This is a genomic window from Escherichia sp. TW09308, assembly GCF_000208565.1.
GTDB lineage: Bacteria > Pseudomonadota > Gammaproteobacteria > Enterobacterales > Enterobacteriaceae > Escherichia > Escherichia marmotae.
The window spans coordinates 3,334,918-3,392,588 of record NZ_AEME01000001.1; the positions used below are offsets into that span (position 1 = coordinate 3,334,918).

Sequence of the window (57,671 nt, forward strand, 5' to 3'; positions counted from 1 at the left end):
CGACTAATGACAACCCTAACCCAGCCTGATGTGGGTAAAGCCTCTCATTAGCCGCGCGAACCTCTGCAACGGAAGATCATTCATAGCAACAATACATTAGTTTCCAGTGAATTGCTGCCATCAGCTTGAAAAAAGGGGCCACTCAGGCCCCCTTTTCTGAAACTCGCAAGAATTAGCGACGCAGACCCAGGCGCTCGATGAGCTGGGTGTAACGTGCTACGTCTTTACGTTTCAGGTAGTCGAGCAGTTTACGACGCTGAGAAACCATGCGCAGCAGACCACGACGGCTGTGGTGATCTTTTTTGTGCTCTGCAAAGTGGCCCTGCAGGTGGTTAATCTGTGCAGTCAGCAGTGCTACCTGAACTTCGGTAGAACCGGTGTCGTTTGCACCACGACCAAACTCAGAAACGATTTTAGCTGTTGCTTCAGTACTTAGAGACATTTTAAAACTCCAAAGTATATAGAATGAAAGGACGCCGATCTCTAATTCAGCGATCCCAGTGTACGTTACGTAAAGTGTTAAACAATTTACGCGACGTTAAGCGGCAGTATTCTACTCGTAGCGACCTGTTATCGCAAGATGGATAGCATTACGCCGGGTATTCAACCACCAGGCGACGAGGCGCAACGCGGCCTTCATCGTCAATTTCGCCCATACCGATAAACTTACCGTTTTCACCTTCTGTAACACGAACCAGCCCTTCCAGTGGCGCACCGGATGTACGAACCGGGTTACCATTTTTGAAGTAAACAGAAGACGTTAGCGGAAGATTCACCACCGGGTAGTCCGAAGCTGGACTGTCCATTGGCATCAGTAATGGATCAAGTAATTGTGCCGCCGAAATACCCTGCTGTTCGGCTTGCTCGACAAGTTCACGCAGATGTTCCAGAGTCACCATTCGTTCAACCGGATATTTGCTTACAGCCAGACGGCGCAGATAAATCACATGTGCGCCACAGCCAAGTTTTTCACCCAGGTCATCAATGATGGTGCGGATATAGGTGCCTTTTGAGCAATGAATTTCCAGCTCCAGTTCATTGCCTTCGTGACGAATAAACAGCAACTCATAAACGGTAATCGGTCGTGCTTCACGAGGCACTTCAATGCCCTGACGCGCGTACTCGTACAGTTTTTTACCCTGATATTTCAGCGCAGAATACATCGAAGGGATTTGTTCAATATCGCCACGGAATGAATCGAGTGCCGCCGCCAGTTGCTCTGCACTAAAGGTTACCGGGCGCTCCTCAACGATTTGTCCGTCTGCGTCAGAAGTATCAGTACGCTGTCCAAGACGCGCAATCACCCGATAACGTTTATCAGAGTCCAGCAGGTACTGGGAAAACTTCGTCGCTTCCCCGAGACAAATCGGCAACATGCCGGTCGCCAGCGGGTCCAGCGCGCCGGTATGTCCAGCACGATTGGCGTTATAAATGCGTTTCACTTTTTGCAGCGCATCGTTGCTGGACATACCCTGCGGTTTATCCAGCAACAAAACGCCGTTAATGTCGCGGCCGCGACGACGAGGACGACTCATTAGTCCTCCTTGCTGTCGTCCGGATTAACACGACGTTCTTCGTCATGCTTAACCACACTGGTCACCAGGTTTGACATACGCATCCCTTCAACCAGTGAGTTGTCGTAGAAGAAGGTCAGTTCCGGCACGATACGCAGGCGCATCGCTTTACCAAGCAGGCTGCGGATAAAGCCGGAGGCTTCCTGCAACGCTTTGATGCCCGCTTTTACCGCATCTTCATCTTTGTCGTTGAGGAAAGTTACATACACTTTGGCATAGGCCAGGTCACGAGACATCTCGACACCGGAAACGGTGGTCATCATGCCCAGACGAGGATCTTTAATTTCGCGTTGCAGGATGAGAGCGATCTCTTTTTGCATTTCCTGCGCTACGCGCTGCGGGCGACCAAATTCTTTCGCCATAATAAATTCTCCTGACAAAAAAGGGGCCATAAGCCCCTTTTTAAAATTAATTTCAGGTGGAAGGGCTGTTCACGTAGGCCTGATAAGACGCACGAGCGTCGCGTCAGGCAACGGCTGCCGGATGCGGCGCAAACGCCTTATCCGGCCTACACCCAATCAACCTTAGGCAATCGTACGCTGAATCTCGATGATTTCGAACACTTCGATCACATCGCCAGTGCGCACGTCGTTGTAGTTCTTAACGCCGATACCACACTCCATACCGTTACGGACTTCGTTAACGTCATCTTTGAAGCGGCGCAGGGACTCCAGCTCGCCTTCGTAGATAACCACGTTGTCGCGCAGAACGCGGATCGGGTTGTGACGTTTAACCACACCTTCGGTAACCATACAACCTGCGATGGCACCAAATTTCGGTGATTTGAACACATCGCGAACTTCCGCCAGACCGATGATCTGTTGTTTCAGTTCCGGAGAGAGCATACCGCTCATCGCCGCTTTCACTTCATCGATCAGGTTATAGATGACGGAGTAGTAACGCAGATCCAGGCTTTCAGCCTCAATCACTTTACGCGCAGAGGCATCAGCACGGACGTTGAAGCCAACCAGAATCGCGTTGGATGCAGCCGCCAGGGTCGCGTCGGTTTCGGTGATACCACCTACACCAGAACCGATGATCTTCACTTTTACTTCGTCAGTAGACAGTTTCAGCAAGGAGTCGGAAATCGCTTCTACAGAACCCTGTACGTCAGCCTTCAGAACGATGTTCACTTCATGAACTTCGCCTTCAGTCATGTTGGCGAACATGTTCTCCAGTTTAGATTTCTGCTGACGCGCCAGTTTAACTTCACGGAATTTGCCCTGACGATACAGTGCAACTTCACGTGCTTTCTTCTCGTCACGTACAACGGTAACTTCATCACCCGCTGCCGGAACACCGGACAAGCCGAGGATTTCCACCGGAATGGACGGACCTGCTTCCAGTACTTCCTGACCCAGTTCGTTACGCATTGCACGAACACGACCGTATTCGAAGCCACACAGAACGATGTCACCCTTGTGCAGAGTACCTTCACGTACCAGTACAGTTGCAACCGGACCACGACCTTTATCGAGGAAAGATTCGATGACCGCACCGCTCGCCATCCCGTTACGTACGGCTTTCAGTTCCAGGACTTCGGCCTGCAGCAGGATCGCATCCAGCAGTTCGTCGATACCCGTACCCGCTTTTGCAGATACGTGTACGAACTGGCTTTCACCGCCCCACTCTTCCGGCAGGATGCCGTACTGAGACAGTTCGTTTTTAACGCGATCCGGATCGGCTTCTGGCTTATCGATTTTGTTCACTGCAACCACCACAGGCACACCTGCCGCTTTCGCGTGCTGGATTGCTTCGATGGTCTGCGGCATTACGCCGTCATCTGCAGCAACAACCAGAACTACGATGTCAGTTGCCTGCGCACCACGTGCACGCATTGAAGTAAACGCGGCGTGCCCCGGGGTGTCCAGGAAGGTGATCATGCCGTTTTCAGTTTCAACGTGGTATGCACCGATGTGCTGGGTAATGCCACCCGCTTCACCAGAAGCCACTTTCGTTGAACGAATATAGTCCAGCAGAGAAGTTTTACCGTGGTCAACGTGTCCCATGATGGTCACAACCGGTGCACGCGGTTCAGCCGCAGCACCTGTATCACGGTCACTCATTACCGCTTCTTCCAGTTCGTTTTCACGACGCAGGATAACTTTGTGGCCCATCTCTTCGGCAACTAACTGTGCGGTTTCCTGGTCAATGACCTGGTTGATGGTTGCCATTGCACCCAGCTTCATCATCGCTTTGATGACCTGAGAGCCTTTAACCGCCATCTTGTTAGCCAGTTCGCCAACAGTGATGGTTTCACCAATCACGACGTCACGGTTAACAGCCTGAGCTGGTTTCTGGAAGCTCTGCTGCAGCGAAGAACCTTTACGTTTTCCGCCTTTACCACCACGTACTGCTGCGCGCGCTTCTTCGCGATCAGCTTTAGATTCAGAATGTTTATTGCCTTTCTTCGGACGTGCTGCTTTCGCGTTACGGCCACGGCCACGACCGCCTTCGACTTCACGATCGCTTTCGTCTTCTGCCTGGCGAGCATGTTGAGAGGTGGTAACGTGATAATCACTGGAATCTTCAGTCGGTTCCGCGTTATCAGTCCATTTGTTTTCTTCCGCCATACGACGTGCTTCTTCAGCAACGCGACGTGCTTCTTCTTCGAGTTTACGACGTGCTTCTTCTTCAGCTTTGCGCTTAAGCTCTGCAGCTTCCTGCTCACGGCGGGCTTTTTCAGCCTGGGCGGTTTTAGTCATATCGTCTTGTTGATTGCTCACTTTGTCTTTTTCCGCAGCTTCACGTTTTGCTTGTTCAGCGGTTTCACGTTTCGCTTGTTCTGCGGCCTCACGTTCAGCTTTTTGTTGCGCCTCGCGTTTGGCCGATTCTTCTGCCTCACGACGGGCTTGCTCTTCCGCTTCACGCTGCGCTTGCTCTTCCGCTGCAAGGCGTTCAGCCTCTTGCGGATCGCGTTTCACAAAGGTGCGTTTCTTGCGGACTTCGATTTGTACCGATTTACTTTTTCCACCGGTACCAGGAATGTTAAGGGTGCTACGTGTTTTACGTTGCAGCGTTAATTTGTCCGGCCCTGAATTTTTCTGATTCAGGTGGTCAATTAAAGCCTGTTTCTCTTGTGCGGTCACAGAGTCGTCAGCAGACTTCCGGATACCTGCATCAGCAAATTGCTGTACCAGGCGTTCCACGGAGGTCTGTCGCTCTGCGGCCAGCGTTTTAATCGTCACATCTGTCATGCTGTTCCTTCCTGCTACAGTTTATTACGCTTCGTCACCGAACCAGCAAATATTACGGGCAGCCATAATCAGTGCTCCGGCTTTTTCGTCGGTCAACCCTTCGATATCAGCCAGATCATCAATGCCCTGTTCGGCGAGATCTTCCAGCGTACAAACGCCACGGGCGGCCAGTTTGAATGCTAAATCACGATCCATCCCTTCAAGATTCAGCAGATCGTCAGCCGGTTTGTTATCACCGAGGCTTTCTTCCTGGGCCTGTGCAATGGTGGCCAGTGCATTTTTAGCACGCTCGCGCAGTGCTTCAACAGTCGGCTCATCAAGGCCTTCAATTTCCAGCAGCTCTTTCATCGGCACGTAGGCCAGTTCTTCCAGAGTCGAGAAGCCTTCTTCTACCAGGACAGTGGCGAAGTCTTCGTCAATGTCGAGATAACGGGTGAAGGTGTCGATCGCTGCGTGCGCTTCCGCCTGATGTTTAGCTTGCAGGTCGTCAACGGTCATTACGTTAAGTTCCCAACCACTCAACTGCGAAGCCAGACGCACGTTCTGACCATTACGCCCAATCGCCTGCGCCAGGTTACCGGCTTCAACAGCGATATCCATGGTGTGTTTATCTTCATCCACCACGATAGAAGCAACGTCTGCCGGTGCCATCGCGTTAATAACGAATTGCGCCGGATTATCATCCCACAGGACGATATCGATACGCTCGCCGCCAAGCTCAGTGGAAACAGCCTGAACACGTGCACCACGCATACCCACGCAAGCACCTACCGGATCGATACGTTTATCGTTGGTTTTCACCGCGATTTTCGCACGAGATCCCGGATCGCGAGCCGCTGCTTTAATTTCAATAACTTCTTCGCCAATTTCCGGCACTTCAATGCGGAACAGTTCGATCAGCATTTCTGGCTTGGAACGGGTAACGAAAAGTTGCGCACCACGCGCTTCCGGGCGAACAGAATAGAGCACGCCACGAACGCGGTCACCTGGGCGGAAGTTCTCACGCGGCAGCATATCTTCACGCAGGATCACAGCTTCAGCATTGTTGCCCAGATCCAGAGAGATATTATCGCGGTTTACTTTTTTCACCACGCCGGTGATGATTTCACCTTCGTGTTCACGGAACTGATCAACAACCATCGCACGTTCGGCTTCACGAACTTTCTGCACGATAACCTGCTTTGCCGTCTGGGTCGTAATACGGTCAAAGGTGACAGACTCAATCTGATCTTCAACGTAATCGCCCAGGTTCAGGCTTTCATCTTCATAACGCGCGGCTTCAAGGGTGATTTCTTTAGTTGGCTGAGTGACTTCATCAACAATCAGCCAACGACGGAAGGTGTCAAAATCACCGCTTTTGCGATCGATCTGTACGCGGACGTCGATCTCTTGTTCATATTTTTTCTTGGTTGCTGTAGCCAGCGCGCTTTCCAACGCTTCGAAAATTTTCTCGCGAGGCAGCGCCTTTTCATTGGAGACGGCTTCAACTACAGCCAAAATTTCTTTGTTCATCGCGGGGTTTTCACCTCATCCAGACTATTAAAAGTGGGGAACCAGGTTCGCCTTCTGGATATTACTCAGCGCGAACACTTCATCTTTACCTTCGACGGTAACTGTGATCATTTCACCGTCTACCGCTTTGATAACGCCCTGCCATTTACGACGGTTTTGTACCGCCATACGGAGTACCAGAGTGACCTCTTCTCCGACAAAACGGGCGTAGTGTTCAGCCGTGAACAGTGGGCGATCGAGACCCGGTGAGGAGACTTCCAGGTTATAAGCAACGGTGATGGGATCTTCAACATCCAACACAGCACTTACCTGGTGGCTCACATCAGCACAATCATCAACATTGATGCCATCTTCACTATCAATATAGATGCGCAGTGTGGATGTGCGACCGCGAATAAACTCGATGCCAACCAGTTCAAAACCCAGGGCCTCAACTGGCGCAGTAATCATCTCTGTTAATTTTTGCTCTAATGTGGACAAGCCCACCCCCAAGACATAAAAAAAGGGCCTAAAGCCCAGTTATTCTGTAGTCAGATAACAAAAAACCCCGATAAATCGGGGCTTTATATAACTGAACCCTATAACCGCAAATGCGGTCTGGAGCACTTTCCAGAAGGATTTTTTCAAATCCCACTACGAAGGCCGAAGTCTTCACAGTATATTTGAAAAAGAACTCTAAGGGAAAGTGGTTGCGGGGGCCGGATTTGAACCGACGACCTTCGGGTTATGAGCCCGACGAGCTACCAGGCTGCTCCACCCCGCGCCTGAAACGTGGCAAATTCTACTTGTTTTGAGTAAAAAATGCAAATACTGCTGGGATTTGGTGTACCGAGACGGGACGTAAAATCTGCGGCCATTATAGTGATCCACGCCACATTTTGTCAACATTTATTGCTAATCATGTGAATGGATATCCAGTTCACTTTCATTTGTTGAATACTTTCATCCTCTCCTTACCTCTCTTAAGCGCATTATTTTACAAAAAAACACTAAACTCTTCCTGTCTCAGATAAAAGATGATTAAATGAAAACTCATTTATTTTGCATAAAAATTCAGTTAGAGCAGAAATACAGGCTCATCATTAGTTAATCAAGCAGGGTGTTATTTTATGACGACGATTCTCAAGCATCTCCCGGTAGGTCAACGTATTGGTATCGCTTTTTCTGGCGGTCTGGACACCAGTGCCGCACTGCTGTGGATGCGACAAAAGGGAGCTGTCCCTTATGCATATACTGCAAATTTGGGCCAGCCAGACGAAGAGGATTATGATGCGATCCCTCGTCGAGCCATGGAATACGGCGCGGAGAACGCTCGTCTGATCGACTGCCGCAAACAACTGGTGGCTGAAGGTATTGCCGCTATTCAGTGTGGTGCTTTCCATAACACCACCGGCGGTCTGACCTATTTTAACACCACGCCGCTGGGCCGCGCCGTAACCGGCACCATGCTGGTTGCTGCGATGAAAGAAGATGGCGTTAACATCTGGGGTGATGGCAGCACCTATAAAGGAAACGATATCGAACGTTTCTATCGTTACGGCCTGCTTACCAACGCCGAATTGCAGATTTACAAACCGTGGCTTGATACTGACTTTATTGATGAGTTAGGCGGTCGTCATGAAATGTCTGAATTTATGATTGCCTGCGGTTTCGACTACAAAATGTCGGTTGAAAAAGCCTACTCCACAGACTCCAACATGCTCGGCGCGACGCACGAAGCGAAAGATCTGGAATACCTCAACTCCAGCGTCAAAATCGTCAACCCGATTATGGGTGTGAAATTCTGGGACGAGAGCGTGAAGATCCCGGCAGAAGAAGTCACGGTACGTTTTGAGCTGGGGCATCCGGTAACGCTAAACGGTAAAACCTTTAGCGACGATGTAGAAATGATGCTTGAAGCCAACCGCATTGGTGGCCGTCACGGCCTGGGCATGAGCGACCAGATCGAAAACCGTATCATCGAAGCGAAAAGCCGTGGTATCTACGAAGCTCCGGGGATGGCTCTGCTGCATATCGCTTATGAACGTCTGCTGACCGGTATTCACAACGAAGACACCATTGAGCAATATCACGCGCATGGTCGCCAGTTGGGACGTCTGCTGTATCAGGGGCGTTGGTTCGACTCCCAGGCGCTGATGCTACGAGACTCCCTGCAACGCTGGGTTGCCAGCCAGATTACAGGTGAAGTTACCCTGGAACTGCGTCGCGGTAACGACTACTCCATCCTCAATACTGTCTCTGACAACCTGACTTATAAGCCAGAGCGTCTGACAATGGAAAAAGGTGACTCAGTGTTCTCACCAGACGATCGTATTGGTCAACTGACCATGCGTAACCTGGATATCACTGACACCCGCGAGAAACTTTTCGGTTATGCCAAAACTGGCCTGCTCTCCTCTTCTGCCGCTTCGGGCGTGCCGCAGGTTGAGAATCTGGAAAACAAAGGTCAGTAATTTCAGAGAGTTCGTGCTAAAGGCCGCCATTGCGGCCTTTTTTTACGGCTAAGAGAATGTGGCCACGCTTAGGGTTCATATGTCCGATTTCGGAGTTAAAGTAAAATTCAAATGAAATAAAGTAAATATCAGTCCATTCTATTTTTACTTTATTCTTTCATGCTCAGTAAAAGGAATGACCAATGAATGGTGAATATTTTGTACGCCTCGCAGTTCATACTCTGAAATGTACCCAAAAAGATTTAGCAAACCAGTTAGGTGTTTCCTCAACACAAATTAGCAAGTGGAAAAAAGGGGAACATATGTCTACTGACATGGAAAAAAAATTCAGAGATATTACACAAATAGGGCATTACTCTCCTCAACTAGTTGAATGGACGGGCTCAGTCGAGAATGCTGAGAAATGGGATCGACTTATCCATTTTCTTGCTCAACAAGCTATGGAAGACTCTGAAACGGGTTATATAACACGACCTCTTACTGACGAAGATGGCTTTTTGGTTGAAGAAACAATAGATGTGTTGAACCGCATAGGTTTTCCTTCACCTCTTTCCTTTCCCAAAGAACTTAATATTGACGGCAAAAATGCTGATCATAAAGAGGCTTTTTGGGAGGTCATAGAGAACAACGCTCATTGTTCCGTAATCAATGACATTTACCATGCTCTGAATGACGTTTATGGATTCTACATAGCATATGTTGATGAGTTAGTTCAGGATGATGATTTAGATGTCTATTCCAGCGAAGCCATCAATATTCAGAGTTCATTGATATCACTTGCCGCATGCAAAATTGAAATTGATACTCCGATTGCGTCAAACATTAAACAGTTTCGTTATAAAGTTCAAAAAGACTACGAAAATTGGTTGAATCAACTCAAGATGATGGCATTCAGGGCGGGAATCCCGTTAAGAGCCGAACTTCTGGATATGGTTTATAACACTGCTGACCAACTTAGCGTTGCAGCAGAAGCCGAAAGTTTCGATTTCAATAAATCTCGCATTCATCCTGATATATACATGAACGAGATCCTTACTGGTATGAGAATAATTCACCAGGTGCTTCCGTTAATAATGCAAAAGTTAGAAATTACAGATTTCAAACTGGATGAAACAGACTTACGGGTGGGGAAATAACTATCAGAATGTTTAACTTATAAAAACGAAAAAAGACGCTTTTCAGCGTCTTTCTTTCGGAATATTGGTACTGAGGATGGGACTCGAACCCACAAGCCCGTTAGGGCACTACCACCTCAAGGTAGCGTGTCTACCAATTCCACCACCTCAGCACAGATACTACTCTTAGTTCGGGATATCGCTGGTCGGCTTAGCCGGAGCAGCAGGCTGAGTCTGTTCGGTTTTCGCCGGAGCACTCAGATTTTCCCATTCGCTACCTTTATTGGTTTTATTACTGTTGATGTTACCCAACACCAGACTGATGATGAAGAACAACGTTGCCAGCACAGCCGTCATACGGGTCATGAAGTTACCAGAACCACTTGAACCAAACAGCGTAGCGGAAGCGCCTGCTCCGAAGGAGGCTCCCATATCAGCGCCTTTACCTTGCTGCAGCATGATCAGACCAACAAGGCCAATTGCTACAATAAGGAAAACTACTAAAAGAGCTTCGTACATAATCAACCTGTTCCTTGCGGAGTTGCCGCGTACCAATGCTTCAACCAATAAAGCGGGATAATTTAATCTTTCCCACTGAAGCGGGTGTGAATACTAACCAAAGCGAATGACCTTCGCAAGGGCAATTTTATTGCATTGTATCAACTGCGGAAAAAAACAGCAAAACCGATGTACATAAGTAGAACAAAGGCGACAATCGCCGCCTTTTTAGCCAGTTAGCAATCGCATTAAACCGCTTTTACCGCATCAGCGATACGGTGGGCAAATTCAGTCACCTGTGCTTCGTCTTCACCTTCGACCATCACGCGAATCAACGGCTCGGTGCCAGATTTACGCAGCAGCACGCGTCCACGGCTACCCAGCGCCGCTTCAACTTCCGCTGTCACGGCTTTAACTGATTCATGCTCAAGCGGATCGCCGCTGCCTGCGGTATAACGCACGTTAACCAGAATCTGCGGGAACATTTTCATGCCACTGCAAAGGTCGTGCAGACTCATGTGGTTGCGCGCCATCGCCGCCAGTACCTGCAAACCGGCAACGATGCCGTCACCGGTGGTGGTTTTATCCAGCAGAATCACATGACCGGAGTTCTCCGCGCCGATGCGCCAGCCTTTCTCCTGCATTTTTTCCAGTACATAGCGGTCGCCCACTTTTGCGCGAGCAAATGGAATACCTAGCTGTTTCAGCGCCAATTCCAGCCCCATATTGCTCATTAATGTGCCCACTACGCCACCACGCAACTGCCCCTGACGAAGACCTTCACGCGCGATGATATACATGATCTGATCGCCATCAACTTTATTGCCTTCATGGTCAACCATGATGACGCGGTCGCCGTCGCCGTCAAAGGCAATGCCGAGATCCGCTTTTTCAGCCAGTACACGCGCCTGTAATGCACGAACATCAGTTGCCCCCACTTCGGCATTGATGTTTACACCATTCGGCTCACAACCGATGGCGATTACGTTCGCTCCCAGCTCGCGCAGTACATTTGGAGCGATGTGATAGGTTGCACCATTTGCGCAATCCACCACAATCTTCAGTTCACTGAGGCTAAGTTCGTTCGGGAACGTGGCTTTGCAAAATTCGATATAGCGACCCGCAGCATCAACAATACGGCTGGCTTTACCCAGTTCTGCCGAATCAACGCAGCTAATCTCTTTTTCCATTTCAGCTTCGATGGCTTCTTCGACTGCATCTGGCAGTTTAGTGCCGTCGATGGAAAAGAATTTAATACCATTATCGTAGAACGGGTTATGCGATGCAGAAATCACAATCCCGGCCTCTGCACGAAAGGTGCGTGTCAGATAAGCCACCGCCGGTGTTGGCATCGGGCCGGTGAAGAGCGCGGAAAGGCCCGCTGCCGCCAGGCCGGCTTCCAGCGCCGACTCCAACATATAGCCAGAAATACGGGTATCTTTGCCGATAATGATCTTACGGGAGCCGTGCCGCGCCAGTACTTTACCCGCAGCCCAGCCCAGTTTAAGCACAAAATCAGGTGTGATCGGCGCATCCCCAACACGACCACGAATCCCATCGGTCCCGAAATATTTACGATTACTCATAGCGTTTATTTTCCTTTGCAGACAGAGTGGCTTCCACCACCCGCATCGCTTCTACGGTTTCTTTGACGTCATGAACACGAATAATGTGCGCGCCCTGCATTGCGGCAATTACCGCACAAGCCAGACTGCCGCTCAGACGCTCAGACGGCCCAACATTCAGTAGCTGTCCAATCATCGATTTTCGTGACATACCCACCAACAGCGGCAGATTGAAATGATGAAATTCAGCCAGACGCGCCAGTAATGAATAGTTATGGGAGAGATTTTTACCGAAACCGAATCCGGGGTCGAGCAACAATTTCTCTTTTGCGATACCCGCCTGTTCACAACGTGCTATTTGCTCAATAAAGTAGCGATTCACTTCAGCAAAGACATCATCATATTTCGGTGCTTCCTGCATGGTCTTTGGATTTCCCTGCATATGCATCAGACATACGGGTAAACCGGTTTCCGCAGCCGCTTCCAGAGCACCTGGCTCGGAAAGGGATCGGATATCGTTAATGATGTGAGCGCCCACTCTTGCCGATTCCCGGATGACTTCCGGTTTAGAAGTATCGACCGAGATCCAAACTTCGAATCGTTGCGCAATTGCCTCAACCACCGGAATAACACGCTGCAACTCTTCTTCAACACTCACTTCCGCTGCCCCTGGACGCGTGGACTCTCCACCAACGTCAATGATCGTCGCGCCAGCGTTGATCATCAGGTTCGCATGTTTCACTGCATCAGTCAGTGAGTTATGCGTACCGCCATCAGAGAAAGAATCTGGCGTAACGTTGAGGATCCCCATTACGTGAGGATGGCTAAGATCCAGTGAAGAGCCCTGGGCAAAGAGTTTCATGGTGTTATCCCTGGTATAAATTGATAAGAAAAAACCCCGGAGCACGCCCCGGGGTTTTCGGTACAAATACAGTCATCTGATGCGGGAACTTACTTGTCGCCTAACTGCTCTGACATGGTATTACCCGGATTTGGCGTGCGTGGTTCATCAACCGGACGCGGTGCCTTTGGAGTGCCATTATTGTCAGAATTGTTAGATGCTCCCGACTCTTCCCAACCTGCAGGCGGACGTACATCGCGACGCGCCATCAGGTCATCAATCTGCGGTGCGTCGATGGTCTCATATTTCATGAGTGCATCTTTCATCGCATGCAGGATATCCAGGTTGTCGTTCAACAACTGACGCGCACGATTGTAGTTACGTTCAATCAGTGACTTCACTTCCTGGTCGATGATACGCGCAGTTTCATCGGACATATGTTTAGCTTTGGCCACGCTACGACCGAGGAAAACTTCACCTTCTTCTTCCGCATACAGTAGCGGACCGAGTTTCTCAGAGAAGCCCCACTGGGTCACCATGTTACGCGCCAGGTTGGTCGCAACTTTAATGTCGTTGGACGCCCCGGTAGAAACATGTTCCGGTCCGTAGATGATCTCTTCTGCCAGACGACCGCCGTACAGGGTACTGATCTGGCTTTCCAGTTTCTGACGGCTGGCACTGATAGCATCGCCTTCAGGCAGGAAGAAGGTCACACCCAACGCACGACCGCGCGGGATAATCGTTACTTTGTGTACCGGATCGTGTTCCGGCACCAGGCGACCGATAATCGCATGGCCTGCTTCGTGATACGCGGTGGACTCTTTCTGCGCTTCCGTCATCACCATGGAGCGACGTTCCGCGCCCATCATGATTTTGTCTTTCGCTTTCTCGAACTCAACCATCGAAACAACACGTTTATTGCCACGTGCAGCGAACAGTGCTGCTTCGTTCACCAGGTTAGCCAGATCTGCGCCAGAGAAGCCCGGTGTACCACGGGCGATAATTGCCGCATCAACATCTGGTGCCAGCGGTACGCGACGCATGTGAACTTTCAGGATCTGCTCACGACCACGAACATCTGGCAAACCAACCACAACCTGACGGTCGAAACGACCAGGACGCAGCAGCGCCGGGTCGAGAACGTCCGGGCGGTTAGTCGCAGCGATCACGATAATACCTTCGTTACCTTCGAAGCCGTCCATCTCAACCAGCATCTGGTTAAGTGTCTGTTCACGTTCATCGTGACCACCACCCAGACCCGCGCCACGCTGGCGGCCTACGGCATCGATTTCATCAATAAAGATGATACACGGAGCCGCTTTCTTCGCCTGTTCGAACATGTCGCGTACACGAGATGCACCAACACCAACGAACATTTCAACGAAGTCAGAACCAGAAATGGTAAAGAACGGAACTTTCGCTTCGCCTGCAATGGCTTTCGCCAGCAACGTTTTACCAGTACCCGGAGGACCAACCATCAGAACCCCTTTCGGGATCTTACCGCCCAGTTTCTGGAAGCGGCTCGGCTCACGCAGATACTCAACCAGCTCAGCAACTTCTTCTTTTGCTTCGTCGCAACCAGCAACGTCAGCAAAGGTCGTTTTGATCTGATCTTCCGTCAACATACGTGCTTTGCTCTTACCGAACGACATAGCACCTTTGCCACCGCCGCCCTGCATTTGACGCATGAAGAAGATCCAGACACCAATCAGCAACAGCATCGGGAACCAGGAGATGAAGATAGAAGCCAGCAGGCTTGGCTCTTCAGGCGGTTCACCGACAACCTTGACGTTCTTGGTCAACAGGTTATCCAGTAGTTTTGGATCCTGAACCGGAATGTAAGTGGTATAACGGTTACTATCTTTCTTGGTAACGTTGATTTCACGTCCGTTGATACGCGCTTCACGAACCTGGTCGTTATTGACCTCTTGTAGGAAGGTAGAGTAATCCACCTTACGGCCATTAGACTCGCTGGGCCCAAAGCTCTGGAATACTGACATCAGCACAACGGCAATGACCAGCCAGAGTATTAGGTTTTTCGCCATGTCACTCAAGGGATTAACCTCTTATTACAACTGTGTTAAAAACAGCGTCAGGATACTCTATATCCAGCATCTTTCAAACTTTCGTCTGAAATCTCCCGGTTAGGGTTTACGCCCGGTCGCTACAATATACACTTCCCGCGAACGTGCACGAGAAGAGTCCGGCTTACGAACTTTAACCTTCGTAAACAGGGAGCGAATTTCCCTTAGATACTCATCGAAACCTTCGCCCTGGAACACCTTCACTACAAAACTGCCACCCGGCGCTAACACATCACGACACATTTCTAGCGCCAGTTCCACCAGATACATGGCACGGGGGATATCCACCGCCGGTGTTCCGCTCATGTTTGGTGCCATATCTGACATGACAACCTGGACTTTGCTGTCGCCTACACGCTCCAGCAGAGCCTTCATGACCAGTTCATCACGAAAATCGCCCTGAAGAAAGTCCACACCAACGATAGGATCCATAGGTAAAAGATCGCAAGCGATGATACGGCCTTTGCCGCCAATTTGGGTGACTACATATTGTGACCAACCACCCGGCGCGGCGCCAAGGTCGACTACCGTCATTCCCGGTTTAAAGAGTTTGTCACTTTGCTGTATTTCATCAAGTTTAAACCAGGCACGGGAACGTAACCCCTTTTTCTGTGCCTGTTGAACATATTTATCGCTAAAGTGTTCCTGAAGCCAGCGGCTGGAACTGGCAGAACGCTTCTTACCTGTCATTTAACTTTCCCATTGGGATAACTCATCGTAACCAATTGCGTAAATTTTTACGCGCCTATTTGGTGATATATGGGAGATGGCGGTAGAATGACCCGTTTTCAATCCCAACGTAAGCAAAAAAATACGATGAATCTGAGTACTAAACAAAAACAGCACCTGAAAGGTCTGGCACATCCGCTCAAGCCAGTTGTTCTGCTTGGCAGTAATGGTTTGACCGAAGGGGTGCTGGCCGAGATTGAACAAGCGCTAGAGCACCATGAACTCATCAAGGTGAAAATCGCAACAGAAGATCGCGAAACTAAAACCTTGATCGTGGAAGCTATCGTGCGCGAAACCGGCGCCTGTAATGTACAGGTCATCGGTAAAACGCTGGTGCTTTATCGCCCAACTAAAGAACGTAAAATCTCGCTGCCACGCTAAGATTATCCTAAAGTTACACACATTTTCTGTGTAAAACGAGGGATTTTCCGCAGGCAGGAGAGCAAAATGCCACGCTCTGTTCGTTGATAAAAGGCCGCATAGCGGCCTTTTTCCTTTCTTTACAATACATCAACATTTTGAGTATTGGGTAATTCTTACAGGTATTCCACCTTAATTACTTCAAATTCTACTTCGCCGCCCGGCGTTTTGATGACCACAACATCATCTTCTTCTTTGCCGATCAAGCCACGAGCGATAGGCGAGTTTACAGAAATCAGGTTTTGTTTAAAGTCAGCTTCATCATCACCTACGATGCGATAAGTCTGCTCTTCATCAGAATCCAGATTCAACACCGTTACGGTAGCACCAAAAATAACGCGACCATTGTTCGGCATTTTGGTGACATCGATTACCTGAGCGTTCGACAGCTTGGCTTCGATATCTTTAATACGGCCTTCGCAGAATCCCTGCTGCTCACGAGCTGCGTGGTATTCGGCGTTCTCTTTCAGATCGCCATGTTCACGCGCTTCAGCAATAGCAGCAATGATTTCAGGACGGCGCACAGATTTCAGAAAATCCAGCTCTTCGCGTAATTTTTCAGCGCCGCGTAAGGTCATCGGAATAGCTTGCATTTGTTATACCTCTTGAATATTCCTGATGGGGCGAGTCTCCACCCACCCCGGCTGTTCGGTCAGCCCGGCATAACTCCTCACCAGGGCCAGAAGCAAAAAAATACCGACCCGGAAACAGGTCCCAGGTCAGCTACAATTCACATTTTGATGGTCATTTTACCCTGAAGTTCCCGAAGGGTCATCGTTTACTTTATAGGGTGTTGCGCCGTAGTATGACGGCTCGATTCCAGGTTGTTAGCGCGAGATTATGCGATTTTCCAGATTTATCATCGGATTGACCAGCGGTATAGCGTTCAGTGTTCAGGCCGCGAATGTTGATGAGTACATTACTCAACTCCCCGCAGGTGCCAACCTTGCCCTGATGGTGCAAAAAGTCGGCGCGTCTGCCCCCACTATTGATTACCACAGTCAGCAGATGGCGCTGCCCGCCAGTACGCAAAAAGTCATCACTGCGCTGGCGGCATTGATTCAACTCGGCCCCGACTTTCGTTTTACCACCACGTTGGAAACCAAAGGTAATGTGGAAAACGGTGTGCTTAAAGGCGACTTAGTGGCGCGATTTGGTGCCGATCCGACGCTAAAACGTCAGGATATTCGCAATATGGTAACAACCCTGAAAAAATCTGGCATCACGCAAATCAATGGCAACGTGCTTATAGATACCTCCATTTTTGCCAGTCACGATAAGGCTCCCGGCTGGCCTTGGAACGACATGACACAATGCTTTAGCGCTCCGCCAGCCGCCGCTATCGTTGACCGCAATTGCTTCTCTGTCTCGCTCTACAGCGCACAAAAGCCCGGTGATATGGCTTTTATTCGCGTGGCATCTTATTACCCCGTTACGATGTTCAGTCAGGTACGCACCCTCCCCCGTGGTTCTGCCGAAGCGCAATATTGCGAGCTGGATGTCGTGCCTGGTGACCTTAACCGCTTTACGCTAACTGGATGCCTGCCACAACGTTCTGAGCCTCTTCCATTGGCCTTTGCCGTACAGGATGGTGCCAGCTATGCTGGGGCGATTCTGAAAGATGAGCTTAAACAGGCAGGCATCACCTATACCGGCACACTGCTGCGCCAGACACAGGTTAATGAGCCGGGAACGGTGGTCGCCAGCAAACAGTCGGCCCCTTTGCATGATCTGCTTAAGATTATGCTGAAAAAATCGGACAACATGATCGCAGATACCGTCTTTCGAATGATTGGTCATGCGCGCTTTAATGTGCCTGGTACATGGCGAGCCGGCTCCGATGCCGTGCGCCAGATCCTGCGTCAGCAAGCCGGTGTCGATATTGGCAACACCATTATTGCCGATGGTTCAGGGCTTTCACGACATAACCTGATTGCGCCAGCCACCATGATGCAAGTGCTACAATACATTGCCCAGCATGATAACGAGCTTAACTTTATCTCCATGCTGCCGCTGGCAGGCTATGACGGCTCGTTACAGTACCGTGCCGGTCTGCATCAGGCGGGGGTAGATGGCAAAGTTTCGGCAAAAACAGGATCGTTACAAGGCGTGTATAACCTGGCGGGATTCATTACCACGGCAAGTGGGCAACGGATGGCATTTGTACAATATCTTTCTGGCTATGCGGTAGAACCGGCGGATCAACGTAATCGCCGCATTCCGTTGGTGCGCTTTGAAAGCCGCTTGTACAAAGATATTTATCAGAACAATTAGTTAAAAAGAAACCCCGGCGCAGTGCCGGGGTTTTGCTGATTAACGCTTGTAAATGAACTCAACGCCCTCTTCGTCGTCTTCGTCCCAGTCGTCATCCCAGTCTTCATCATCCTCTTCAGCAATCTCTTCAAGCTGCTGACGGTGATAATCATCCCACATGAATTCGACTTTCTCTGGCTGTTTCGCTTCTTCGGCCTGCACCACTGGGTTTTCGATGATAAAGGTCATCACATCCCAGCAGAGGTCTTTCACGCCCAGCCCGCTCGCTGCAGAGATCAGATAATATTTATCTTCCCAACCCAGCGCCTCAGCGATGGCTTTCGCTTTCTCTTCGGCTTCCGCTTTATCCAGCAGGTCAATCTTGTTGAAGACTAACCAGCGTGGTTTCGCCGCCAGATCCTGGCTGTATTTTTCCAGCTCGCTAATAATAATGCGCGCGTTCTCAACCGGATCGGTGCCGTCAATCGGATCGATATCGATAAGGTGCAGCAATACGCGGCAACGTTCCAGATGCTTCAGGAAGCGGATCCCCAGACCTGCACCTTCAGCAGCACCTTCAATCAGCCCCGGAATATCAGCAACAACGAAGCTCTTCTCATTGTCCATACGAACCACGCCAAGGCTTGGCACCAGAGTGGTAAACGGATAGTCCGCCACTTTCGGTTTAGCCGCAGATACTGCGCGGATAAAGGTCGATTTACCAGCGTTTGGCATCCCCAGCATCCCGACATCAGCCAGCAGCATCAGCTCCAGCAGCAGCTCACGCTTATCACCTGGTGTACCGTTGGTTTTCTGCCGGGGAGTACGGTTAACCGATGATTTGAAGCGGGTGTTGCCCAGGCCGTGCCAGCCGCCCTTAGCAACCAGCAGGCGCTGACCGTGTTTGGTCATATCGCCCATGGTTTCACCAGTGCCCTGATCGATAACACGCGTACCTACTGGCACTTTAATCGTCACGTCTTTACCACGCTTACCGGTACAGTCGCGGCTTGCACCGTTCTGGCCACGCTCTGCACGGAAAGATTTTTCAAAACGGTAATCGATAAGCGTGTTCAGGTTCTCGTCGGCTTCCATCCATACGTCGCCGCCGTCACCACCATCGCCGCCATCCGGGCCGCCTTTCGGAATATATTTTTCGCGGCGGAAGCTCACACAACCATTGCCGCCATCACCTGCAACGACCAGAATCGATGCTTCATCAACAAACTTCATTTTATTCTCCGTAAATCATTCGCCTGCGCGGGGTTGCGATACCACCGTTGTATGCTTACGTAATCCGCCCCAAATACGATGACCAATGGCGGAATACATCGCGCCCGCAACCACGACAAACGCACCGAGATAACCTAAAAGGTTTAACATCGGTCTGGCGAAGAAATCGGGCCAGGCCAGTGATAAAAGATCTGAAAAAAACAGCGTAAACAGTGGAGTAAGCGTGATGATCGCGCTCACCTGCGCTGCCTGCCAGCGTGCCATCGCTTCCGCCAGGGCGCCATATCCTACCAACGTATTCAGCCCGCAAAAAATTAAACATGCGAGTTGCCAGTTGCTAAGCTGCGCTATTACCCCTGGTTTCGCCAGTGGGAAGAGCGCCATTGTACATAAAGTGTACAGCAAAAACAGGATCTGCGGTGATGCCAACCGACGCAATAAAACCTTTTGCGCCACGCCATAACTCACCCAGACCGTTGCAGCACCGACACCAAAGATAACACCCCAGGTGTAATCGGTGAGCTTTGTAAAAATCTCAACCAGACTGGTGTTAAAGAACATCACCAGCCCACTCAGAAGCATCAATGCTCCCACTACCTGAGTGCTACGCATTTTCTCTTTCAGGATAAATACGCTGGCAACCATCATGCCAACCGGCGAGAGTTGCCCTATCACCTGCGAGGCGGTAGGACTCAAGTATTGCAAGGATGAGCTGAACAGGATGAAATTCCCAAACAGTCCGGCAGTCGCCACCGCCAGTAATATCAACCAACGTGGCTTACGAAACACGCGTAATGGCGGCAGCTTTTTCTTCACTGCAAGAATGGCCCCAAGGCCAATACTCGCCATCAAGAAACGGTAAAACACGATTGTCGGAGGTTCCATCACCTCCAGCACCTGCTTCATTGCGATTGGCAACGCCCCCCAGCAAATTGCTGTGGTGAGCGCCAAAAGAATGCCAATGCCTGCCTGCTGCTTCATACCGTATTCCCTGCAAAACGCATTTGCGGATTAACGCCGCACGATGCGCATTTTTACCGGTTGTCGAATGTAAAAAGCCCCGCAACACGTTGCGGGGCTTTCATCCGTTACCGGGACGCGAAAAACTTATTCAGCTTCGATGCTGATAAACTTACGGTTTTTCGGGCCTTTAACTTCGAATTTCACTTTACCGTCTGCTTTAGCAAACAAAGTGTGGTCACGACCGCAACCTACGTTGGTGCCCGCGTGGAATTTAGTACCACGTTGACGAACGATGATGCTACCCGCCAGAACGGATTCGCCACCGAAACGCTTAACGCCCAGGCGTTTAGCTTCTGAATCGCGACCGTTACGTGTGGAGCCGCCAGCCTTTTTATGTGCCATTTGAAATCTCTCCTCAGGTCTTAGGCGCTGATGCCAGTAATTTTCACATCAGTGAACCACTGACGATGGCCCTGCTGCTTACGATAGTGTTTACGACGGCGAAACTTAACGATTTTAACTTTCTCGCCACGACCGTGAGCAACAACTTCAGCTTTGATTACGCCGCCATCAACGAAAGGAACGCCGATTTTGACTTCTTCACCGTTTGCGATCATCAGAACTTCTGCGAACTCAACAGTTTCGCCAGTTGCGATGTCCAGCTTTTCCAGGCGAACGGTCTGACCTTCGCTTACTCGGTGTTGTTTACCACCACTTTGGAAAACCGCGTACATATAAAACTCCGCTTCCGCGCACACCTTTTCAATGATTCAGAGCGCGCTATAAATATTCACAATAGGGCGCGAATATTACGCAAAACGCACGCCTTTGACAAGTGCTACAGTCAATACACGAAGAAAAAAAACACAACTTGTACGGTAACGTTTATCTGTGCCATTTTTTCAGTACAATCACCCTATATTCCTAACCATAAACCCTAAGTTGCCTTTGTTCACAGTAAGGTAATCGGGGCGAAAAGCCCGGCTTTTGCGATGAATTTAGAAAAAATCAATGAGTTAACCGCGCAAGATATGGCGGGTGTTAATGCGGCAATTCTCGAGCAGCTTAATTCCGAAGTCCAACTGATCAATCAGTTAGGCTATTACATCGTCAGCGGCGGGGGTAAACGCATTCGCCCGATGATTGCTGTACTGGCTGCACGAGCTGTTGGCTATGAGGGGAATGCGCATGTCACTATCGCCGCCCTGATCGAGTTTATCCACACGGCGACCCTGCTACACGACGACGTTGTGGATGAATCAGATATGCGCAGGGGTAAAGCTACCGCCAACGCCGCGTTTGGCAATGCTGCCAGCGTGTTGGTTGGTGATTTTATTTATACCCGCGCTTTCCAGATGATGACCAGCCTCGGCTCGCTCAAAGTGTTGGAAGTGATGTCCGAAGCGGTAAACGTCATCGCAGAAGGTGAAGTGCTGCAACTGATGAACGTTAACGACCCGGACATCACCGAAGAAAACTACATGCGCGTTATTTACAGCAAAACCGCGCGCCTGTTTGAGGCTGCTGCTCAGTGTTCCGGAATTCTGGCAGGTTGTACGCCAGAAGAAGAAAAAGGTCTGCAGGATTATGGTCGCTACCTCGGCACCGCTTTCCAGCTAATCGACGATTTGCTCGATTACAATGCCGACGGTGAACAGTTGGGTAAAAACGTCGGGGACGATCTGAACGAAGGTAAACCAACGTTACCGCTGCTGCATGCAATGCATCATGGCACACCGGAACAAGCGCAGATGATCCGTACCGCCATTGAGCAAGGCAACGGGCGTCATCTTCTGGAACCTGTTCTGGAAGCAATGAACGCTTGTGGTTCTCTCGAATGGACGCGTCAGCGTGCCGAGGAAGAAGCAGATAAAGCTATTGAAGCATTACAGGTACTCCCGGACACTCCGTGGCGAGAGGCATTAATCGGCCTCGCGCACATCGCTGTTCAACGCGATCGCTAATCCCTTCCCTGTATCCCGCGCATTGCGCGGGATAATTCCAGTAAGCTCCATAAAAATACTTATTCAGCGCAATACTCTCTGAATAATCAGGTCATTTTCTTTATATATTCTGAATCTTCACGCTATTTACATGAACTTTTTAGAGCAATTCGCCATCAGGAGTATAGTGATGCTCGACAGAACGCATGTTCTGAATGAAAGCGACTAACTTAAGGAGTGAGGAAAGATGGAGAATAATTTCATTGACTGGCATCCTGCCGACATCATTGCTGGTTTGCGGAAAAAAGGAACATCAATGGCTGCGGAGTCTCGCAGAAATGGTTTAAGTTCTTCGACGCTGGCAAATGCATTATCACGTCCCTGGCCGAAGGGAGAGATGATTATTGCGAAAGCATTAGGAACGGAACCTTGGGTAATCTGGCCATCACGCTATCACGATCCGCAGACACATGCGTTTATCGACAGAACACAGTTAATGCGCAGCTACACCAAACCGAAAAAATGAGTTGTCTGGCGGTAGCCCCGCGAACGGAGCTGCCAGCTTTCAGACGATTACTCGCCTTTCACACGCTCGATGTTCGCACCTAAGGCACGCAGTTTGTCTTCAATGCGTTCGTAGCCGCGATCGATGTGATAAATACGATCAACAACCGTAGTTCCTTCTGCAATACAACCAGCCAGCACCAGACTTGCTGAAGCACGCAGATCGGTCGCCATAACCTGTGCGCCGGAAAGTTTTTCGACACCGTGACAAATAACGGTATTGCTTTCAATCTCGGCATGCGCGCCCATACGGCTCAGTTCTGGCACGTGCATAAAGCGGTTTTCAAACACAGTTTCAGTGATAAATCCAGTCCCTTCTGCCACCAGGTTCAGCAACGTGAACTGGGCCTGCATATCGGTCGGAAACGCCGGATGCGGCGCGGTACGCACATTAACAGCCTTCGGACGTTTGCCATGCATATCCAGGCTAATCCAGTCCTCGCCCACTTCAATGTCCGCCCCGGCGTCACGCAACTTCGCCAGCACAGCATCGAGGGTATCTGGCTGGGCGTTACGGCAGATAATTTTACCGCGAGAGATCGCCGCAGCGACCAGGAACGTGCCGGTCTCAATACGATCCGGTAGCACGCGGTAGACGCCACCGCCTAAACGTTCCACACCTTCGATGACTATTCGATCAGTACCCTGACCGCTAATTTTCGCGCCCAGCGTAATGAGGAAGTTGGCGGTATCGACGATTTCCGGTTCACGCGCCGCGTTTTCGATAACGGTAGTGCCTTCTGCCAGAGTTGCGGCACACATGATGGTGACTGTTGCACCAACGCTGACTTTATCCATCACGATATGCGCGCCTTTCAGACGGCCATCGACGGAAGCCTTAACGTAACCTTCTTCCAGTTTGATGGTCGCGCCTAATTGCTCAAGGCCGGAAATATGTAAATCAACCGGGCGCGCACCAATTGTACAACCGCCAGGCAGCGAAACCTGTCCCTGACCGAAACGCGCTACCAGCGGCCCCAGCGCCCAAATAGAAGCGCGCATGGTTTTCACCAGCTCGTAAGGCGCGCAGAACACATTTACATCGCGGGCATCAATATGCACAGAGCCATTACGTTCCACTTTAGCACCAAGCTGACTCAGCAATTTCATTGACGTATCGACGTCTTTCAGTTTCGGAACGTTCTGGATCTCTACTGGCTCTTCCGCCAGTAGCGCGGCAAAAAGGATAGGCAGAGCAGCATTTTTAGCGCCGGAAATTGTGACTTCGCCCTGGAGCTTTGTTGGCCCCTGAACACGAAATTTATCCATTTAGTTTGTTCTCAGTTAACAATTCATATCTGCTACCGGCAAATCGCCCATAGCTCAAAAGCCGTTCAGTTTGCGATCGCGCGCCCACTCCGCAGGGGTATAAGCTTTGATCGACACAGCATGAATGCGGTTATCCGCAATATATTCCATCAGCGGACCATAAACCGTCTGCTGTTTTTTAACCCGGCTCATGCCGTCAAACATCTCACCCACGGCAATAACCTGAAAGTGGCTGCCATCGCCGGAAACGTGGACTTCCTGGAGGGAGAGAGCGTTCATCAGCACGCTCTGAATTTCATTATTTTCCATGGGATCTTCATTCATCAGTTAATAAGCCAGCGAAACATCTTAGAGCAAAGTTGCGCAGTCATAAATAAGCAAAAAGCCTTGCTGATGTATCAAACAAGGCTCAACTTGCAGGCAGATTTGCTGGACAGGCGGTTAACGCCTTATCCAGCCTGAAAAAATTTAACGAGGCAGGACATCAGACGGCAAATTATACAACTTTGCCAGGGTATAGACTTTATCGTTTACCCCCTGAAGCGTCACGCTGTGACCCTGCTTTTTCGCCAGATTGATAAGGTGGAGCAGCAACGCCAACCCACCTGTATCAACGCGGGACACGCGACTGAGATCGATGCAGGTAATTCCCTTCATCGCTTCTTCACGCACTTCCCAAAGCGGTAGCAGTACGTCTTGATCCAACTCTCCAGCTAATGCCAGAGTGTCACCCGTCTGCACCCAGCTCAGTGACTCACTCATTATTTTTTCTCTTCCAGAGTGATTTTCTGTTGAGAAATCGATTTCAGTTGCGCAGTCAGGCCGTCAATACCTTTGGTACGCAGCAGCGTTCCCCACTCGTTTTGTTTGGTGGTGATCATGCTGACGCCTTCGGCAATCATGTCGTAAGCCTGCCAGTTGCCAGTTTGGGAATTTTTGCGCCACTGGAAATCCAGACGTACCGGCGGGCGGCCATTCGGGTCAATAATGGTGACGCGAATAGGCACAATGGTTTTGTCGCCCAGCGGCTGTTCTGGCGCAATCTGGTAAGTCTGACCGTGATACATCGCCAGTGCCTGACCGTAAGCCTGCTTCAGGTACTCACGGAAAGCGGCAAAGTACGCGTCACGTTGGGCCGGGGTAGCACTCTTGTAATACTGACCCAGCACCAGTGCACCAGCGTATTTCACCTGCACATACGGCAGTAGCTCCTGATCAACAATAGTACGCAGATAATCCGGGTTAGCCCGAATTTGCGGTTGCTCATTCTTCAGGCGATCGAACGTTTTCTGCGCCGCCTCGTCCATCAGCTTATACGGATTGGTCTGGTCTGCCGCGGTTGCCGCACTCAACGGTGCAATCACCAGCAAAGCGACCATCATTAAACGTTTAAACATGCGTCGGTTCTCCTGAAATTATTTCGTTGTACCCACAGGTTCAGTGGTTTCATTATTACCTGGCGCAGTAGCTGGCGCATCGCCACTATTCTTATTGTCATCGCCTTTACTACCGTAAAGGAACTGACCAATGAGATCTTCCAGCACCATCGCAGACTTGGTGTCCTGAATTGTATCGCCATCCTTCAGGATAGCAGTACCCAGTTCGGGATCTTCAAAACCGACGTTTAACGCCAGATATTGCTCCCCAAGCAGACCGGAAGTACGAATGCTCAGCGAACTGGTGTCAGGAATGTGGTTATAACGTTGTTCAATTTCCAGCGTCACGCGTGGCAAATAGGTTTTTGGATCCAGCGTAATATCTGCCACCCGACCGACTACAACGCCACCGATACTAACCGGAGAGCGCGCTTTCAGACCGCCGATGTTATCGAACGTCGCATAGAGCGTGTAGGTTGGTTCAGTACGTATTGACGTCACGTTTGCCGCCTTCAGGCAAACAAACAGCGCCGCCAGCAGTGCTGCTAATAAAAAGATTCCCACCCAAATTTCATTTTTTTTCGTTTGCATGAACTCAATTCCCAAACATCAATGCGGTCAGCACAAAATCCAGCCCCAGAACAGCCAGAGACGAGTGGACAACGGTGCGAGTGGTTGCCCGGCTAATCCCGGCAGAAGTCGGGATAGCGTCGTAACCGTTAAACAACGAAATCCACGTCACCGTAATGGCGAACACCACGCTCTTAATCAGACAGTTGACCAAATCCATACGCCAGTCGACGGCGTTTTGCATTGCCGACCAGAAGAATCCGCTATCAATACCTTTCCAGCTAACGCCGACCAATGATCCGCCCCAGATCCCCACGGCGACGAAAATAATCGTCAGCAGCGGCAATGAAATAACCCCAGCCCAGAAACGTGGAGAAATAACCCGACGCAGCGGATCGACCGCCATCATCTCCATACTGGAGAGTTGTTCTGTGGCGCGCATCAAACCAATTTCAGCAGTTAACGCCGAACCGGCGCGTCCGGCAAACAGCAACGCGGCAACCACCGGCCCCAGTTCACGCAGCAGCGATAACGCCACCAGCATCCCTAGACTGGTTTCCGCACTATAGGTGGTCAGAACCAGATAACCTTGTAGACCCAGCACCATTCCGATGAATACGCCAGAAACCACAATAATCAGCATCGACAGGACGCCGACATTATAGAGCTGACGCACCAGCAGCGGCGCGTGTTTACGAAATTCCGGTTTGCCTACCAGCGCATTGAATAACATTAACCCGGCCCGCCCGAACGTTCTCAGGGTTTTAATCCCTTTATGTCCAAGCGACGCCAGCGCATTTAACAGCATGAGTGGCTTAACTCCCTGGTAAAAGATCAGCGTGATAATCGCCGGCAGGATAGCGGAACGGAACAGGCCCGTCAGCTATCCCGTCCAGAAACTGACGGACACGCGGATCGGGATTCTCCTGCAACGCCTGAGCGCTACCGTGAGCAACAATCTTTTTGTCCGCCAGAATCCAGGCGTGATCCGCAATACTTAAGACTTCCGGCACATCGTGAGAAACCACCACACAGGTGACGCCCAGCGCGCTGTTCAGCTCAGAAATCAGCTTCACCAGTACGCCCATAGTGATGGGATCTTGCCCAACAAACGGTTCATCAAACATGATGAGATCTGGCTCCAGGGCAATTGCGCGCGCCAGTGCGGCGCGACGAGCCATCCCGCCGGAAAGTTCAGAAGGCATAAGTTTAGCCGCTCCACGCAGCCCCACCGCTTCCAGCTTCATCATTACCGTACTATGCAACAATGGTGCGGGGAGCTGGGTGTGTTCGCGCAGTGGATAGGCAACGTTGTCAAATACGTTCATATCGGTGAACAACGCCCCGGACTGAAACAACATGCTCATGCGTTTACGCACCGTGTACAGGCGCGAACGAGACATCGCCGGAATATTCTCACCATCAAAAAGGATCTCACCGTGATCAGGTGCGATTTGCCCACCAATCAGTCGGAGTAGCGTCGTTTTACCGATGCCCGATGGCCCCATGATTGCCGTGATCTTCCCTCGCGGCACGGTCAGGGAAATATTATCGAAGATGCAGCGATTGCCACGCGTAAAACTGACATCGCGCATATCGACTAAATTCGCCACAGACTGCTCCATAATTCACCCTTCGTCTTGCGTTGATTTTTTAAGCATGACGCTCAATTTAACCTTGAACCCAACATATTTACAGAATATTACCCGCCGTGGTTAGCGAAAGCTGGCATTTGTTTTACTTTTTAGCCGCATAAAGTCAAAATTAAGAATCCATTACGGCTTTCTGAAAATCTTCAGCGGACCGGCGAGTATACCTGAAGAAAGGACGTTAGATGCTTTTAGCTACGGCACTGTTAATTGTTGGTTTACTTTTGGTCGTATACAGTGCCGACCGACTGGTATTTGCCGCTTCCATTCTTTGTCGCACTTTTGGCATTCCACCGCTGATCATTGGTATGACCGTAGTCAGTATTGGTACGTCACTTCCAGAGATTATTGTTTCACTTGCCGCGTCGCTGCACGAACAACGAGATTTAGCTGTCGGTACGGCGCTTGGCTCAAACATTATCAATATCTTGCTGATCCTCGGTCTGACCGCGCTGGTACGCCCTTTTACCGTCCATTCTGATGTTCTGCGCCGTGAATTACCCTTAATGTTATTGGTCAGCGTTGTAGCCGGTTCCGTACTCTATGACGGACAACTTAGCCGCAGCGATGGTATCTTTCTCCTCTTTCTGGCTGTGCTATGGCTGCTGTTCATTGTTAAACTTGCACATCAGGCTGAACGTCAGGGAACTGACAGCCTGACCAGGGAGCAACTTGCAGAACTGCCGCGTGAAGGTGGTTTACCCGTTGCTTTTTTATGGCTCGGCATTGCACTGATCATCATGCCAGTAGCAACGCGGATGGTGATTGATAACGCTACCGTGCTGGCAAATTACTTTGCCATCAGCGAGTTGACTATTGGTCTGACGGCAATCGCTATCGGCACGAGTCTGCCAGAACTGGCAACCGCGATAGCCGGTGTACGCAAAGGTGAGAACGACATCGCCGTCGGTAATATCATCGGCGCGAATATTTTTAATATCGTCATCGTGCTGGGTCTACCGGCGCTGATTACCCCAGGGGAGATTAACCCACTGGCGTATAGCCGTGACTACAGCGTGATGTTGTTGGTAAGCATTATTTTTGCGTTGCTGTGCTGGCGGCGCTCCCCTCAACCTGGCCGTGGCGTAGGGGTATTATTAACAGGCGGATTTATCGTATGGCTGGCGATGTTGTACTGGTTATCGCCAATACTCGTTGAATAACTGGAAACGCATTATGTCGCACGTAGAGTTGCAACCGGGTTTTGACTTTCAGCAAGCAGGTAAAGAAGTCCTGGCGATTGAACGTGAATGCCTGGCGGAGCTTGATCAATACATCAATCAGAATTTCACACTCGCTTGTGAAAAGATGTTTTGGTGTAAAGGTAAAGTCGTAGTTATGGGGATGGGCAAATCGGGACACATCGGGCGCAAAATGGCAGCCACCTTTGCCAGCACCGGTACTCCGTCATTTTTCGTCCATCCTGGCGAAGCCGCGCATGGCGATTTAGGCATGGTTACGCCACAAGACGTGGTGATTGCTATCTCTAATTCGGGTGAATCCAGTGAAATCGCAGCATTGATTCCGGTGCTTAAGCGTCTTCACGTGCCGTTAATCTGCATTACCGGTCGTCCGGAGAGTAGCATGGCGCGTGCCGCTGACGTGCATCTGTGTGTTAAAGTAGCGAAAGAAGCCTGTCCGTTGGGGCTGGCACCGACCAGCAGCACCACCGCCACGCTGGTGATGGGCGATGCTCTCGCCGTCGCCCTGTTAAAAGCGCGCGGCTTTACCGCCGAAGATTTTGCGCTCTCACATCCCGGCGGCGCACTGGGTCGTAAACTTCTGCTGCGCGTAAGCGATATTATGCATACGGGTGATGAGATCCCGCATGTCAAAAAAACCGCCAGCCTGCGCGATGCATTACTGGAAATTACCCGCAAAAATCTTGGTATGACTGTCATTTGCGATGACAATATGATGATTGAAGGCATCTTTACCGACGGTGATTTACGCCGTGTCTTCGATATGGGTGTGGATGTCCGTCAATTAAGCATTGCCGATGTGATGACGCCGGGGGGAATCCGCGTGCGCCCTGGCATTCTGGCCGTTGAGGCACTGAACTTAATGCAGTCCCGCCATATCACCTCCGTAATGGTTGCCGATGGCGACCATTTACTCGGTGTGTTACATATGCATGATTTACTGCGTGCAGGCGTAGTGTAAAGATTCAAGGATAAACAACAATGAGCAAAGCAGGTACGTCGCTTGAGACCTGTTACGGCCCTGTCAGCGCCGACGTTATGGCAAAAGCGGAGAACATTCGTCTGCTAATTCTCGACGTCGATGGCGTGCTGTCAGATGGCCTGATTTATATGGGCAACAACGGCGAAGAACTTAAAGCGTTCAATGTTCGGGACGGTTATGGCATTCGTTGTGCGCTCACCTCTGATATTGAAGTCGCCATCATTACCGGGCGAAAGGCTAAACTGGTAGAAGATCGTTGTGCCACATTGGGAATTACCCATTTGTATCAGGGGCAGTCGAACAAACTTATCGCCTTTAGCGATCTGCTGGAAAAACTGGCGATCGCCCCGGAAAACGTGGCTTACGTTGGGGATGATCTCATCGACTGGCCAGTAATGGAAAAAGTAGGCTTAAGCGTGGCTGTGGCCGATGCACATCCGCTGTTGATTCCGCGCGCTGATTACGTGACGCGCATTGCTGGTGGTCGTGGCGCAGTTCGTGAAGTTTGCGACTTATTACTCCTGGCGCAGGGCAAACTGGATGAAGCCAAAGGGCAATCGATATGAGTAAAGCCAGACGTTGGGTTATCATTGTGTTATCACTGGCGGTTCTGGTGATGATCGGCATTAACATGACCGAGAAAGACGATACCGCCCAGGTGGTCGTCAACAACAATGATCCCACCTATAAAAGCGAGCATACGGACACGCTCGTCTATAACCCTGAAGGGGCGCTAAGCTATCGATTGATTGCTCAACACGTTGAATATTATTCCGATCAGGCCGTTTCGTGGTTTACGCAACCGGTACTTACCACGTTTGATAAGGATAAAATCCCGACATGGTCGGTAAAAGCGGATAAAGCCAAGCTGACCAATGATCGGATGCTCTATTTATATGGACACGTTGAAGTCAACGCACTCGTGCCGGACTCTCAACTTCGCAGAATCACGACGGATAACGCGCAGATCAATCTGGTGACGCAGGATGTTACCTCTGAAGACCTCGTCACGTTATACGGAACAACATTTAACTCCAGCGGTCTGAAAATGCGCGGCAACTTACGCAGCAAGAACGCCGAGCTGATTGAAAAGGTTAGAACATCCTATGAAATTCAAAACAAACAAACTCAGCCTTAATCTTGTGCTTGCCAGCTCACTTCTGGCCGCCAGTATTCCGGCATTTGCCGTTACCGGAGACACTGACCAGCCGATTCACATTGAGTCGGATCAGCAATCTCTTGATATGCAAGGCAACGTGGTCACCTTTACCGGTAATGTCATCGTTACCCAGGGCACCATCAAAATTAATGCCGATAAAGTGGTCGTTACTCGTCCGGGCGGCGAACAAGGTAAAGAAGTGATTGACGGCTACGGTAAACCGGCAACCTTCTATCAGATGCAGGACAACGGTAAACCAGTCGAAGGTCACGCTTCCCAGATGCATTACGAACTGGCGAAAGATTTTGTCATCCTGACCGGTAATGCTTATCTGCAGCAGGTCGATAGCAATATAACGGGCGATAAAATTACTTATCTGGTGAAAGAGCAGAAAATGCAGGCTTTCAGCGATAAAGGCAAGCGCGTAACCACCGTTCTGGTGCCGTCGCAGTTGCAGGACAAAAACAACAAAGGCCAGACCCCGGCGCAGAAGAAGGGTAATTAATTCGTTATGGCAACATTAACAGCAAAGAACCTTGCAAAAGCCTACAAGGGTCGCCGCGTGGTGGAAGACGTCAGCCTGACCGTTAACTCCGGGGAAATTGTCGGGCTGCTGGGGCCAAACGGTGCCGGTAAAACCACCACTTTCTATATGGTCGTCGGTATTGTGCCGCGCGATGCGGGCAACATCATTATTGATGATGACGATATCAGCCTGCTGCCGCTGCATGCACGCGCGCGTCGCGGTATCGGCTATCTGCCGCAGGAAGCTTCAATTTTCCGCCGTCTTAGCGTTTACGATAACCTGATGGCTGTACTGCAAATTCGTGACGATTTATCCGCTGAACAACGTGAAGATCGTGCGAACGAATTGATGGAAGAGTTTCACATTGAGCATCTGCGCGACAGCATGGGTCAATCGCTCTCCGGTGGTGAACGCCGTCGTGTAGAAATTGCCCGCGCGCTGGCTGCAAATCCGAAATTTATCCTGCTCGATGAACCGTTTGCCGGGGTTGACCCGATCTCAGTCATCGACATTAAACGCATCATTGAGCATTTACGCGACAGCGGCCTGGGTGTACTTATCACCGACCACAACGTGCGTGAAACGCTGGCTGTTTGTGAACGTGCTTATATCGTCAGTCAGGGACATTTAATCGCCCACGGCACGCCGACAGAAATCTTACAAGACGAACATGTTAAGCGTGTATACCTTGGGGAAGACTTCAGACTCTGATAGGGTAGAAGCTCGCGACGTTTTAGCAGGAGAGTACGATTCTGAACATGAAGCAAGGTTTGCAACTCAGGCTTAGCCAGCAACTGGCGATGACGCCTCAGCTACAACAGGCAATTCGTCTGTTGCAGTTGTCCACGCTGGAACTTCAACAGGAGCTGCAGCAGGCGCTGGAAAGTAATCCACTACTTGAGCAAATCGACACTCATGATGAAATCGACACTCACGAAACGCCAGACAGCGAAACGTTAGACACTGCTGACGCGCTCGAACAAAAAGAGATGCCGGAAGAACTGCCGCTTGATGCCAGTTGGGATACCATCTACACCGCCGGTACGCCATCCGGCACCAGCGGTGACTACATCGACGACGAGCTACCGGTCTATCAGGGCGAAACGACGCAGACCTTGCAGGATTATCTGATGTGGCAGGTTGAGCTGACGCCATTTTCTGACACTGACCGCGCCATCGCCACTTCTATTGTCGATGCCGTTGATGACACGGGATATCTCACCGTTCCACTGGAAGATATTCTCGAAAGTATGGGCGATGAAGAGATCGACATCGATGAAGTTGAAGCTGTCCTCAAACGAATCCAACGCTTTGATCCGGTTGGCGTGGCAGCGAAAGATCTGCGTGACTGTCTGCTGATCCAACTCTCCCAATTCGACAAAACTACGCCGTGGCTGGAAGAGGCCAGACTCATCATTAGCGATCACCTCGATCTGCTGGCAAATCACGACTTCCGCACACTGATGCGCGTAACACGCCTGAAAGAAGATGTGCTGAAAGAAGCCGTCAACTTGATCCAGTCGCTCGATCCACGCCCTGGTCAATCGATCCAGACCGGCGAACCGGAATATGTCATTCCAGATGTGTTGGTACGCAAGCATAACGGTCAGTGGACGGTTGAACTCAACAGCGACAGCATTCCACGGCTACAAATTAACCAGCACTACGCCTCAATGTGTAATAACACACGCAATGATGGCGATAGCCAGTTTATCCGCAGCAATCTGCAGGATGCCAAATGGTTGATTAAGAGTCTGGAAAGCCGTAACGATACGCTACTGCGCGTGAGTCGCTGTATCGTTGAACAGCAGCAAGCCTTCTTTGAGCAAGGCGAAGAATATATGAAACCGATGGTACTGGCAGATATCGCTCAGGCTGTCGAAATGCATGAATCGACGATCTCTCGCGTGACCACGCAAAAGTACCTGCATAGTCCACGAGGCATTTTTGAACTGAAGTATTTTTTCTCCAGTCACGTCAATACCGAGGGCGGCGGCGAAGCCTCGTCCACGGCGATTCGCGCGCTGGTGAAAAAATTAATCGCGGCGGAAAACCCAGCGAAACCGTTGAGCGACAGCAAGTTAACTTCTTTGCTGTCGGAACAAGGTATCATGGTGGCACGCCGCACTGTTGCGAAGTACCGAGAGTCTTTATCCATTCCGCCGTCAAACCAGCGTAAACAGCTCGTTTGACCCAACCGATAAGGAAGACACTATGCAGCTCAACATTACCGGAAATAACGTCGAGATCACCGAGGCCCTGCGAGAATTTGTTACCTCAAAATTTGCCAAACTTGAGCAATATTTTGACCGAATCAACCAGGTCTATGTTGTTCTGAAAGTGGAGAAAGTCACCCATACCTCAGATGCAACACTGCATGTAAACGGTGGCGAAATTCATGCCAGCGCGGAAGGTCAGGACATGTACGCTGCCATTGATGGCTTAATCGATAAGTTGGCACGCCAACTGACTAAACATAAAGATAAATTGAAACAACACTAATTGTCCGGGCGATTAGCAAGTGCATGGTGGCCTGTTGTGTGGCACAACGGGCCATTTGTACGGTTAATGCTCCGAGCCTGTTCCACTGTTTGAGTGGACAGGCTCTTAGGTGAAATTATGATAAATAATGATACAACTCTACAGCTTAGCAGTGTTCTTAACAGGGAATGTACGCGAAGCCGCGTCCACTGCCAGAGCAAAAAACGCGCACTGGAAATCATCAGCGAACTGGCGGCGAAACAACTTAGCCTGCCGCCTCAGGTGGTTTTTGAAGCTATCCTGACGCGGGAAAAAATGGGCAGTACCGGTATTGGTAATGGTATTGCAATTCCGCACGGCAAACTGGAAGAAGATACTCTGCGTGCTGTTGGCGTTTTCGTTCAGCTCGAAACGCCTATCGCTTTTGATGCCATCGATAACCAACCGGTTGATTTGCTTTTTGCCCTGCTAGTACCGGCTGACCAAACCAAAACGCATCTGCATACTCTTTCGCTGGTGGCGAAACGTCTGGCGGACAAAACCATCTGCCGCCGTTTACGCGCAGCCCAAAGCGATGAAGAGCTGTATCAAATCATTACGGATACCGAAGGTACTCCGGATGAAGCGTAGTTATTCTGTAATGTCTCTTTTAGACGTTGTGAGGAGAAACAGTACATGGTACTGATGATCGTCAGTGGACGTTCGGGTTCAGGTAAATCTGTCGCCCTGCGTGCGCTGGAAGATATGGGTTTTTACTGCGTGGATAACCTTCCCGTGGTGTTGTTACCCGATCTGGCCCGTACCCTGGCCGATCGCGAGATTTCTGCCGCCGTCAGCATTGATGTTCGTAATATGCCGGAGTCGCCAGAAATATTCGAACAGGCGATGAGCAATCTGCCTGATGCTTTCTCACCGCAACTGCTGTTCCTGGATGCCGACCGTAACACGTTAATACGCCGTTACAGCGATACGCGCCGCCTGCACCCACTTTCCAGCAAAAATCTGTCGCTGGAGAGCGCTATCGACAAAGAAAGCGATCTGCTGGAGCCACTGCGTTCGCGGGCGGATTTGATTGTCGATACGTCAGAAATGTCCGTTCACGAGCTGGCGGAAATGCTGCGTACCCGTCTGCTGGGTAAACGCGAGCGTGAACTGACGATGGTCTTTGAGTCCTTCGGCTTCAAGCACGGCATTCCTATTGATGCGGATTATGTCTTTGACGTGCGTTTCCTGCCGAACCCGCACTGGGACCCAAAACTGCGTCCGATGACCGGCCTTGATAAACCTGTCGCTGCGTTCCTCGACCGTCACACAGAAGTACACAATTTCATCTACCAGACGCGCAGCTATCTTGAGCTATGGTTACCTATGCTGGAAACCAACAACCGTAGCTACCTGACGGTCGCCATTGGTTGTACTGGCGGGAAGCACCGTTCGGTGTATATTGCAGAACAACTGGCAGACTACTTCCGCTCACGCGGTAAAAACGTCCAGTCACGCCATCGCACGCTGGAAAAACGCAAACCATGACCGTCAAGCAAACTGTCGAAATCACTAACAAGCTGGGCATGCATGCCCGGCCTGCTATGAAACTCTTTGAACTAATGCAAGGTTTTGACGCTGAAGTGCTGTTACGTAATGACGAAGGCACCGAGGCTGAAGCCAACAGCGTTATTGCGCTCTTGATGCTGGACTCTGCCAAAGGACGACAGATTGAAGTCGAAGCGACAGGCCCACAGGAAGTCGAAGCGCTGGCTGCGGTTATTGCTCTCTTTAATTCCGGTTTCGATGAAGATTAATCTTCATCCCTCTGACATTTAAATTCTCCCTCCTCAGCCCTTCAGGGCAATAAGAAAAGCGCGTACTGAAATCGTCATCAATGAACGTCATTTGTACATTTCGTGCGCTTTTCCATACACACAAAACCTTAAGAAAACCTTAAAAAGCCTTGTTTAGGTTTCGTTTAAGTTAAGCCCCCATACTGGAGACTGTCAGAAAATATTTCCAGGAGATGGCATGATTCGCTTATCTGAACAAAGTCCCCTGGGCACCGGAAGACATCGGAAATGTTACGCGCATCCGGAAGATGCCCAACGCTGTATCAAGATTGTCTACCACCGTGGCGACGGTGGCGATAAAGAGATCCGCCGCGAGTTAAAGTACTATGCGCACCTTGGTCGTCGTTTGAAAGACTGGAGCGGTATTCCACGCTATCACGGTACAGTTGAGACTGATTGCGGAACCGGTTATGTCTACGATGTCATTGCCGATTTTGATGGCAAGCCGTCTATTACATTGACCGAATTTGCTAAACAATGCCGTTACGAAGAAGATATCGCGCAACTGCGCCAGTTACTGAAACACCTGAAGCGTTATTTGCAGGATAATCGCATCGTGACGATGTCGCTGAAGCCGCAGAATATCCTCTGCCACCGTATCAGTGAGTCAGAAATTATTCCCGTCGTCTGTGACAACATTGGTGAAAGCACGTGGATTCCGCTGGCGACCTGGTCGAAGTGGTGTTGTCTACGTAAGCAAAAGCGATTGTGGCAACGTTTTATCGCGCAACCCGCGCTAGCTGTTGCGCTGCAGAAAGAGACGCTATCTTGTGAGAACAAGAAACTCTCACTCACTTCGCACGAAGCTTAATATAGTTGGTGTTGTCGCATAAACGACTCACCGCCTAATTGATGCATTTGCCGCAAAATCCACGCCTGACGGCTACGCACGTAGCCTGATGGTGCAGAGACTTTGAAACGGAGTGGGTTGGGTAATACTGCAGCCAGTAACGCCGCTTCCGACTGGGTGAGTTTGCTGGCAGGTTTATGGAAATAACGTTGCGCTGCGGCTTCAACACCAAATACCCCTTCACCAAATTCGGCTACATTCAGGTAAACCGTCAGGATACGCTTTTTGCTCCAGACCGTTTCTATCCCCAATGTTAACCCGGCTTCCAGCCCTTTTCGTACCCAACTACGCCCATCCCATAAAAAGAGATTTTTGGCTGTCTGCTGTGAAATTGTTGATGCGCCGCGAACGCGGTTTTCATTGCGTTCATTGTGCGCCAGCGCTTTCTCAATAGAAGCCACATCAAAGCCCCAATGGTCGGGGAATTTCTGATCTTCTGCGGCAATCACCGCCAGCCCCATCCATGGCGAGATTTGATCCAGACTAACCCAATCAGAATGCGCCACGTAACGAAAGTTACCATGCAACCAGGCACTCACCTGACGCTCAGCCATTACCGCCGAGAACGGAACTGGCGCTATGCTAAACAACGCGATGCCCCCACCCCAGAACACGGCAAGGGCAACCACTAACCGCAGAAGAAAACGGCGGACGAAACCGAACGCCGTTAAGCGGCTTTTACTCATTCAGCCAGAACCAGCACGCGGGAAACCAGCTTATCAATGCCGCTCGCCGCTTCCGCAATGTTCTGCGCCAGCATATACGCTGGTGTAGTGACAATCTTATTGTCTTCATCAACAACGATATCATCGACCGGGCACGGCACATGCTCTGCGCCCATCTCTTCCAGCACTTCTGCGGTATCGATATCTGTGCCAATGGTCAAACGCAGCGGGAAATCGAAAATTTTAGGCAGCATCGCCGGGGCAATGCACATAAAGCCAAGCGGTTTACCTGCCTGATGCATCGCTTGCGCCAGCGCCTTTAATTCACGGTCAACGGTGCATTCACTGCCAAGGCTGGCAAAATTGCTTAAATTTTTCGCCGCACCAAAACCACCTGGCACAATCAACGCATCCAGTTCGGCGGCATCGGCCTGAGCCAGAGGACGGATCTCACCACGCGTTATACGTGCTGCTTCAATCAACACATTGCGCGTTTCCGCCATCGGCTCGCCAGTTAAATGGTTGATAACATCAACCTGCTGCTTATCCGGCGCAAAGCAGACCGCCTGCGCACCGTTGCGTGAAATTGCTAATAACGTCAAAACCGCTTCATGGATTTCAGAACCGTCATAGACACCGCACCCGCTCAGAACTACGCCAATTTTCTTCATTGTGATCATCCTTTCGCAACTGACTGAAACACATTAATCTTTTTAATAAAAATGCTACGCATCACACATTTAACTGATTCATGTAACAAATCATTTAAGATTTGCTATCTTAACTGCGTGCGGCCTGAAAAACAGTGCTGCGCCCTTGTAACTCATCATAATAATTTACGGCGCAGCCAAGATTTCCCTGGTGTTGGCGCAGTATTCGCGCACCCCGGTCTAGCCGGGGTCATTTTTTAGCAGCTTTCGCAACCCACGCTTTCAGTACTTCTACGTCGTGACGCCACTCTTCTTTCATCTCTTCAATCCATTCACCAACATTATCTTCCCACGCAGGAAGATCGGGAGACTGGATCTGCTGACCAAGCTGCTGCAGATGGCGTAACCCCACTGACCCCGCCGCACCTTTAATTTTGTGACCTTCCTCGACGATGCCTTTTTTATCTTGCGCCGTCAGATTCGATTCCAACACGCTCACATAGCCCGGCATCATTTTCTCAAACACCGCTAACCCGTCAGTGATCAGCTTCGGCCCTACAAGTTCGAGATACTGTTCCAGCATAGGAATATCAAGCAATGCTTCCGATTTACCGCTCTCTTCTGTCGTCATCGTGCTTTCCTCATCATCCTGGGTATCCCAGAATTTCTTGATCATCGCAGTTAGCGCCGGCACAGAAAGCGGCTTACTCAGCACATCATCCATTCCGGCATTGAGGTACTCTTGTTTATCTTTCAGCACATTGGCAGTTAAAGCCACCAGCGGCGGTAAATCTTCGCGCGGATAACGCTTCGTCAGTTCACGAGAGATATCCAGCCCGGTCATATCCGGTAACTGAATATCCAGCAACACCAGGTCGTATTCGCCAGGTTTAAACATCTCCAGCGCCGCCTTACCGGTCATCGCTACGTCGACAGTATTGCCGAGCTTTTCCAGCACCGAGCGTGCAACAATAACGTTCAGTTCAATATCTTCTACCAGCAGCACATTCAGCGCCGGTAAAGGCATATCATCTTCGTCAAACGCATCATCCACTTCTTCCGCCACCGACGGTGCATGGATCGTCAAAGTAAAGGTTGAACCTTTCCCTTGTTCGCTGGTGACGGTGATATCCCCCCCCATATTTTTCGCCAGCCGACGAGAAACCGCCAGACCAATACCGGTGCCGGTGGCAGGTTTACCGCCGTGGCTGTCTTTCACCTGGTAATACATAGCAAAAATTTTATCCAGTTCATCCTGCGGAATACCGATGCCAGAATCTTCCACTTCAAAATGCAACATGCCCCCTTCGTCATAACGCACACGAACGGTCACTTGCCCCTTCTGAGTGAATTTGACGGCGTTACTGATTAAGTTCCACAGGATCTGGCGTAAACGTGTACCGTCGGTAATGATCTGATGCGGCAACGGCAGCGTCGGTTCCAGAATAAAACGCAGCCCTTTTTGCTGTGCCTGTAATGCGGAGAGGTTTTCCAGATCGGCAAGAAAGCTGGTGAAATCAACCGGCTGGTTATCAAGTTGAACTTTACGCCGCTCCATCTTATCCATGTCGATAATATCGTTGAAGATATTCCCCAATGTGACGGCGGAAACATGGATAGTTTTGAGATATTTTTCCTGCTCAGCGGTGAGTTCCGTATCCAGCAAGATACGACTTAATCCAACGATACCGTTCAGCGGCGTACGCAACTCATGGCTGATTGTCGAGATAAAAGTAGTTTTGTCGCGGCTGGCGCGTTCGAGCGCATCCTGATAACGCTTACGCTCGGTAATGTCGCGACCAAAGCCCATCAAACCGTGGCGTTTACCTACACGGTCGTAGTACGGCACTTTACGGATTTCAAAGCAGGCTTTGCGCCCGTCCGGATAATCCAGCCACTGTTCATAGGTCAGCGACACATTATGACGGAACACTTTCTCATCGGTTTCAATGACTTTTGCTGCGGCTTCCGGCGAGTAAACATCAGCAGGCTTCAGATGCACCAGTTGTTTTTCACTTTTCCCGGTCAGCAGCTCCATCGCGCGATTACAGCCGGAAAACTCTTTATCTTCGTTACGATAAAAAACCAGGTCGGGTGAAGCATCAAGGAAGGAACGTAAGAATGAGGATTGCTGTTCGAGCTGAATCTGCGTCTCTTCGCGCTCTTTGATTTCAATTTTCAACTGACCGAAGGTTTCCTGCAATTCAGCTTCTGCTTTTTCACGAACGGCAATTTCCTGATTAAGCTGGGTAATATTATCTTTCAGTTGTACGTTGAGGCTCAGATCGCGCTCGCGCATCTCCTCCAGCTTTTGCACCAGCCGGGACAGACGTTGCCGTGATTCTTCCAGTTGCTCCACCACTACCGAAAGAAAGTAAACCGCCCACGGTGTAATCAACAAACCAAAGAAGATGGAACGGATAACATCAATACTTTCAACTTCACCATGCAGCACCATGGTCACCGCCATTTGAACCACAATGGCGAGCACCACCAGCGCCAGCGCCAGTAGCATTGAGAAGCGCACCAGACCTAACTTCATCATCAGGTCAACATAGTACTGCGCCAACAAACGAATTTGCTTCATTTAAGGAATTCCTTCACGACAACCTGCCACAATAATACCCAATTCTGACAGTTACGCTGAAAATTGTGTGAGAAATGCGGAATTCCCCAGATTAACTACGAGGAAGGTGGCATCCACGGGCGTCCCAACGCCGATCCCTGCACGCCGTGTTCAGTAAGATAGCGATCCAGCTCGACCATTCCCGTCCAGCGATTTTCACACCACAGTGGGGCAAGTAGCGTCGGGCGACGGGCGCTGGCGGAAATACGATGATAGATAACTTCCGGTGGTGTATGGCGGATCATTTCTCCCGCTGTCAGCGTGTAATCGTCCAGTTCAATACCGTTCAAACGCCCCGCTTCCCATGCTTTCGCCATAATGCTGCCTTTCACGATATGCAGCGGATGCAGTTTTATGCCGTCAACACCGGTTTCCACCACCTGCTCCAGCGTTTGCAGACATTCAGTGCGTCCTTCACCCGGCAGGCCGACAATTAAGTGCGAGCACACTTTCAGCCCGCGTTCACGTGCCCGTTGCGTCGTGCGTTGATAACAGGCGAAATCATGGCCACGGTTAATACGGTGTAGCGTTTTGTCATGAGCGGTTTGCAGTCCCAGTTCCAGCCACACTTCATAACCCTGATCTTTATATTCGCAAAGCAGATCCAGCACAGCATCCGGTACGCAGTCCGGGCGGGTGCCAACACACAAACCGACAATATTGGCCTGACTCACCGCCTGCTGATACATAGAGCGCAGTACCTGAACTTCCGCAAAGGTGCTGGTATAAGCCTGAAAGTAAGCCAGATAGCGTTTCGCGCGATTAACTAAATTTGCCTGATGCGCCAGTTGTTCGGCAATAGAACGATGTTGCTGTTCTTCGTCGGCAAACGAGGCAACATTACAGAATGTGCAGCCACCGCGTCCGATGGTGCCATCACGATTCGGGCAGCTAAAACCACCGTGCAGCGTCAGTTTATGCACCTTTTGCCCGTAACGACGGGTAAGATCTCCACCAAACATATTGACTAATTTCTGTAACTGCATAATCTGATAGACCGCGCCTTGAAAAGAGGCCAAAGCCTGCCATTTTTAGCTCAATTCTGCGATGACCTGGATCAATCGCCCTGGCCTGCCTTTACCAACTGCATATTCAATCACAATTACTGAAATTTAATGCAATATCGTATTAATTACTTTTCCTTATCTTGCGTCAGATTTTTTTATCCGCTAATGGATTTTAAACAAAAACAGTAGTATGAAACGCCTTTATCTCTCAATGCAGTATAAAATGCTGGTTTAAGCGTCAGTTCAAGGCAGGATAAGGGTTAACACGCCTCTATAGTAGTCAGGAACTCAACGTTTTCCTTTTTCACCCCACTTTAATTCAAAATAAGATATTTCATTTAATTTCAATAAATTAATGAATATTTTTGCGCTAAAGCACATTTCTATACCAATAAGCTTGCCATTTGACCTGTGTCGCCTTTACCGATAAGTTGGAAATCCGCTGGAAGCTTTCTGGATGAGCAGCCTGCTCATCATATTTATGCAGTAATTGAGATCCCCTCTTCACCGTATTAACCGATGCGAAAAGGACAAAAAAAGGGGGCGAATGCGAGGTAAGCGTATGAAACGCAAACCCCGTCGCCACGCTCTTTCTGTGCCCGTGCGTTACGGTTCGGAAGTGGGGTTCCCGCAGAGCCTGGGGGAGGTTCACGATATGTTGTACGATAAATCCCTTGAGAGGGACAACTGTGGTTTCGGCCTGATCGCCCACATAGAAGGCGAACCTAGCCACAAGGTAGTGCGTACGGCAATACACGCACTGGCCCGCATGCAGCACCGTGGCGCGATTCTCGCTGATGGTAAAACCGGCGACGGTTGCGGCTTGCTGTTACAAAAACCGGATCGCTTTTTTCGCATCGTTGCGCAAGAACGCGGCTGGCGTTTAGCGAAAAACTACGCCGTCGGGATGATCTTTCTGAATAAAGATCCCGAACTCGCCGCTGCCGCACGCCGCATCATTGAAGAAGAGCTGCAACGCGAAACATTGTCGATTGTGGGCTGGCGTGATGTCCCCACCAACGAAGGCGTACTGGGTGAAATTGCCCTCTCCTCTCTGCCACGCATTGAGCAAATTTTCGTTAACGCTCCGGCTGGCTGGCGTCCGCGCGATATGGAACGCCGTCTGTTTATCGCCCGTCGCCGCATTGAGAAACGTCTCGAATCCGATAAAGACTTCTACATCTGTAGCCTGTCGAATCTGGTCAACATCTATAAAGGTCTGTGTATGCCGGCGGATTTGCCGCGCTTTTACCTGGATCTTGCGGATCTGCGTCTGGAATCAGCTATCTGCCTGTTCCATCAACGCTTCTCCACCAACACCGTGCCGCGCTGGCCACTGGCGCAGCCATTCCGTTACCTCGCACATAACGGTGAAATCAACACCATCACCGGTAACCGTCAGTGGGCGCGTGCCCGTACTTATAAATTCCAGACGCCGCTAATCCCCGATTTACACGACGCAGCACCGTTTGTGAACGAAACCGGCTCCGACTCCAGCTCGATGGATAACATGCTGGAACTGCTGCTGGCGGGCGGGATGGATATCATCCGCGCCATGCGCCTGTTAGTGCCACCTGCCTGGCAGAACAACCCGGATATGGACCCGGAACTGCGCGCGTTCTTCGACTTTAACTCCATGCATATGGAGCCGTGGGATGGTCCGGCGGGCATCGTGATGTCCGACGGTCGTTTCGCCGCCTGTAACCTCGACCGTAACGGTCTGCGTCCGGCACGCTACGTCATCACCAAAGATAAGTTGATCACCTGCGCCTCTGAAGTCGGCATCTGGGATTATCAGCCTGATGAAGTGGTGGAAAAAGGCCGCGTCGGGCCAGGTGAGCTGATGGTGATCGACACTCGCAGTGGGCGTATTCTGCACTCGGCGGAAACCGATGATGACCTGAAAAGCCGCCATCCGTACAAAGAGTGGATGGCGAAAAACGTCCGCCGTCTGGTGCCGTTTGAAGACTTGCCTGATGAAGAAGTGGGGAGTCGCGAACTGGACGACGACACGCTTGCCAGCTACCAGAAACAGTTTAACTACAGCGCGGAAGAGTTGGATTCCGTGATCCGCGTACTGGGCGAAAACGGCCAGGAAGCCGTCGGTTCGATGGGCGACGACACCCCATTCGCCGTGCTCTCCAGCCAGCCGCGTATTATTTACGACTACTTCCGTCAGCAATTTGCCCAGGTGACTAACCCGCCAATCGACCCCCTGCGTGAAGCGCATGTCATGTCGCTCGCCACCAGCATCGGTCGTGAAATGAACGTCTTCTGCGAAGCAGAAGGCCAGGCGCACCGCTTAAGCTTTAAATCGCCAATTCTGCTCTACTCCGATTTCAAACAGCTCACGACCATGAAAGAGGAGCACTATCGCGCAGATACGCTGGATATCACCTTTGACGTTAGCAAAACCACGCTTGAAGCGACGGTTAAAGAGCTGTGCGATAAAGCCGAAAAAATGGTACGTAGCGGCACCGTGCTACTGGTACTTTCAGACCGAAATATCGGTAAAGATCGCCTGCCGGTTCCGGCTCCGATGGCGGTTGGCGCGATCCAGACCCGTCTGGTCGATCAAAGCCTGCGTTGCGATGCCAACATCATCGTCGAAACCGCCAGCGCCCGCGATCCGCACCACTTCGCTGTGCTGCTGGGCTTCGGTGCAACCGCCATTTATCCGTACCTTGCCTATGAAACGCTGGGACGCTTAATCGACACCCATGCGATTGCCAAAGACTATCGTACCGTGATGCTGAACTACCGTAACGGCATCAACAAAGGCTTGTACAAAATCATGTCCAAAATGGGCATCTCCACCATCGCCTCTTACCGCTGCTCGAAACTGTTCGAAGCAGTCGGTCTGCACGATGACGTGGTGAGCCTGTGCTTCCAGGGCGCAGTCAGCCGCATTGGCGGCGCGAGCTTTGAAGATTTCCAGCAGGATCTGCTGAATCTTTCAAAACGTGCCTGGCTGGCGCGTAAACCCATCAGCCAGGGCGGCTTGTTAAAATACGTGCATGGCGGCGAATACCACGCCTACAACCCGGACGTCGTGCGCACACTGCAACAGGCAGTTCAGAGTGGCGAGTACAGCGACTATCAGGAATACGCGAAGCTGGTTAACGAGCGTCCGGCAACGACACTGCGCGATCTGCTGGCGATTACTCCGGGTGAAAACGCGGTCAACATTGCTGATGTTGAACCAGCCAGTGAACTGTTTAAACGCTTCGATACCGCAGCGATGTCTATCGGCGCATTAAGCCCGGAAGCCCACGAAGCGCTGGCGGAAGCGATGAACAGCATCGGCGGTAACTCTAACTCCGGGGAAGGCGGTGAAGATCCGGCGCGTTACGGCACCAATAAAGTCTCACGTATCAAACAAGTCGCTTCTGGCCGCTTCGGCGTAACCCCGGCGTATCTGGTTAACGCCGACGTGATTCAGATTAAAGTCGCTCAGGGCGCGAAACCGGGCGAAGGTGGTCAGTTACCTGGCGATAAAGTCACGCCGTATATCGCCAAACTGCGCTACTCCGTGCCGGGCGTAACGCTGATCTCCCCGCCGCCGCACCACGATATCTACTCTATCGAGGATTTAGCGCAGCTTATTTTCGACCTGAAACAGGTTAACCCGAAAGCGATGATCTCCGTCAAACTGGTTTCTGAACCAGGCGTCGGGACTATCGCAACTGGCGTTGCGAAAGCGTATGCCGATTTAATCACCATCGCGGGCTATGACGGCGGCACCGGCGCAAGCCCGCTCTCCTCGGTGAAATACGCAGGCTGCCCGTGGGAACTGGGCCTGGTGGAAACTCAGCAGGCACTGGTGGCTAACGGCCTGCGCCATAAAATTCGTTTGCAGGTTGATGGCGGCCTGAAAACAGGTGTTGATATCATCAAAGCGGCAATTCTCGGCGCGGAAAGCTTTGGCTTTGGCACCGGTCCGATGGTGGCGCTGGGTTGTAAATACCTGCGTATTTGTCACCTGAACAACTGCGCCACCGGCGTAGCAACTCAGGACGAAAAACTGCGTAAGAATCACTATCACGGCTTACCGTTCAAAGTGACTAACTACTTTGAGTTTATCGCCCGTGAAACCCGCGAGCTGATGGCGCAACTGGGTGTAACACGTCTGGTCGATCTGATTGGTCGTACCGACCTGCTCAAAGAGCTGGATGGTTTCACAGCAAAACAACAGAAACTGGAGCTGTCTCGCCTGCTGGAGACCGCCGAGCCACATCCGGGTAAAGCGCTCTATTGCACTGAGAAAAACCCACCGTTTGATAACGGCATACTCAACGCGCAGTTGCTGCAACAGGCGAAACCGTTTGTCGATGAGCGCCAGAGCAAAACCTTCTGGTTCGATATTCGCAACACCGACCGTTCCGTGGGCGCATCACTCTCTGGCTACATCGCGCAAACACACGGCGATCAGGGGCTGGCAGCCGATCCTATCAAAGCGTACTTCAACGGCACCGCGGGTCAGAGCTTCGGCGTGTGGAACGCAGGCGGCGTGGAGCTGTATCTGACTGGCGATGCTAACGACTATGTTGGTAAAGGCATGGCAGGCGGCTTAATCGCCATTCGTCCACCCGTGGGTTCGGCCTTCCGCAGCCATGAGGCGAGCATTATCGGCAACACCTGCCTGTATGGCGCGACCGGTGGTCGTCTGTATGCCGCAGGCCGTGCAGGAGAACGTTTCGGTGTGCGTAACTCTGGTGCTATCACTGTGGTAGAAGGCATTGGCGACAACGGTTGTGAATATATGACCGGCGGTATCGTCTGTATTCTGGGTAAAACCGGCGTTAACTTTGGCGCAGGCATGACCGGGGGCTTCGCTTACGTTCTCGACGAAAGTGGTGATTTCCGCAAACGCGTTAACCCGGAACTGGTGGAAGTGTTAAGCGTTGACTCCCTGGCGATCCATGAAGAGCATCTGCGTGGTCTTATCACCGAGCATGTGCAACACACCGGTTCCCAGCGTGGTGAAGAGATCCTGGCTAACTGGTCAACCTTCGCCAGCAAATTCGCGCTGGTTAAACCGAAGTCCAGTGATGTAAAAGCACTGCTGGGTCACCGTAGTCGTAGTGCAGCAGAGTTGCGCGTGCAGGCGCAGTAAGGGGTAGCAACAATGAGTCAGAATGTTTATCAATTTATCGACCTGCAGCGCGTTGATCCGCCAAAGAAACCGCTGAAGATCCGCAAAATTGAGTTCGTCGAAATTTACGAGCCGTTTTCCGAAGGCCAGGCCAAAGCGCAGGCTGACCGCTGCCTGTCGTGTGGCAACCCATACTGCGAATGGAAATGCCCGGTACACAACTACATCCCAAACTGGCTGAAGCTCGCCAACGAGGGGCGGATTTTTGAAGCGGCAGAACTGTCGCATCAAACTAATACCCTGCCGGAAGTGTGTGGACGCGTCTGCCCACAGGATCGCCTGTGCGAAGGCTCCTGCACCCTGAATGATGAATTTGGCGCGGTGACCATCGGTAACATTGAACGCTATATCAATGATAAAGCGTTCGAAATGGGCTGGCGTCCGGATATGTCTGGCGTAAAACAGACCGGTAAAAAAGTGGCGATTATCGGCGCAGGTCCGGCGGGGCTGGCGTGTGCGGATGTGTTAACGCGCAACGGTGTGAAAGCTGTCGTCTTCGACCGTCATCCGGAAATCGGCGGTCTGCTGACCTTTGGCATTCCGGCCTTCAAGCTGGAAAAAGAGGTGATGACGCGCCGCCGTGAAATCTTCACCGGCATGGGCATTGAGTTCCAACTCAATACCGAAGTGGGTCGTGACGTACAACTGGACGATCTACTGAACGATTACGATGCAGTGTTCCTCGGTGTCGGGACCTATCAGTCAATGCGCGGTGGACTGGAAAACGAAGACGCCGACGGCGTGTACGCGGCGCTACCGTTCCTCATCGCCAACACCAAACAGTTAATGGGTTTTGGCGAAACCAACGAAGAACCGTTCGTCAGCATGGAAGGCAAACGCGTAGTGGTACTTGGCGGCGGCGACACCGCGATGGACTGCGTGCGCACTTCCGTGCGCCAGGGAGCGAAGCACGTCACCTGTGCCTATCGTCGTGATGAAGAGAACATGCCGGGTTCCCGTCGCGAAGTGAAAAACGCGCGGGAAGAAGGTGTGGAGTTCAAATTCAACGTCCAGCCGCTGGGTATTGAAGTGAATGGCAACGGCAAAGTCAGCGGCGTGAAAATGGTGCGTACCGAAATGGGCGAACCCGATGCTAAAGGCCGTCGCCGCGCGGAGATTGTCGCAGGCTCTGAACATATCATTCCGGCAGATGCGGTGATCATGGCGTTTGGTTTCCGTCCACACAGCATGGAATGGCTGGCACAACACAGCGTCGAACTGGATCCCCAGGGCCGCATTATCGCTCCAGAGCGAAGCGACAACGCCTTCCAGACCAGCAACCCGAAAATCTTCGCCGGTGGTGACATTGTGCGAGGTTCAGACCTGGTGGTAACGGCAATTGCCGAAGGCCGCAAAGCTGCTGACGGGATCATGAACTGGCTGGAAGTATAACAAAAACCTCTCACGGCTCTATCATCATCCGTTTTATCTGGCCGGTGATAGGGCTGAAGCCCTCCCCCGAAACATCTCTCTCCTGAAAATTACACTCTGTGTCTGAAAGTATTCCCCCCCCCCTGACAATAAATTTGAATATCTCACTTAATAAATGGAGTCGTAATAAATACAGTTGTAAAAAATCATTAATTAAACCTAATTAAAAAACATTATTATTGATAAAACAATTCACAGCGTGAATGTTATTCTCATTAATTTTTAATAAAATATTAATGCCAACATATTCAAAGTAGAAATAAATAGTATAGATTACATTAAAATGCAAAATAGCCGTTCGGTTTTTAAGCGAAAAAAGCATCTATCTCCCAACAATTAAGAATACCCTTACGACAAATTAAATTCACAACATGAATAACATATATTAAATCATTAATCAGGTACTAATCTGATAATCAACCACAAAAAAAGATTTACCATAATATTAAATAACGCCGTAGACTTTCCGCATTAATATTTACCTCGGGTAAATTATTTATGCGTGGGTTATTCAACAAAAAAGTCAGCAAACAATATTTTATTTAGACCCAAATACAAGAATAAATAATATATTTATTAATAGCCCCTATAAAAATTTAAAGCGCAAGCACGGCTCTCACGTTAACTGTTAACGGAAAACAGTGCTTATTCACATTTAAATTTAAGGACAAATAATGAAAAAGTTAGTAAAAGCTGCACTGGCAACGGCGATGGTTATGGGATTTTCATCTTATGCAAATGCGGTGGGCAGCAATACCGGCACAGTCAATTTTATCGGTACGATTGAAGACTCTCCGTGCTCCATTGTGGTGGGTGACGAACATCAGACCGTTAACCTCGGCCATATCGGTACAGGTTCTCTGACTGGTGGCAAATCCTCCACGGCTGTGCCGTTCAAAATCCGTATGGAACACTGCGTATTCACCACTGAAACCAAAATGTCCACGGTGTTCAGCGCAGCAGGTAACGAATCAACTGCCAACCCGGGCAACCTGGCTCTGATGGGGTCCAGCGGTGAAATGAAAGGGGCCAGCATTGTTATCGGAACCAGCAAAGGTGCAGCACTCAAACTGGGTACTGCGTCAGAAACCAAACTGCAGATGGATGGAAACACTCCGGCCAAAGGCCTGCCTAACCAGGAAGTCGATTTCAGCGCATGGGTGAAAGGCGACGCAACTGGCACAATTGATATTGGCGAATTCAATAGCCAGGTTAATTTCCAGATTAGCTACCTGTAATTTACCCGCTGTAATAAGTGCAATGCCCTGAACAAGGAATTCAGGGCATTAATAAAAATTAAAAACACTCATTATTGTTATTATCAGGACGGTTTATCTGATGCAACACCATGCCCCTTTCCGCTTACGAATATTAAGTCTGGCAATCATGATGACGCTGACCGGTCTCTCCGGGAAAAGCAATGCAGAAGAGGCTGTTGAATTTAATACCCAATTTCTTGACGTAAAAGGTGGGACAAAAATTGATTTAGGGAAATTTTCCCATAAAGGTTATGTCCTTCCGGGAAATTACAACTTGCAGGTTGTCGTAAATAAATATCCTCTGGCAGAGGAGAATGACATTCATTGGTATCCTAAAGAGGATGACCCGAGTAACAGCTTCCCTTGTCTTTCTCCCGATGTCATATCAAAGCTGGGACTAAAACCAGAATTAGTCGAAACATTACAATGGATTAAAGACGGCCAATGCCTGCAACCGGGCCAGATTGAAGGCATGGTAATACAGGCAAATTTAAGTCAGTCCCAGCTTGAGGTGACGATCCCCCAGGCCTGGCTGGAATATACCGACGCAGAATGGGATCCGCCCTCGCGCTGGGATGAAGGTATTCCCGGGTTGATATTCGATTACAACATGAATGCTCAGGTTCGCCATCAGCAGAATGATGGCGTCGATGAACATGACATCACGGCGAATGGTACTGTTGGCGGTAACCTGGGCGCATGGCGCTTACGTGCTGACTGGCAGGCCAGTTATCTGAATACCAGCGACAGTGAAGGGCAAGATCTGCGTGACTGGGAATGGAGCCGCTATTACGCATGGCGTGCATTACCCGGCCTTGGGGCAAAACTGACGCTCGGTGAAGACGCTCTTGCCTCGGATATCTTCGACACCTTTAACTACCTCGGTGCCAGCGTACAAACCGATGATCAAATGCTTCCGCCAAACCTGCGTGGCTATGCACCGGACATCTCTGGCGTCGCGCGTACCAATGCGAAAGTCACCGTAACGCAGCAAGGTCGCGTTATTTATGAGTCACAGGTTCCTGCTGGCCCATTCCATATTCAGGATATCAACGAAGCGGTATCCGGCGATTTACATGTCCGCATTGAAGAGCAAAGCGGCCAGGTTCAGGAATATGACGTCAGTACCGCCTCCATTCCCTTTTTAACCCGCCAGGGCATGGTGCGTTACAAAGGCACGGTGGGGCGTCCACAGGACTGGAACCATCACGCTGAAGGTAACGCGTTTGCCGCTGGTGAAGCATCATGGGGCTTTGCCAATAGCTGGTCGCTGTACGGCGGTGCTGTGGGTGAAGAACATTATCAGGCCGTCGCCATTGGTATCGGCCGCGATATGGCGGTACTGGGAGCGCTCGCCCTTGACGTCACCCATTCACGAACTCAACTCCCGGAAGCGGGCGAATATGGACACGGTACTCTCCAGGGGAACTCCTATCGCATCAGCTACGCCAAAGATTTTGATCAGTTAAACAGCCGCTTTACCTTTGCCGGTTATCGGTTTTCCGAAGAAAACTACATGACGATGAGCGAATATCTCGATGCGCTGCATGATGACAACGTCCGTGCAGGCCACGATAAAGAGATGTACACCGTTAGCTATAGCCAGAATTTTAGCGACCCCGCGCTCAACGTTTACCTGACCTGGAACCGCCGGACATATTGGGACAGAGGAGACCAGAACAACTACAACCTCATGGTCTCTCACTATTTTGATATCGGTTCAATGAAGAATATGAGCCTCTCTCTGACCGCTTATCGCAGTGAATATGACAATGAATCCGACGATGGTGTTTATGTTTCACTGATGATCCCCTGGGGCAACGATAAGTCCATCAGCTACAACGGCATGTTTAGCGACGACGACAATTCCAGCCAGGTCAGTTATTACCAGCGCCTGAACGATCGCAGCAACTATCAATTAAGTCTGGGCCAGTCCGGCAATAACACCCGGGCTGAAGGGTTCTACAGCCATGAAGGGAGTTATGCGGACGTGGACGTCAGCGCAAACTATCAGGAAGGCGATTACACCTCTGCGGGTCTGACGATGCGTGGCGGCGCAACGCTAACCGCAAAAGGTGGGGCGTTACATCGCACGAATCTCTCTGGCGGCAGCCGTATTCTGGTCGATACCGGCGGCGTCGCTGATGTCCCCATCGGCGGCTACAACTCTCCGGTCTACTCCAATAGGTTCGGCAAGGCCGTTCTGACGGACGTCAATGACTATTACCGCAACCAAATTCGCATTGATATCAATCAATTGCCTGAAAATGCCGAGGCAACGCAGTCCACTGTGCAGGCCACTCTTACCGAAGGTGCGATTGGCTATCGCGAATTTGGCGTCATCAGCGGTGAAAAAGCGATGGCCGTTCTGCGCATGGAAAATGGCGACTATCCCCCCTTTGGCGCGGAAGTTAAAAACAGCCACCAGCAGCAAATCGGGTTGGTTGATGACGACGGGCATGTCTATCTCGCTGGCGTAAAAGCGGGTGAAAACTTACAGGTTTACTGGTCAGGCGAAAAACAGTGTGACGTCTCATTGCCCGACCCGTTACCGAAAAACCTATTTAGTGGTTTGTTATTGCCGTGTCAGTTAGCCAACCCGGATAAACCGCGCCCTGCCATGGAGATAAAACCGATTATCCAGGAGCAGACACAGCGCATTACGCCATCGGCTAAACCAGAAGCATTATCAGACAACGCCTATTAATTATTCAGGAACAGGGAACATGGTAAATAACAACATTTACGCACCAGGGATGTGGAAGACGAATATTTCTTGTCTGAGCGCAATTCTCTTTTTTACCTCCTGCGCGCAGGCCGCCATTGCGCCAGACCGCACGCGTCTGGTCTATAAAGGCGGCGAGAAATCGATCAGCGTGACGCTCAAAAATGACAGCCAAACCCTGCCCTATTTAGCGCAGACGTGGGTTGAAAACGAAAAAGGCGAGAAAATCACCTCGCCACTGGCTGTTCTGCCGCCCGTGCAGCGTATAGAGGCGAAAACGGAAGGTCAGGTCAAAGTGCAGGGAATGCCTGACATTAGCACCTTAGCGCAGGATAAAGAGACGCTGTTTTACTTTAATGTGCGAGAAATTCCGCCGAAAAGCGATAAACCCAATTCGCTGCAAATTGCGCTGCAAACGCGGATCAAACTGTTCTATCGCCCCGCCGCGCTGGCCAAAAAGGTCGATCCTGAGCATCCCTGGCAACATCAGGTCACTCTGAGTCGCCAGGGAGATCATTACCTGGTCAAAAACCCAACCAGTTATTACGTCATTATCAGCTCCGCCAGCACACAGAAAGGCGGTCAGCCCATCACAGGCTTTGAACCGCTGGTGATGCCTCCCGCAACCAGTCAGGAGATGAAAGGCCGCGCATCCGATCTGGGAAGTGCGCCGGTACTGACGTATGTCAACGACTACGGCGGACGACTGCCTCTCTATTTCCAGTGCAGCGGCGCAGAGTGCCATGTCGATGACGCCAGAAGCAGTAAAGGATAATTCGGAGGCTTAATGAGAAGGCGAAACAGTGCCCCACTTTCACTGTCATTGAGCGCTCTGATGCTACTGAGTGCATCGGTATGTGCAGGGAATAAAAGCGTAAAAATGACGTTACGTATCGCCGTCGACGCACCGCCACCTTGTACCGTCACCGGCGGAACAGTGAACTTTAACGATGTGCTCACCACCAAAATCGACGGCACAAACTATACCCAAACGGTGGGTTACAGCCTGAATTGTGATAAGCGAATTGTGGATGCACTGAAAATGCAGTTGCAGGGTACGGTTGTCACCATCAACGGCGAGTCGGTACTGAAAACGAATGTAGATGGGCTGGGAATACGGGTCCGTACGGTGAATGAACATACCCTCCTCGAGCCCGGGAGCACATCCTGGTTCCATTTTAACTTTTCGGGCAGCGGCCCGGCGCTGGAAGCGACACCGGTAAAAAATTCAGCGACAACGCTCAGTTCAGGCGACTTTACCGCCGGGGCGACACTGGTGGTGGATTATCAATGAAAACAATCGGATGCACGATACTTTTAGCCGCATGCAGCCTGTGTCATGCCGATAATCTGACCTTTATTGGCCACCTGGTGACACCGCCTGTTTGCACCATCAGCAACAACGCCAGAATAGACGTCAATTTCCGTGATGTGATCATCACGCGAATCGATGGCAACAATTACAGGCAGCCGCTGGAGTACAAAATTACCTGCGACTCAAGCGTCCGCGATAATTCGATGGCGATGACCCTGACCTTAACGGGAGATGTCGTGGACTTTGACGACGCCATCAAAACCAATACCGACGGATTAGGGATCAAAATCTGGGAAAACAGTAAACCCTTTAAGCCCGGCAGCACCATTACTGTCGATGAGGCAAATTTGCCCGTTCTGGAAGCTGTCCCCGTAAAAAGTGTCAGCGCGAACCTCAGCGAACAGAATTTCGAGGCTTGGGCGACGCTACGCGTGGATTACCAATAACAGCAGGGAGCAAAATGATGAAACGAATAGTATCGGTTCTGTCGCTGTGCGGGATGTTAGCAGTGTCGGCTCATGCGGCGGACAACGTCCACTTCACGGGTAACCTGCTGGCGGGTTCCTGTACGCCGGTCATTGTCGGAACCGCAATGGAAGAAATCATCTTTCCGCCCGCAGATGCAGCAGATTTACAGGCCAGCGGGCAGTCGGCGCGCGTGCCGGTGACGCTGAAACTGGCGAACTGTGAAAGCTCGCTACAAAACGTCAAGGTGACATTTTCCGGCACTGAAGACCCGCTGTTGGCGACGGGTTTCCTCGCGCTCGCCCCGGGCTCACGCGCCAGCGGGGTCGGTATTGGAATTGAAACAAGTAACGGAACCGCCGTACCGGTTAATAGCACAGCGGGAGTGACATTCCCGCTTACCGCCCCGAATACCACGCTCAATTTCAATGCCTGGCTTCAGGTTGAACCGGGCGTCACGATTGTACCAGGCGAGTTCTCCGCCAGTATGACCGCCACTTTTGAGTATTTCTGATATGAAAAAAATATCTTCGTTTTTACTCTTTTTGTTATTAGCGATTGGATTTGCTAACAGCAGCATGGCCAAACCTAACCTCAAAGTCTCCTTCAACACCCAAAAGTTATATTACGCCATGGATGACAGCAGCGTTATCCGCCTGGAGCTCCATGTAAATATCCTGACGCCAGATGGCCTGTTTACAGGTACGATAAACAAAGCCCTGTTTCAAGGTTTCCCCTATCACCTGGACACCTGGAGCCTCGCCAATGGCCCTGGGCCTCTTCCACCGAATCCTACGATTACCGTGACTGATTATGATAATACCAACGTCGATCCAGATCTTTGTGGCCCGATGCCGGATGGTTGGAACTGTGCCTGGTATGAACTTAAAGTGGATACCGGTACAGACTCCTACGGCTGCCCGTGGGTAGCCAATATCTGGGGGACATCAACGGGTATACATGGTGTCTATAACGGCCCTGTCTCCCATGGTTCCATCTGCCCCACCGTTCCCGTGGCGTCATTTGATATTTCCTGGAGTAAAGATCGCGTCCAGAATGACATGTTACTCAAAATCGCCTCAACGGGGGGCGTCGTTCATGCCAACCTGCCGACCTATCTGATGGAAAGCGGCAAATTGTGTGACGGCAGTCTGAATGATACGCGTGGCAGCTACTGTCGCTATGTCAGCCAAATGACCCAGCTCACAAGCCAGGGATGCACAAACGTCGAGGGTGGCAACAGTAACGTCACGGCGGTCGTCGCTGACAGTTCGCCTTACGACCAGACGCTAAGTAATATTGCGGTTGAAGTCAATACGGCGGGTACGGGGCAATTTACGACCGAGTGCTATTTCCAGTATCTGATGGAAGAGTTGTAGGTCGGGAATGTCGGGGTGTGATCGCGCTCCGCCCAAACCTGAGAAAGTAATAAGCCCGGTTCAGCCGGGCTAAAAGTATAGCGCTAAAGAATGTGGCGATTCACCTTCACCACCACCTTCTTAATCTCAGCAACGGACTCAACAATACACCCGGGCTTATGCGGTTCTCCCGGCATAAACACGGCGAACATCCCCGGTTTCATGATAATGGTTTGTTCATTCTCAATGGCGTTACAAAGCTGATAATCCTCTTCCACATGCAGCTCTTCGCACGCACGGGCGGAATCCGCGACACCGAAGTTAATCCGTTCTTCGCCACTCAGTAAAAGCTGAATATCAACATATTGCGTATGTAGTTCCGCTTTTTTACTCTCTGCGGGCTGGGTGGGAAATGTCATCACATTCATAAAGATATCATCGCCGCGCAGTTCATAACGACCTGGCGATTTCTCTTGTGGGCAGGCGGTTAACGCCAGCGTTAACGCATCCATCAATACCGGATGCAAACCGGCAGATGGTAATGACTGTACTTCACCCATCATCATAATTTTTCTCCCTGGGCCAACAACGCAGCCCCAAGTAAACCTGCATCGTGGCGGTAGTGCGCCGCCAGTAACTCAACATGAAATGCCGCTGGCTCCTGCGCCAGATACGTTTCCACCAGCGCCAGATACCCTTCAGCCAACCCGACGCTGCCACCGACCACCACGCACTGGCAATCGGTCGTAGCTTTAACATCGGCAATCAGTCTTGCCAGCGCATGTGCGGAGCGGTGAATCAGTTGCTGAGCATGTTCGTCGCCCTGACCGGCGCGCGTAAAAATGGTTTTCGCATTCGCCCCCGCCAGCTCACCCTGCGCCGCAGCCGCAATGCCACGACCGGAAGCAATCGCTTCCACACAGCCGACACGTCCACAACCGCAGACTGGACCATGAGGATCAGCCAGCGTATGTCCAATATGCCCCGCCAGGCCGCCTGAGCCAGTAAGCAGTTTGCCGTCGCTGACTACCCCACCGCCAACACCAGTGGAAACAGTGATAAACACCATGTCGGTAATATCCCTCTCCAGCGCCTGATACTCTGCCCACGCTGCGGCCTGTGCGTCGTTAATGGCAATCGTCGGCAAGTCGGTAAGCTGTTCCAGCGTTTTGACTAGCGGAAAGTGCAGCAATCCGCCGAGATTATGTGGATTTAGCGCCAGCAGGCTGCCGTTGCGGATTATCCCGGTTGAAGCGATGGCCACCTGCTGCGCATGAGCTTGCAACGGTGCGACTAATGTGGCTAAGGCTTCACCCAATGCTTCCGGTGTCTGGCTGGCAGGCGTGGGGAGTTCACGGCGATCGCGGATCTGCCTGTCAGCACCAATCAGCGCGGCAGCAAGTTTAGTACCGCCGATATCAATCGCCAGTATGGTCATAGCACCGCCTTTTTCATCGCTGTGTTGTACCACTGGCAAATGTGCTCAAGACGCGTAATGGCTGAACCGACTGTCACCGCCCATGCGCCATGACGCATGGCATCTGCCGCCTGCGCTGGCGTGTTGTATCGCCCTTCGGCAATCACCCGACATCCGGCATCGCTCAACGTTTTCACCAGCGCCAGATCAGGCTCTTCCGGGGTTTCAGGCGTGGTATAGCCAGAAAGCGTCGTGCCAATAATCTCAGCACCCAGTTTTTGGCAAGTCAGGCCGTCTTCCGGCGTTGAGCAGTCGGTCATCGCCAGCAATCCGTGATGGTGAATACGTGCCAACAGTGTTTCAACAGGCACCGGACGCGGGCGATCGGTGCCATCAATCGCGATAATGTCCGCGCCCGCCTGTGCCAGCGCATCAACATCTTCAATGTAGGCGGTAATACGTACCGGCGAATCCTCCAGATCGCGTTTCACAATCCCGATAATCGGCACGCTCACTACCGCACGAGTGGCTTTCAGGTTTGCCACTCCTTCTATACGAATAGCAACCGCACCGGCCTGCTCTGCCGCTAATGCCATAGCTGCGACGATTTCGGGTTTATCGAGCGGGCTGTCAGGAACCGGCTGGCAGGAGACAATCAGGCCACCATTAGCGGCGATTTTTTGATCCAGTTGTGCAAGTAACGACATACTTCTTCCCTTCGCGAAAGGCCCGGTTCAGAACCGGGCTACAGG

Annotated in this window: 57 protein-coding genes and 2 tRNA genes; 27 read left to right on the forward strand and 32 right to left on the reverse strand. The window is 50.9% G+C overall.

Annotation, left to right across the window (positions count from 1 at the left end):
- Window positions 1-172: 172 nt before the first annotated feature.
- From rpsO to ESM_RS0115845, 7 genes are all read right to left on the reverse strand, one after another.
- Window positions 173-442, reverse strand: a complete 270-nt coding sequence (rpsO, locus tag ESM_RS0115815) for a 30S ribosomal protein S15 (protein WP_000059469.1) — start codon at window positions 440-442, stop codon at window positions 173-175.
- A 148-nt stretch (window positions 443-590) separates the two neighbouring features.
- Window positions 591-1,535 (reverse strand): tRNA pseudouridine(55) synthase TruB, encoded by a 945-nt coding sequence (gene truB / locus ESM_RS0115820; protein ID WP_000089692.1) that lies wholly within the window; start codon window positions 1,533-1,535, stop codon window positions 591-593.
- Window positions 1,535-1,936, reverse strand: a complete 402-nt coding sequence (gene rbfA / locus ESM_RS0115825) for a 30S ribosome-binding factor RbfA (RefSeq protein WP_001040205.1) — start codon at window positions 1,934-1,936, stop codon at window positions 1,535-1,537. Before rbfA ends, truB begins: the two co-directional genes overlap by 1 nt.
- A gap of 162 nt (window positions 1,937-2,098) precedes the next feature.
- Entirely contained in the window at window positions 2,099-4,771 is a 2,673-nt protein-coding gene (gene infB / locus ESM_RS0115830; RefSeq protein WP_000133058.1) for a translation initiation factor IF-2, read from the reverse strand.
- A 24-nt stretch (window positions 4,772-4,795) separates the two neighbouring features.
- Entirely contained in the window at window positions 4,796-6,283 is a 1,488-nt protein-coding gene (gene nusA, locus ESM_RS0115835; protein ID WP_001031045.1) for a transcription termination factor NusA, read from the reverse strand.
- A gap of 27 nt (window positions 6,284-6,310) precedes the next feature.
- Window positions 6,311-6,763 carry a ribosome maturation factor RimP gene (gene rimP, locus ESM_RS0115840; RefSeq protein WP_001300397.1) on the reverse strand — a complete coding sequence of 151 codons (453 nt, stop codon included), beginning with the start codon at window positions 6,761-6,763 and terminating at the stop codon, window positions 6,311-6,313.
- A gap of 206 nt (window positions 6,764-6,969) precedes the next feature.
- A tRNA-Met gene (locus tag ESM_RS0115845) sits at window positions 6,970-7,046 on the reverse strand.
- 346 nt (window positions 7,047-7,392) lie between these two features.
- On the opposite strand from ESM_RS0115845, the gene argG reads away from it, so the two are divergent.
- A complete protein-coding gene (gene argG, locus ESM_RS0115850) occupies window positions 7,393-8,736 on the forward strand; it encodes an argininosuccinate synthase (RefSeq protein WP_000207667.1) in 1,344 nt (447 codons plus the stop codon).
- 182 nt (window positions 8,737-8,918) lie between these two features.
- Window positions 8,919-9,872, forward strand: coding sequence for a helix-turn-helix domain-containing protein (locus ESM_RS0115855; protein WP_001012981.1), 954 nt, complete (start codon window positions 8,919-8,921; stop codon window positions 9,870-9,872).
- Window positions 9,873-9,937: 65 nt separating this feature from the next.
- Here the strand turns inward: ESM_RS0115855 and ESM_RS0115860 are convergent.
- The 6 genes from ESM_RS0115860 to rlmE all read right to left on the reverse strand — a co-directional run bounded on the left by ESM_RS0115860 (window position 9,938) and on the right by rlmE (window position 15,529).
- Window positions 9,938-10,024, reverse strand: a tRNA-Leu gene (locus ESM_RS0115860).
- A 13-nt stretch (window positions 10,025-10,037) separates the two neighbouring features.
- Window positions 10,038-10,370 carry a preprotein translocase subunit SecG gene (secG, locus tag ESM_RS0115865; RefSeq protein WP_001517162.1) on the reverse strand — a complete coding sequence of 111 codons (333 nt, stop codon included), beginning with the start codon at window positions 10,368-10,370 and terminating at the stop codon, window positions 10,038-10,040.
- A 227-nt stretch (window positions 10,371-10,597) separates the two neighbouring features.
- Window positions 10,598-11,935, reverse strand: a complete 1,338-nt coding sequence (gene glmM / locus ESM_RS0115870) for a phosphoglucosamine mutase (RefSeq protein ID WP_000071146.1) — start codon at window positions 11,933-11,935, stop codon at window positions 10,598-10,600.
- On the reverse strand, window positions 11,928-12,776 hold the full coding sequence (gene folP / locus ESM_RS0115875) for a dihydropteroate synthase (RefSeq protein ID WP_000764718.1): 849 nt from the start codon (window positions 12,774-12,776) through the stop codon (window positions 11,928-11,930). The genes glmM and folP overlap by 8 nt, the downstream gene beginning before the upstream one ends.
- 89 nt (window positions 12,777-12,865) lie before the next feature.
- Entirely contained in the window at window positions 12,866-14,800 is a 1,935-nt protein-coding gene (gene ftsH / locus ESM_RS0115880) for an ATP-dependent zinc metalloprotease FtsH (RefSeq protein WP_001107478.1), read from the reverse strand.
- A 99-nt stretch (window positions 14,801-14,899) separates the two neighbouring features.
- The gene (gene rlmE / locus ESM_RS0115885) at window positions 14,900-15,529 is read right to left on the reverse strand and encodes a 23S rRNA (uridine(2552)-2'-O)-methyltransferase RlmE (RefSeq protein ID WP_000145975.1); all 630 of its coding nucleotides are present in this window, start codon (window positions 15,527-15,529) and stop codon (window positions 14,900-14,902) included.
- Between the two features lie 126 nt (window positions 15,530-15,655).
- On the opposite strand from rlmE, the gene yhbY reads away from it, so the two are divergent.
- Window positions 15,656-15,949 (forward strand): ribosome assembly RNA-binding protein YhbY, encoded by a 294-nt coding sequence (gene yhbY, locus ESM_RS0115890; RefSeq protein ID WP_001054420.1) that lies wholly within the window; start codon window positions 15,656-15,658, stop codon window positions 15,947-15,949.
- A gap of 155 nt (window positions 15,950-16,104) precedes the next feature.
- Here the strand turns inward: yhbY and greA are convergent, their stop codons facing one another.
- Window positions 16,105-16,581: a transcription elongation factor GreA gene (gene greA, locus ESM_RS0115895; protein WP_001148001.1), complete on the reverse strand. Its 477-nt coding sequence runs from the start codon at window positions 16,579-16,581 to the stop codon at window positions 16,105-16,107.
- 247 nt (window positions 16,582-16,828) lie between these two features.
- Between greA and dacB the strand changes: the two genes are divergently transcribed.
- Window positions 16,829-18,262 (forward strand): serine-type D-Ala-D-Ala carboxypeptidase, encoded by a 1,434-nt coding sequence (dacB, locus tag ESM_RS0115900; RefSeq protein WP_001212669.1) that lies wholly within the window; start codon window positions 16,829-16,831, stop codon window positions 18,260-18,262.
- Between the two features lie 39 nt (window positions 18,263-18,301).
- Here the strand turns inward: dacB and cgtA are convergent, their stop codons facing one another.
- The 4 genes from cgtA to rplU all read right to left on the reverse strand — a co-directional run bounded on the left by cgtA (window position 18,302) and on the right by rplU (window position 21,171).
- Entirely contained in the window at window positions 18,302-19,474 is a 1,173-nt protein-coding gene (cgtA, locus tag ESM_RS0115905) for an Obg family GTPase CgtA (protein ID WP_000673561.1), read from the reverse strand.
- A gap of 15 nt (window positions 19,475-19,489) precedes the next feature.
- Entirely contained in the window at window positions 19,490-20,455 is a 966-nt protein-coding gene (locus ESM_RS0115910; RefSeq protein WP_000813015.1) for a DMT family transporter, read from the reverse strand.
- A 126-nt stretch (window positions 20,456-20,581) separates the two neighbouring features.
- Window positions 20,582-20,839, reverse strand: a complete 258-nt coding sequence (rpmA, locus tag ESM_RS0115915) for a 50S ribosomal protein L27 (RefSeq protein ID WP_000940596.1) — start codon at window positions 20,837-20,839, stop codon at window positions 20,582-20,584.
- Between the two features lie 20 nt (window positions 20,840-20,859).
- On the reverse strand, window positions 20,860-21,171 hold the full coding sequence (rplU, locus tag ESM_RS0115920; RefSeq protein ID WP_000271401.1) for a 50S ribosomal protein L21: 312 nt from the start codon (window positions 21,169-21,171) through the stop codon (window positions 20,860-20,862).
- 258 nt (window positions 21,172-21,429) lie between these two features.
- Between rplU and ispB the strand changes: the two genes are divergently transcribed.
- Both ispB and sfsB read left to right on the forward strand, forming a co-directional pair.
- Window positions 21,430-22,401, forward strand: a complete 972-nt coding sequence (gene ispB, locus ESM_RS0115925) for an octaprenyl diphosphate synthase (RefSeq protein WP_001047349.1) — start codon at window positions 21,430-21,432, stop codon at window positions 22,399-22,401.
- A 226-nt stretch (window positions 22,402-22,627) separates the two neighbouring features.
- A complete protein-coding gene (sfsB, locus tag ESM_RS0115930) occupies window positions 22,628-22,906 on the forward strand; it encodes a DNA-binding transcriptional regulator SfsB (protein ID WP_000429729.1) in 279 nt (92 codons plus the stop codon).
- Between the two features lie 47 nt (window positions 22,907-22,953).
- On the opposite strand, the gene murA is transcribed toward sfsB, so the two are convergent.
- The 7 genes from murA to mlaF form a co-directional block, all read right to left on the reverse strand.
- Complete coding sequence (gene murA / locus ESM_RS0115935) at window positions 22,954-24,213, reverse strand: UDP-N-acetylglucosamine 1-carboxyvinyltransferase (RefSeq protein ID WP_000357277.1); 1,260 nt, start codon at window positions 24,211-24,213, stop codon at window positions 22,954-22,956.
- A gap of 54 nt (window positions 24,214-24,267) precedes the next feature.
- A complete protein-coding gene (gene ibaG, locus ESM_RS0115940) occupies window positions 24,268-24,522 on the reverse strand; it encodes a BolA family iron metabolism protein IbaG (RefSeq protein ID WP_010379217.1) in 255 nt (84 codons plus the stop codon).
- A 159-nt stretch (window positions 24,523-24,681) separates the two neighbouring features.
- Window positions 24,682-24,975, reverse strand: coding sequence for a lipid asymmetry maintenance protein MlaB (gene mlaB, locus ESM_RS0115945; protein WP_000004490.1), 294 nt, complete (start codon window positions 24,973-24,975; stop codon window positions 24,682-24,684).
- Window positions 24,975-25,610, reverse strand: coding sequence for a phospholipid-binding protein MlaC (gene mlaC / locus ESM_RS0115950; protein ID WP_000476484.1), 636 nt, complete (start codon window positions 25,608-25,610; stop codon window positions 24,975-24,977). Before mlaC ends, mlaB begins: the two co-directional genes overlap by 1 nt.
- Before the next feature lie 18 nt (window positions 25,611-25,628).
- Window positions 25,629-26,180 carry an outer membrane lipid asymmetry maintenance protein MlaD gene (gene mlaD / locus ESM_RS0115955; RefSeq protein ID WP_001517165.1) on the reverse strand — a complete coding sequence of 184 codons (552 nt, stop codon included), beginning with the start codon at window positions 26,178-26,180 and terminating at the stop codon, window positions 25,629-25,631.
- Between the two features lie 4 nt (window positions 26,181-26,184).
- Complete coding sequence (gene mlaE / locus ESM_RS0115960) at window positions 26,185-26,967, reverse strand: lipid asymmetry maintenance ABC transporter permease subunit MlaE (RefSeq protein WP_000925792.1); 783 nt, start codon at window positions 26,965-26,967, stop codon at window positions 26,185-26,187.
- A 7-nt stretch (window positions 26,968-26,974) separates the two neighbouring features.
- Complete coding sequence (mlaF, locus tag ESM_RS0115965) at window positions 26,975-27,784, reverse strand: phospholipid ABC transporter ATP-binding protein MlaF (RefSeq protein WP_000438247.1); 810 nt, start codon at window positions 27,782-27,784, stop codon at window positions 26,975-26,977.
- A gap of 209 nt (window positions 27,785-27,993) precedes the next feature.
- Here mlaF and ESM_RS0115970 point away from each other — a divergent pair, with 209 nt between their 5' ends.
- The 12 genes from ESM_RS0115970 to yrbL all read left to right on the forward strand — a co-directional run bounded on the left by ESM_RS0115970 (window position 27,994) and on the right by yrbL (window position 36,807).
- On the forward strand, window positions 27,994-28,971 hold the full coding sequence (locus ESM_RS0115970) for a calcium/sodium antiporter (RefSeq protein WP_000922895.1): 978 nt from the start codon (window positions 27,994-27,996) through the stop codon (window positions 28,969-28,971).
- Window positions 28,972-28,984: 13 nt separating this feature from the next.
- A complete protein-coding gene (gene kdsD, locus ESM_RS0115975) occupies window positions 28,985-29,971 on the forward strand; it encodes an arabinose-5-phosphate isomerase KdsD (RefSeq protein WP_001517166.1) in 987 nt (328 codons plus the stop codon).
- Between the two features lie 20 nt (window positions 29,972-29,991).
- Window positions 29,992-30,558: a 3-deoxy-manno-octulosonate-8-phosphatase KdsC gene (gene kdsC / locus ESM_RS0115980; protein ID WP_000030047.1), complete on the forward strand. Its 567-nt coding sequence runs from the start codon at window positions 29,992-29,994 to the stop codon at window positions 30,556-30,558.
- Complete coding sequence (lptC, locus tag ESM_RS0115985; RefSeq protein WP_000030542.1) at window positions 30,555-31,130, forward strand: LPS export ABC transporter periplasmic protein LptC; 576 nt, start codon at window positions 30,555-30,557, stop codon at window positions 31,128-31,130. The genes kdsC and lptC overlap by 4 nt, the downstream gene beginning before the upstream one ends.
- Entirely contained in the window at window positions 31,099-31,656 is a 558-nt protein-coding gene (gene lptA / locus ESM_RS0115990; RefSeq protein ID WP_000669775.1) for a lipopolysaccharide ABC transporter substrate-binding protein LptA, read from the forward strand. Before lptC ends, lptA begins: the two co-directional genes overlap by 32 nt.
- A gap of 6 nt (window positions 31,657-31,662) precedes the next feature.
- Window positions 31,663-32,388 carry an LPS export ABC transporter ATP-binding protein gene (gene lptB / locus ESM_RS0115995; protein WP_000224099.1) on the forward strand — a complete coding sequence of 242 codons (726 nt, stop codon included), beginning with the start codon at window positions 31,663-31,665 and terminating at the stop codon, window positions 32,386-32,388.
- A 47-nt stretch (window positions 32,389-32,435) separates the two neighbouring features.
- On the forward strand, window positions 32,436-33,869 hold the full coding sequence (gene rpoN, locus ESM_RS0116000) for an RNA polymerase factor sigma-54 (RefSeq protein ID WP_000809027.1): 1,434 nt from the start codon (window positions 32,436-32,438) through the stop codon (window positions 33,867-33,869).
- A 22-nt stretch (window positions 33,870-33,891) separates the two neighbouring features.
- Window positions 33,892-34,179: a ribosome hibernation promoting factor gene (gene hpf, locus ESM_RS0116005; RefSeq protein WP_001176602.1), complete on the forward strand. Its 288-nt coding sequence runs from the start codon at window positions 33,892-33,894 to the stop codon at window positions 34,177-34,179.
- Between the two features lie 117 nt (window positions 34,180-34,296).
- A complete protein-coding gene (ptsN, locus tag ESM_RS0116010) occupies window positions 34,297-34,788 on the forward strand; it encodes a PTS IIA-like nitrogen regulatory protein PtsN (protein ID WP_000609336.1) in 492 nt (163 codons plus the stop codon).
- Between the two features lie 45 nt (window positions 34,789-34,833).
- Complete coding sequence (rapZ, locus tag ESM_RS0116015; protein ID WP_000243741.1) at window positions 34,834-35,688, forward strand: RNase adapter RapZ; 855 nt, start codon at window positions 34,834-34,836, stop codon at window positions 35,686-35,688.
- Window positions 35,685-35,957 carry a PTS phosphocarrier protein NPr gene (gene npr / locus ESM_RS0116020; protein ID WP_000216792.1) on the forward strand — a complete coding sequence of 91 codons (273 nt, stop codon included), beginning with the start codon at window positions 35,685-35,687 and terminating at the stop codon, window positions 35,955-35,957. Before rapZ ends, npr begins: the two co-directional genes overlap by 4 nt.
- A 217-nt stretch (window positions 35,958-36,174) precedes the next feature.
- A complete protein-coding gene (gene yrbL / locus ESM_RS0116025; protein WP_000620415.1) occupies window positions 36,175-36,807 on the forward strand; it encodes a PhoP regulatory network protein YrbL in 633 nt (210 codons plus the stop codon).
- Here the strand turns inward: yrbL and mtgA are convergent.
- The 4 genes from mtgA to ESM_RS0116045 form a co-directional block, all read right to left on the reverse strand.
- Entirely contained in the window at window positions 36,804-37,532 is a 729-nt protein-coding gene (mtgA, locus tag ESM_RS0116030; RefSeq protein WP_000047056.1) for a monofunctional biosynthetic peptidoglycan transglycosylase, read from the reverse strand. The genes yrbL and mtgA overlap by 4 nt on opposite strands.
- Complete coding sequence (gene elbB, locus ESM_RS0116035; RefSeq protein WP_001517169.1) at window positions 37,529-38,182, reverse strand: isoprenoid biosynthesis glyoxalase ElbB; 654 nt, start codon at window positions 38,180-38,182, stop codon at window positions 37,529-37,531. The genes mtgA and elbB overlap by 4 nt, the downstream gene beginning before the upstream one ends.
- Window positions 38,183-38,411: 229 nt before the next feature.
- A complete protein-coding gene (arcB, locus tag ESM_RS0116040) occupies window positions 38,412-40,748 on the reverse strand; it encodes an aerobic respiration two-component sensor histidine kinase ArcB (RefSeq protein WP_000809746.1) in 2,337 nt (778 codons plus the stop codon).
- Window positions 40,749-40,843: 95 nt separating this feature from the next.
- Entirely contained in the window at window positions 40,844-41,773 is a 930-nt protein-coding gene (locus ESM_RS0116045) for a TIGR01212 family radical SAM protein (RefSeq protein ID WP_001517170.1), read from the reverse strand.
- Between the two features lie 676 nt (window positions 41,774-42,449).
- Between ESM_RS0116045 and gltB the strand changes: the two genes are divergently transcribed.
- From gltB to ESM_RS0116095, 9 genes are all read left to right on the forward strand, one after another.
- Window positions 42,450-46,910, forward strand: a complete 4,461-nt coding sequence (gltB, locus tag ESM_RS0116050) for a glutamate synthase large subunit (protein ID WP_010379237.1) — start codon at window positions 42,450-42,452, stop codon at window positions 46,908-46,910.
- A 12-nt stretch (window positions 46,911-46,922) separates the two neighbouring features.
- Window positions 46,923-48,341 (forward strand): glutamate synthase subunit GltD, encoded by a 1,419-nt coding sequence (gene gltD, locus ESM_RS0116055; RefSeq protein ID WP_000081688.1) that lies wholly within the window; start codon window positions 46,923-46,925, stop codon window positions 48,339-48,341.
- A 713-nt stretch (window positions 48,342-49,054) separates the two neighbouring features.
- A complete protein-coding gene (locus ESM_RS0116065; RefSeq protein ID WP_000737522.1) occupies window positions 49,055-49,618 on the forward strand; it encodes a fimbrial protein in 564 nt (187 codons plus the stop codon).
- Window positions 49,619-49,718: 100 nt separating this feature from the next.
- Window positions 49,719-52,346, forward strand: a complete 2,628-nt coding sequence (locus ESM_RS0116070) for an outer membrane usher protein (RefSeq protein WP_010379242.1) — start codon at window positions 49,719-49,721, stop codon at window positions 52,344-52,346.
- Window positions 52,347-52,395: 49 nt separating this feature from the next.
- Window positions 52,396-53,139, forward strand: a complete 744-nt coding sequence (locus ESM_RS0116075) for a fimbria/pilus periplasmic chaperone (RefSeq protein ID WP_029329883.1) — start codon at window positions 52,396-52,398, stop codon at window positions 53,137-53,139.
- A 12-nt stretch (window positions 53,140-53,151) separates the two neighbouring features.
- Entirely contained in the window at window positions 53,152-53,658 is a 507-nt protein-coding gene (locus ESM_RS0116080; protein WP_001517174.1) for a fimbrial protein, read from the forward strand.
- Window positions 53,655-54,125 carry a fimbrial protein gene (locus tag ESM_RS0116085; protein ID WP_000848544.1) on the forward strand — a complete coding sequence of 157 codons (471 nt, stop codon included), beginning with the start codon at window positions 53,655-53,657 and terminating at the stop codon, window positions 54,123-54,125. The genes ESM_RS0116080 and ESM_RS0116085 overlap by 4 nt, the downstream gene beginning before the upstream one ends.
- A 17-nt stretch (window positions 54,126-54,142) precedes the next feature.
- Window positions 54,143-54,658 carry a fimbrial protein gene (locus ESM_RS0116090; RefSeq protein WP_010379247.1) on the forward strand — a complete coding sequence of 172 codons (516 nt, stop codon included), beginning with the start codon at window positions 54,143-54,145 and terminating at the stop codon, window positions 54,656-54,658.
- 1 nt (window position 54,659) lies between these two features.
- Window positions 54,660-55,523, forward strand: coding sequence for a StfH/YfcO family fimbrial adhesin (locus tag ESM_RS0116095; protein WP_010379250.1), 864 nt, complete (start codon window positions 54,660-54,662; stop codon window positions 55,521-55,523).
- 83 nt (window positions 55,524-55,606) lie between these two features.
- Here ESM_RS0116095 and nanQ read toward each other — a convergent pair whose 3' ends face one another.
- The 3 genes from nanQ to ESM_RS0116110 are packed head-to-tail and all read right to left on the reverse strand — an operon-like array spanning window position 55,607 to window position 57,626.
- Window positions 55,607-56,068 (reverse strand): N-acetylneuraminate anomerase, encoded by a 462-nt coding sequence (nanQ, locus tag ESM_RS0116100; protein WP_000979895.1) that lies wholly within the window; start codon window positions 56,066-56,068, stop codon window positions 55,607-55,609.
- A complete protein-coding gene (gene nanK / locus ESM_RS0116105; protein ID WP_000153625.1) occupies window positions 56,065-56,940 on the reverse strand; it encodes an N-acetylmannosamine kinase in 876 nt (291 codons plus the stop codon). Before nanK ends, nanQ begins: the two co-directional genes overlap by 4 nt.
- The gene (locus tag ESM_RS0116110; RefSeq protein ID WP_000054235.1) at window positions 56,937-57,626 is read right to left on the reverse strand and encodes an N-acetylmannosamine-6-phosphate 2-epimerase; all 690 of its coding nucleotides are present in this window, start codon (window positions 57,624-57,626) and stop codon (window positions 56,937-56,939) included. Before ESM_RS0116110 ends, nanK begins: the two co-directional genes overlap by 4 nt.
- Window positions 57,627-57,671 lie beyond the last annotated feature (45 nt).

Coding starts and splice junctions, on each gene's coding strand:
- rpsO (WP_000059469.1), bottom strand. CDS start 442: ATGTCTCTAAGTACTGAAGCAACAGCTAAAATCGTTTCTGAGTTTGGT.
- truB (WP_000089692.1), bottom strand. CDS start 1,535: ATGAGTCGTCCTCGTCGTCGCGGCCGCGACATTAACGGCGTTTTGTTG.
- rbfA (WP_001040205.1), bottom strand. CDS start 1,936: ATGGCGAAAGAATTTGGTCGCCCGCAGCGCGTAGCGCAGGAAATGCAA.
- infB (WP_000133058.1), bottom strand. CDS start 4,771: ATGACAGATGTGACGATTAAAACGCTGGCCGCAGAGCGACAGACCTCC.
- nusA (WP_001031045.1), bottom strand. CDS start 6,283: ATGAACAAAGAAATTTTGGCTGTAGTTGAAGCCGTCTCCAATGAAAAG.
- argG (WP_000207667.1), top strand. CDS start 7,393: ATGACGACGATTCTCAAGCATCTCCCGGTAGGTCAACGTATTGGTATC.
- ESM_RS0115855 (WP_001012981.1), top strand. CDS start 8,919: ATGAATGGTGAATATTTTGTACGCCTCGCAGTTCATACTCTGAAATGT.
- secG (WP_001517162.1), bottom strand. CDS start 10,370: ATGTACGAAGCTCTTTTAGTAGTTTTCCTTATTGTAGCAATTGGCCTT.
- glmM (WP_000071146.1), bottom strand. CDS start 11,935: ATGAGTAATCGTAAATATTTCGGGACCGATGGGATTCGTGGTCGTGTT.
- folP (WP_000764718.1), bottom strand. CDS start 12,776: ATGAAACTCTTTGCCCAGGGCTCTTCACTGGATCTTAGCCATCCTCAC.
- ftsH (WP_001107478.1), bottom strand. CDS start 14,800: ATGGCGAAAAACCTAATACTCTGGCTGGTCATTGCCGTTGTGCTGATG.
- rlmE (WP_000145975.1), bottom strand. CDS start 15,529: ATGACAGGTAAGAAGCGTTCTGCCAGTTCCAGCCGCTGGCTTCAGGAA.
- yhbY (WP_001054420.1), top strand. CDS start 15,656: ATGAATCTGAGTACTAAACAAAAACAGCACCTGAAAGGTCTGGCACAT.
- greA (WP_001148001.1), bottom strand. CDS start 16,581: ATGCAAGCTATTCCGATGACCTTACGCGGCGCTGAAAAATTACGCGAA.
- dacB (WP_001212669.1), top strand. CDS start 16,829: ATGCGATTTTCCAGATTTATCATCGGATTGACCAGCGGTATAGCGTTC.
- cgtA (WP_000673561.1), bottom strand. CDS start 19,474: ATGAAGTTTGTTGATGAAGCATCGATTCTGGTCGTTGCAGGTGATGGC.
- ESM_RS0115910 (WP_000813015.1), bottom strand. CDS start 20,455: ATGAAGCAGCAGGCAGGCATTGGCATTCTTTTGGCGCTCACCACAGCA.
- rpmA (WP_000940596.1), bottom strand. CDS start 20,839: ATGGCACATAAAAAGGCTGGCGGCTCCACACGTAACGGTCGCGATTCA.
- rplU (WP_000271401.1), bottom strand. CDS start 21,171: ATGTACGCGGTTTTCCAAAGTGGTGGTAAACAACACCGAGTAAGCGAA.
- ispB (WP_001047349.1), top strand. CDS start 21,430: ATGAATTTAGAAAAAATCAATGAGTTAACCGCGCAAGATATGGCGGGT.
- sfsB (WP_000429729.1), top strand. CDS start 22,628: ATGGAGAATAATTTCATTGACTGGCATCCTGCCGACATCATTGCTGGT.
- murA (WP_000357277.1), bottom strand. CDS start 24,213: ATGGATAAATTTCGTGTTCAGGGGCCAACAAAGCTCCAGGGCGAAGTC.
- ibaG (WP_010379217.1), bottom strand. CDS start 24,522: ATGGAAAATAATGAAATTCAGAGCGTGCTGATGAACGCTCTCTCCCTC.
- mlaB (WP_000004490.1), bottom strand. CDS start 24,975: ATGAGTGAGTCACTGAGCTGGGTGCAGACGGGTGACACTCTGGCATTA.
- mlaC (WP_000476484.1), bottom strand. CDS start 25,610: ATGTTTAAACGTTTAATGATGGTCGCTTTGCTGGTGATTGCACCGTTG.
- mlaD (WP_001517165.1), bottom strand. CDS start 26,180: ATGCAAACGAAAAAAAATGAAATTTGGGTGGGAATCTTTTTATTAGCA.
- mlaE (WP_000925792.1), bottom strand. CDS start 26,967: ATGCTGTTAAATGCGCTGGCGTCGCTTGGACATAAAGGGATTAAAACC.
- mlaF (WP_000438247.1), bottom strand. CDS start 27,784: ATGGAGCAGTCTGTGGCGAATTTAGTCGATATGCGCGATGTCAGTTTT.
- ESM_RS0115970 (WP_000922895.1), top strand. CDS start 27,994: ATGCTTTTAGCTACGGCACTGTTAATTGTTGGTTTACTTTTGGTCGTA.
- kdsD (WP_001517166.1), top strand. CDS start 28,985: ATGTCGCACGTAGAGTTGCAACCGGGTTTTGACTTTCAGCAAGCAGGT.
- kdsC (WP_000030047.1), top strand. CDS start 29,992: ATGAGCAAAGCAGGTACGTCGCTTGAGACCTGTTACGGCCCTGTCAGC.
- lptC (WP_000030542.1), top strand. CDS start 30,555: ATGAGTAAAGCCAGACGTTGGGTTATCATTGTGTTATCACTGGCGGTT.
- lptA (WP_000669775.1), top strand. CDS start 31,099: ATGAAATTCAAAACAAACAAACTCAGCCTTAATCTTGTGCTTGCCAGC.
- lptB (WP_000224099.1), top strand. CDS start 31,663: ATGGCAACATTAACAGCAAAGAACCTTGCAAAAGCCTACAAGGGTCGC.
- rpoN (WP_000809027.1), top strand. CDS start 32,436: ATGAAGCAAGGTTTGCAACTCAGGCTTAGCCAGCAACTGGCGATGACG.
- hpf (WP_001176602.1), top strand. CDS start 33,892: ATGCAGCTCAACATTACCGGAAATAACGTCGAGATCACCGAGGCCCTG.
- ptsN (WP_000609336.1), top strand. CDS start 34,297: ATGATAAATAATGATACAACTCTACAGCTTAGCAGTGTTCTTAACAGG.
- rapZ (WP_000243741.1), top strand. CDS start 34,834: ATGGTACTGATGATCGTCAGTGGACGTTCGGGTTCAGGTAAATCTGTC.
- npr (WP_000216792.1), top strand. CDS start 35,685: ATGACCGTCAAGCAAACTGTCGAAATCACTAACAAGCTGGGCATGCAT.
- yrbL (WP_000620415.1), top strand. CDS start 36,175: ATGATTCGCTTATCTGAACAAAGTCCCCTGGGCACCGGAAGACATCGG.
- mtgA (WP_000047056.1), bottom strand. CDS start 37,532: ATGAGTAAAAGCCGCTTAACGGCGTTCGGTTTCGTCCGCCGTTTTCTT.
- elbB (WP_001517169.1), bottom strand. CDS start 38,182: ATGAAGAAAATTGGCGTAGTTCTGAGCGGGTGCGGTGTCTATGACGGT.
- arcB (WP_000809746.1), bottom strand. CDS start 40,748: ATGAAGCAAATTCGTTTGTTGGCGCAGTACTATGTTGACCTGATGATG.
- ESM_RS0116045 (WP_001517170.1), bottom strand. CDS start 41,773: ATGCAGTTACAGAAATTAGTCAATATGTTTGGTGGAGATCTTACCCGT.
- gltB (WP_010379237.1), top strand. CDS start 42,450: ATGTTGTACGATAAATCCCTTGAGAGGGACAACTGTGGTTTCGGCCTG.
- gltD (WP_000081688.1), top strand. CDS start 46,923: ATGAGTCAGAATGTTTATCAATTTATCGACCTGCAGCGCGTTGATCCG.
- ESM_RS0116065 (WP_000737522.1), top strand. CDS start 49,055: ATGAAAAAGTTAGTAAAAGCTGCACTGGCAACGGCGATGGTTATGGGA.
- ESM_RS0116070 (WP_010379242.1), top strand. CDS start 49,719: ATGCAACACCATGCCCCTTTCCGCTTACGAATATTAAGTCTGGCAATC.
- ESM_RS0116075 (WP_029329883.1), top strand. CDS start 52,396: ATGTGGAAGACGAATATTTCTTGTCTGAGCGCAATTCTCTTTTTTACC.
- ESM_RS0116080 (WP_001517174.1), top strand. CDS start 53,152: ATGAGAAGGCGAAACAGTGCCCCACTTTCACTGTCATTGAGCGCTCTG.
- ESM_RS0116085 (WP_000848544.1), top strand. CDS start 53,655: ATGAAAACAATCGGATGCACGATACTTTTAGCCGCATGCAGCCTGTGT.
- ESM_RS0116090 (WP_010379247.1), top strand. CDS start 54,143: ATGAAACGAATAGTATCGGTTCTGTCGCTGTGCGGGATGTTAGCAGTG.
- ESM_RS0116095 (WP_010379250.1), top strand. CDS start 54,660: ATGAAAAAAATATCTTCGTTTTTACTCTTTTTGTTATTAGCGATTGGA.
- nanQ (WP_000979895.1), bottom strand. CDS start 56,068: ATGATGATGGGTGAAGTACAGTCATTACCATCTGCCGGTTTGCATCCG.
- nanK (WP_000153625.1), bottom strand. CDS start 56,940: ATGACCATACTGGCGATTGATATCGGCGGTACTAAACTTGCTGCCGCG.
- ESM_RS0116110 (WP_000054235.1), bottom strand. CDS start 57,626: ATGTCGTTACTTGCACAACTGGATCAAAAAATCGCCGCTAATGGTGGC.